This window comes from Sanguibacter sp. Z6_81 (genome assembly GCF_057180625.1).
Window position 1 is genome coordinate 676,055 of record NZ_JBXUFV010000001.1, and the last position, 56,915, is coordinate 732,969.

General features: G+C 70.8%; 55 protein-coding genes (1 of these 55 cut by a window edge). 35 read left to right on the top strand and 20 right to left on the bottom strand.

The features are described 5' to 3' along the window. Positions 1–308, bottom strand: partial view of a serine hydrolase domain-containing protein gene (locus tag AC2AXK_RS03225; protein WP_484343891.1) — the 5' portion only. The gene continues 769 nt to the left of window position 1, outside the view; only the first 308 of its 1,077 coding nucleotides appear in the window; it begins with the start codon at positions 306–308; the stop codon falls past the left edge of the window. A gap of 83 nt (positions 309–391) precedes the next feature. On the opposite strand from AC2AXK_RS03225, the gene AC2AXK_RS03230 reads away from it, so the two are divergent. Further along, positions 392–907 (top strand): alpha/beta fold hydrolase, encoded by a 516-nt coding sequence (locus AC2AXK_RS03230; RefSeq protein WP_484343892.1) that lies wholly within the window; start codon positions 392–394, stop codon positions 905–907. 69 nt (positions 908–976) lie between these two features. On the opposite strand, the gene AC2AXK_RS03235 is transcribed toward AC2AXK_RS03230, so the two are convergent. Further along, positions 977–1,405, bottom strand: a complete 429-nt coding sequence (locus AC2AXK_RS03235; RefSeq protein WP_484343893.1) for a hypothetical protein — start codon at positions 1,403–1,405, stop codon at positions 977–979. Between the two features lie 81 nt (positions 1,406–1,486). On the opposite strand from AC2AXK_RS03235, the gene AC2AXK_RS03240 reads away from it, so the two are divergent. Next, a complete protein-coding gene (locus AC2AXK_RS03240; RefSeq protein WP_484343894.1) occupies positions 1,487–2,101 on the top strand; it encodes a TetR/AcrR family transcriptional regulator in 615 nt (204 codons plus the stop codon). 38 nt (positions 2,102–2,139) lie between these two features. On the opposite strand, the gene AC2AXK_RS03245 is transcribed toward AC2AXK_RS03240, so the two are convergent. Next, positions 2,140–2,715: a GNAT family N-acetyltransferase gene (locus tag AC2AXK_RS03245; RefSeq protein ID WP_484343895.1), complete on the bottom strand. Its 576-nt coding sequence runs from the start codon at positions 2,713–2,715 to the stop codon at positions 2,140–2,142. A gap of 63 nt (positions 2,716–2,778) precedes the next feature. On the opposite strand from AC2AXK_RS03245, the gene AC2AXK_RS03250 reads away from it, so the two are divergent. Beyond that, positions 2,779–3,420 (top strand): P-loop NTPase family protein, encoded by a 642-nt coding sequence (locus AC2AXK_RS03250; protein ID WP_484343896.1) that lies wholly within the window; start codon positions 2,779–2,781, stop codon positions 3,418–3,420. Positions 3,421–3,523: 103 nt separating this feature from the next. Here the strand turns inward: AC2AXK_RS03250 and AC2AXK_RS03255 are convergent, their stop codons facing one another. Further along, positions 3,524–4,582, bottom strand: a complete 1,059-nt coding sequence (locus AC2AXK_RS03255; RefSeq protein WP_484343897.1) for an LLM class flavin-dependent oxidoreductase — start codon at positions 4,580–4,582, stop codon at positions 3,524–3,526. A gap of 179 nt (positions 4,583–4,761) precedes the next feature. On the opposite strand from AC2AXK_RS03255, the gene AC2AXK_RS03260 reads away from it, so the two are divergent. The 3 genes from AC2AXK_RS03260 to AC2AXK_RS03270 are packed head-to-tail and all read left to right on the top strand — an operon-like array spanning position 4,762 to position 8,545. Further along, on the top strand, positions 4,762–5,934 hold the full coding sequence (locus AC2AXK_RS03260; protein ID WP_484343898.1) for an MSMEG_0568 family radical SAM protein: 1,173 nt from the start codon (positions 4,762–4,764) through the stop codon (positions 5,932–5,934). Between the two features lie 2 nt (positions 5,935–5,936). Next, the gene (locus AC2AXK_RS03265) at positions 5,937–7,334 is read left to right on the top strand and encodes an MSMEG_0567/sll0787 family protein (protein WP_484343899.1); all 1,398 of its coding nucleotides are present in this window, start codon (positions 5,937–5,939) and stop codon (positions 7,332–7,334) included. Beyond that, positions 7,331–8,545, top strand: a complete 1,215-nt coding sequence (locus tag AC2AXK_RS03270; protein ID WP_484343900.1) for an MSMEG_0565 family glycosyltransferase — start codon at positions 7,331–7,333, stop codon at positions 8,543–8,545. Before AC2AXK_RS03265 ends, AC2AXK_RS03270 begins: the two co-directional genes overlap by 4 nt. Here the strand turns inward: AC2AXK_RS03270 and AC2AXK_RS03275 are convergent. From AC2AXK_RS03275 to AC2AXK_RS03300, 6 genes are all read right to left on the bottom strand, one after another. Further along, on the bottom strand, positions 8,529–9,359 hold the full coding sequence (locus tag AC2AXK_RS03275; RefSeq protein WP_484343901.1) for a carbon-nitrogen hydrolase family protein: 831 nt from the start codon (positions 9,357–9,359) through the stop codon (positions 8,529–8,531). The genes AC2AXK_RS03270 and AC2AXK_RS03275 overlap by 17 nt on opposite strands. 9 nt (positions 9,360–9,368) lie before the next feature. Next, positions 9,369–10,712, bottom strand: coding sequence for an MSMEG_0569 family flavin-dependent oxidoreductase (locus AC2AXK_RS03280; RefSeq protein WP_484343902.1), 1,344 nt, complete (start codon positions 10,710–10,712; stop codon positions 9,369–9,371). Between the two features lie 38 nt (positions 10,713–10,750). Beyond that, positions 10,751–11,059, bottom strand: coding sequence for an MSMEG_0570 family nitrogen starvation response protein (locus tag AC2AXK_RS03285; RefSeq protein ID WP_484343903.1), 309 nt, complete (start codon positions 11,057–11,059; stop codon positions 10,751–10,753). Continuing rightward, positions 11,052–11,981, bottom strand: coding sequence for a carbon-nitrogen hydrolase family protein (locus AC2AXK_RS03290; RefSeq protein ID WP_484343904.1), 930 nt, complete (start codon positions 11,979–11,981; stop codon positions 11,052–11,054). The genes AC2AXK_RS03285 and AC2AXK_RS03290 overlap by 8 nt, the downstream gene beginning before the upstream one ends. Before the next feature lie 10 nt (positions 11,982–11,991). Next, complete coding sequence (locus tag AC2AXK_RS03295; protein WP_484343905.1) at positions 11,992–12,516, bottom strand: MSMEG_0572/Sll0783 family nitrogen starvation response protein; 525 nt, start codon at positions 12,514–12,516, stop codon at positions 11,992–11,994. A 467-nt stretch (positions 12,517–12,983) separates the two neighbouring features. Further along, positions 12,984–14,504 (bottom strand): DHA2 family efflux MFS transporter permease subunit, encoded by a 1,521-nt coding sequence (locus AC2AXK_RS03300; protein ID WP_484343906.1) that lies wholly within the window; start codon positions 14,502–14,504, stop codon positions 12,984–12,986. 162 nt (positions 14,505–14,666) lie between these two features. On the opposite strand from AC2AXK_RS03300, the gene AC2AXK_RS03305 reads away from it, so the two are divergent. From AC2AXK_RS03305 to AC2AXK_RS03365, 13 genes are all read left to right on the top strand, one after another. Beyond that, positions 14,667–14,873 carry a hypothetical protein gene (locus AC2AXK_RS03305; protein WP_484343907.1) on the top strand — a complete coding sequence of 69 codons (207 nt, stop codon included), beginning with the start codon at positions 14,667–14,669 and terminating at the stop codon, positions 14,871–14,873. Between the two features lie 59 nt (positions 14,874–14,932). After that, positions 14,933–15,448 carry a low molecular weight protein-tyrosine-phosphatase gene (locus AC2AXK_RS03310; RefSeq protein ID WP_484343908.1) on the top strand — a complete coding sequence of 172 codons (516 nt, stop codon included), beginning with the start codon at positions 14,933–14,935 and terminating at the stop codon, positions 15,446–15,448. Between the two features lie 76 nt (positions 15,449–15,524). Then, the gene (locus AC2AXK_RS03315) at positions 15,525–15,968 is read left to right on the top strand and encodes a hypothetical protein (protein WP_484343909.1); all 444 of its coding nucleotides are present in this window, start codon (positions 15,525–15,527) and stop codon (positions 15,966–15,968) included. Positions 15,969–16,167: 199 nt separating this feature from the next. After that, on the top strand, positions 16,168–17,178 hold the full coding sequence (locus tag AC2AXK_RS03320) for an App1 family protein (protein WP_484343910.1): 1,011 nt from the start codon (positions 16,168–16,170) through the stop codon (positions 17,176–17,178). Positions 17,179–17,223: 45 nt separating this feature from the next. Beyond that, positions 17,224–18,333 carry a LacI family DNA-binding transcriptional regulator gene (locus AC2AXK_RS03325; RefSeq protein WP_484343911.1) on the top strand — a complete coding sequence of 370 codons (1,110 nt, stop codon included), beginning with the start codon at positions 17,224–17,226 and terminating at the stop codon, positions 18,331–18,333. Between the two features lie 167 nt (positions 18,334–18,500). Then, on the top strand, positions 18,501–20,159 hold the full coding sequence (locus AC2AXK_RS03330; protein WP_484343912.1) for an ABC transporter substrate-binding protein: 1,659 nt from the start codon (positions 18,501–18,503) through the stop codon (positions 20,157–20,159). 103 nt (positions 20,160–20,262) lie between these two features. Then, positions 20,263–21,243 carry an ABC transporter permease gene (locus tag AC2AXK_RS03335; protein WP_484343913.1) on the top strand — a complete coding sequence of 327 codons (981 nt, stop codon included), beginning with the start codon at positions 20,263–20,265 and terminating at the stop codon, positions 21,241–21,243. Beyond that, positions 21,240–22,211, top strand: a complete 972-nt coding sequence (locus AC2AXK_RS03340; RefSeq protein ID WP_484343914.1) for an ABC transporter permease — start codon at positions 21,240–21,242, stop codon at positions 22,209–22,211. Before AC2AXK_RS03335 ends, AC2AXK_RS03340 begins: the two co-directional genes overlap by 4 nt. Further along, entirely contained in the window at positions 22,208–23,995 is a 1,788-nt protein-coding gene (locus tag AC2AXK_RS03345; RefSeq protein ID WP_484343915.1) for an ABC transporter ATP-binding protein, read from the top strand. Before AC2AXK_RS03340 ends, AC2AXK_RS03345 begins: the two co-directional genes overlap by 4 nt. 105 nt (positions 23,996–24,100) lie before the next feature. Next, on the top strand, positions 24,101–25,270 hold the full coding sequence (locus tag AC2AXK_RS03350; RefSeq protein ID WP_484343916.1) for a glycoside hydrolase family 1 protein: 1,170 nt from the start codon (positions 24,101–24,103) through the stop codon (positions 25,268–25,270). Positions 25,271–25,329: 59 nt separating this feature from the next. Then, a complete protein-coding gene (locus AC2AXK_RS03355; RefSeq protein ID WP_484343917.1) occupies positions 25,330–28,842 on the top strand; it encodes a hypothetical protein in 3,513 nt (1,170 codons plus the stop codon). A gap of 27 nt (positions 28,843–28,869) precedes the next feature. Next, on the top strand, positions 28,870–31,356 hold the full coding sequence (locus AC2AXK_RS03360; protein ID WP_484343918.1) for a glycoside hydrolase family 3 protein: 2,487 nt from the start codon (positions 28,870–28,872) through the stop codon (positions 31,354–31,356). 5 nt (positions 31,357–31,361) lie between these two features. Beyond that, on the top strand, positions 31,362–31,709 hold the full coding sequence (locus tag AC2AXK_RS03365) for a nuclear transport factor 2 family protein (RefSeq protein ID WP_484343919.1): 348 nt from the start codon (positions 31,362–31,364) through the stop codon (positions 31,707–31,709). A 17-nt stretch (positions 31,710–31,726) separates the two neighbouring features. On the opposite strand, the gene AC2AXK_RS03370 is transcribed toward AC2AXK_RS03365, so the two are convergent. Next, a complete protein-coding gene (locus AC2AXK_RS03370) occupies positions 31,727–32,308 on the bottom strand; it encodes a hypothetical protein (protein ID WP_484343920.1) in 582 nt (193 codons plus the stop codon). A gap of 191 nt (positions 32,309–32,499) precedes the next feature. Between AC2AXK_RS03370 and AC2AXK_RS03375 the strand changes: the two genes are divergently transcribed. After that, a complete protein-coding gene (locus tag AC2AXK_RS03375) occupies positions 32,500–33,237 on the top strand; it encodes an EcsC family protein (RefSeq protein WP_484343921.1) in 738 nt (245 codons plus the stop codon). Positions 33,238–33,312: 75 nt separating this feature from the next. On the opposite strand, the gene AC2AXK_RS03380 is transcribed toward AC2AXK_RS03375, so the two are convergent. Together AC2AXK_RS03380 and AC2AXK_RS03385 are read right to left on the bottom strand one after the other, a co-directional pair. Further along, on the bottom strand, positions 33,313–33,597 hold the full coding sequence (locus AC2AXK_RS03380; protein ID WP_484343922.1) for a putative quinol monooxygenase: 285 nt from the start codon (positions 33,595–33,597) through the stop codon (positions 33,313–33,315). A 294-nt stretch (positions 33,598–33,891) separates the two neighbouring features. Further along, the gene (locus tag AC2AXK_RS03385; protein WP_484343923.1) at positions 33,892–34,749 is read right to left on the bottom strand and encodes an RCC1 domain-containing protein; all 858 of its coding nucleotides are present in this window, start codon (positions 34,747–34,749) and stop codon (positions 33,892–33,894) included. Positions 34,750–34,934: 185 nt separating this feature from the next. Here AC2AXK_RS03385 and AC2AXK_RS03390 point away from each other — a divergent pair, with 185 nt between their 5' ends. The 3 genes from AC2AXK_RS03390 (at position 34,935) to AC2AXK_RS03400 (ending at position 38,384) form a co-directional block, all read left to right on the top strand. Further along, positions 34,935–35,855, top strand: a complete 921-nt coding sequence (locus AC2AXK_RS03390) for an ABC transporter ATP-binding protein (protein WP_484343924.1) — start codon at positions 34,935–34,937, stop codon at positions 35,853–35,855. Beyond that, positions 35,852–37,477, top strand: coding sequence for an ABC transporter permease (locus tag AC2AXK_RS03395; protein WP_484343925.1), 1,626 nt, complete (start codon positions 35,852–35,854; stop codon positions 37,475–37,477). The genes AC2AXK_RS03390 and AC2AXK_RS03395 overlap by 4 nt, the downstream gene beginning before the upstream one ends. A gap of 238 nt (positions 37,478–37,715) precedes the next feature. Continuing rightward, on the top strand, positions 37,716–38,384 hold the full coding sequence (locus tag AC2AXK_RS03400; RefSeq protein WP_484343926.1) for a GNAT family N-acetyltransferase: 669 nt from the start codon (positions 37,716–37,718) through the stop codon (positions 38,382–38,384). A gap of 184 nt (positions 38,385–38,568) precedes the next feature. Here AC2AXK_RS03400 and AC2AXK_RS03405 read toward each other — a convergent pair whose 3' ends face one another. Next, positions 38,569–38,985, bottom strand: coding sequence for a GNAT family N-acetyltransferase (locus AC2AXK_RS03405; protein WP_484343927.1), 417 nt, complete (start codon positions 38,983–38,985; stop codon positions 38,569–38,571). Positions 38,986–39,271: 286 nt separating this feature from the next. Between AC2AXK_RS03405 and AC2AXK_RS03410 the strand changes: the two genes are divergently transcribed. The 4 genes from AC2AXK_RS03410 (at position 39,272) to AC2AXK_RS03425 (ending at position 43,283) form a co-directional block, all read left to right on the top strand. Further along, positions 39,272–39,892 carry a nucleotidyltransferase domain-containing protein gene (locus AC2AXK_RS03410; RefSeq protein WP_484343928.1) on the top strand — a complete coding sequence of 207 codons (621 nt, stop codon included), beginning with the start codon at positions 39,272–39,274 and terminating at the stop codon, positions 39,890–39,892. A 1,002-nt stretch (positions 39,893–40,894) separates the two neighbouring features. After that, positions 40,895–41,338 carry a GNAT family N-acetyltransferase gene (locus tag AC2AXK_RS03415; RefSeq protein WP_484343929.1) on the top strand — a complete coding sequence of 148 codons (444 nt, stop codon included), beginning with the start codon at positions 40,895–40,897 and terminating at the stop codon, positions 41,336–41,338. A gap of 98 nt (positions 41,339–41,436) precedes the next feature. Next, entirely contained in the window at positions 41,437–42,366 is a 930-nt protein-coding gene (locus tag AC2AXK_RS03420; RefSeq protein WP_484343930.1) for an aminoglycoside phosphotransferase family protein, read from the top strand. Between the two features lie 83 nt (positions 42,367–42,449). Beyond that, complete coding sequence (locus AC2AXK_RS03425; protein WP_484343931.1) at positions 42,450–43,283, top strand: class I SAM-dependent methyltransferase; 834 nt, start codon at positions 42,450–42,452, stop codon at positions 43,281–43,283. A 332-nt stretch (positions 43,284–43,615) separates the two neighbouring features. Here the strand turns inward: AC2AXK_RS03425 and AC2AXK_RS03430 are convergent, their stop codons facing one another. The 3 genes from AC2AXK_RS03430 to AC2AXK_RS03440 form a co-directional block, all read right to left on the bottom strand. Continuing rightward, entirely contained in the window at positions 43,616–44,119 is a 504-nt protein-coding gene (locus AC2AXK_RS03430) for an RES family NAD+ phosphorylase (RefSeq protein WP_484343932.1), read from the bottom strand. A 329-nt stretch (positions 44,120–44,448) separates the two neighbouring features. Next, complete coding sequence (locus tag AC2AXK_RS03435) at positions 44,449–44,979, bottom strand: TetR/AcrR family transcriptional regulator (RefSeq protein ID WP_484343933.1); 531 nt, start codon at positions 44,977–44,979, stop codon at positions 44,449–44,451. Then, entirely contained in the window at positions 44,979–45,176 is a 198-nt protein-coding gene (locus tag AC2AXK_RS03440) for a DUF5708 family protein (protein ID WP_484343934.1), read from the bottom strand. The genes AC2AXK_RS03435 and AC2AXK_RS03440 overlap by 1 nt, the downstream gene beginning before the upstream one ends. A gap of 138 nt (positions 45,177–45,314) precedes the next feature. On the opposite strand from AC2AXK_RS03440, the gene AC2AXK_RS03445 reads away from it, so the two are divergent. Then, entirely contained in the window at positions 45,315–45,842 is a 528-nt protein-coding gene (locus tag AC2AXK_RS03445; protein ID WP_484343935.1) for an ATPase, read from the top strand. Positions 45,843–45,883: 41 nt separating this feature from the next. On the opposite strand, the gene AC2AXK_RS03450 is transcribed toward AC2AXK_RS03445, so the two are convergent. The 3 genes from AC2AXK_RS03450 to AC2AXK_RS03460 all read right to left on the bottom strand — a co-directional run bounded on the left by AC2AXK_RS03450 (position 45,884) and on the right by AC2AXK_RS03460 (position 48,599). Then, the gene (locus tag AC2AXK_RS03450) at positions 45,884–46,513 is read right to left on the bottom strand and encodes a histidine phosphatase family protein (protein WP_484343936.1); all 630 of its coding nucleotides are present in this window, start codon (positions 46,511–46,513) and stop codon (positions 45,884–45,886) included. A gap of 167 nt (positions 46,514–46,680) precedes the next feature. Further along, positions 46,681–47,325 (bottom strand): response regulator, encoded by a 645-nt coding sequence (locus AC2AXK_RS03455; protein WP_484343937.1) that lies wholly within the window; start codon positions 47,323–47,325, stop codon positions 46,681–46,683. Next, positions 47,313–48,599 carry a sensor histidine kinase gene (locus AC2AXK_RS03460; protein ID WP_484343938.1) on the bottom strand — a complete coding sequence of 429 codons (1,287 nt, stop codon included), beginning with the start codon at positions 48,597–48,599 and terminating at the stop codon, positions 47,313–47,315. Before AC2AXK_RS03460 ends, AC2AXK_RS03455 begins: the two co-directional genes overlap by 13 nt. A gap of 181 nt (positions 48,600–48,780) precedes the next feature. On the opposite strand from AC2AXK_RS03460, the gene AC2AXK_RS03465 reads away from it, so the two are divergent. The 7 genes from AC2AXK_RS03465 (at position 48,781) to AC2AXK_RS03495 (ending at position 56,754) form a co-directional block, all read left to right on the top strand. After that, entirely contained in the window at positions 48,781–49,545 is a 765-nt protein-coding gene (locus AC2AXK_RS03465) for an ABC transporter ATP-binding protein (protein ID WP_484344245.1), read from the top strand. 2 nt (positions 49,546–49,547) lie between these two features. Continuing rightward, positions 49,548–52,079: an FtsX-like permease family protein gene (locus AC2AXK_RS03470; protein ID WP_484343939.1), complete on the top strand. Its 2,532-nt coding sequence runs from the start codon at positions 49,548–49,550 to the stop codon at positions 52,077–52,079. A 150-nt stretch (positions 52,080–52,229) separates the two neighbouring features. After that, positions 52,230–53,969 carry an FAD-dependent oxidoreductase gene (locus AC2AXK_RS03475; RefSeq protein WP_484343940.1) on the top strand — a complete coding sequence of 580 codons (1,740 nt, stop codon included), beginning with the start codon at positions 52,230–52,232 and terminating at the stop codon, positions 53,967–53,969. Between the two features lie 169 nt (positions 53,970–54,138). Then, positions 54,139–54,588 carry a DUF302 domain-containing protein gene (locus AC2AXK_RS03480; RefSeq protein ID WP_484343941.1) on the top strand — a complete coding sequence of 150 codons (450 nt, stop codon included), beginning with the start codon at positions 54,139–54,141 and terminating at the stop codon, positions 54,586–54,588. Positions 54,589–54,667: 79 nt separating this feature from the next. Next, positions 54,668–54,937: a metal-sensitive transcriptional regulator gene (locus AC2AXK_RS03485; RefSeq protein ID WP_484343942.1), complete on the top strand. Its 270-nt coding sequence runs from the start codon at positions 54,668–54,670 to the stop codon at positions 54,935–54,937. Positions 54,938–55,042: 105 nt separating this feature from the next. After that, complete coding sequence (locus AC2AXK_RS03490; protein ID WP_484343943.1) at positions 55,043–55,546, top strand: RDD family protein; 504 nt, start codon at positions 55,043–55,045, stop codon at positions 55,544–55,546. Continuing rightward, complete coding sequence (locus tag AC2AXK_RS03495; protein ID WP_484343944.1) at positions 55,543–56,754, top strand: pyridoxal phosphate-dependent aminotransferase; 1,212 nt, start codon at positions 55,543–55,545, stop codon at positions 56,752–56,754. Before AC2AXK_RS03490 ends, AC2AXK_RS03495 begins: the two co-directional genes overlap by 4 nt. Positions 56,755–56,915: the final 161 nt, after the last annotated feature.

Genomic DNA, 56,915 nt, shown 5'->3' on the forward strand with positions numbered 1-56,915 from the left:
AGCTCGCTGACGGGTGTCTCCAACGACACCTCGCCACGTGTCACGGCCTCGGCGAGCAGCAACGAGGTGAAGACCTTGGTGACCGAGCCGATCTCGAAGAGGTTGTCTGGCCGTGGCGCGGCGCCGGCTGGTGCGCGCAGCCGCCCGGCCGTCGCGACGGATCTGGTGCCGTCAGAGGTCACCGCTGCGACCACCAGGCCGACGTGGCGTCGTCCCTCCCGGGCGACGGCCCGCTCGACCGCCTCGTCGAGGGCAGCCGTGTCCTGGGGGGCGCGGAGCGAGGGCGCAGGGTCGTGGTCGTCGGTCATCGCGGCCCTCCCGGTCGGTTGCGTGTCAGCGTATGTTGACAGTCCATCTTCGTCAACAGCTGTTGACGCCTCCAGGCCGACTCGTGCTGCACAGTGCAGCACCGTCCGGTCTGCCGTACCCCGACACCCGGGCAGAGGCGATCGCAGGTGCCGTGCTGTTCTCGCCGCTCCTGCAGGGTCTCGTGTGGCGTCTCGTCCACCGACTCGTCCGGACCGACCGGGGACTGCGCCTCATGATGGCGCGCCTCGCCACGCGGCCGGTCGAGAACTGGTGGCAGGACCTCAGCGCAGCTGACAGAGAGGAGGCGCGGGCAATGTTCCAGTCGATGCGATCGGATCACGGTTTCGTGAACGACCTCCGCCAGGGGCGGTCGCACGGCGCTCCAGCACGACGCGAGGCTGCACGAGCTGTCCGCTGCCCCACGCTCGTGACGGGTTCGCGTCAGGACGGTGGTGTGTCCTTCACGCACGCGGAAGACCTCGCGGACACGATTCGGGGTGCACGTCTTGAAGAGCTCGACTCGCCGAACCACCTCTTCTGGATCGGCGCAGGCAGGGCGCACCTCATCTCGGTCGTCCGTGCCTTCCTGGCCGACTGACGGGCGGCGCCACCTCCTGAGATTGCCCGTGTCCGGCCGTACCGCCGGTTTGGTCGCATATGGCCCTGCTCACCGGAGCGCATCCGTCGCCGGGGTGCGCCAGGCCAGCCAGCCGCGGCACAGGACGTAAGCCGACGCGACGACCGCCACGAGGACGAGATCGACCACGGCGGCTTGGAGCGCCTCGGGGACGTCCCCGACCAGGAAGGCGAAAACCGTCAACCCCGCCTTGCCGACGAGGAGGATCTCCCACACGCCCGCGGAGCGCCGGGGGCGCAGCGCGAGCAGGGCGAACAGCCCCGTGAAGATCGCGAAGCTCGAGACGCGCCAGCCTTCGACGAAGAGCCGGTCGGAACCGGCGGCGCTCGTCAGCAGCAGCCCGTGGGCAAACGCCCCCGCGGTAGCGAGGGCGGCAAGCCCGACGAGCGCGCGACCGGCGAGGTCGGCACCGCGAGGCGGCGCGTCGGGAGCGGTACGGGCAACGGTCACGGTGGTCATGGCAGCTCGTCTCTCGTGGCGGGTCAATGACTTAACGCCTGTAAACCTACCTCCTCGATTAACGGGTGTAAAGTGATTGCTATGACGACGTCGAAGACACGAGCACCCAACCGGCGCGGTGATGGTGCGCAGCTGCGCGAGGAGATCGTCGACGCGGCCACCCGGCTCGTCAACGCCGGCTCGGTGCCCGTGACGCTGCGGGCCGTCGCCCGCGAGGCCGGGATCTCCGCGCCCGCGATCTACGCACACTTCCCCGACCTCGACTCGGTCCTGCTAGCAGTGACCCAGCGCGCCTTCGCCGCCCTCGAGCAGGCGCTCGACGTACCCCAGGACCGCGACCCGGCGGAGCGACTGCGGGCCGTGTGCGCCGCCTACCTCTCCTTCGCCGAGGAGCAGCCCCACCGATACCGGGTCATGTTCGGTGCCGTCTGGGACGCCAGCCGCGCCCTCGACCGGTCGCCGGCGATCGCCGACGAGGTCGCCACGCTCGGCATGGGCGCCTTCGACGTCCTGCGGCGCACCCTCGCCGACTGCGTCGCGGCCGGGCGTTCGACCAGCACCGACCCGTTCGTCGACGCGACCGCGTTGTGGGTGGGCCTGCACGGGTTCGCCCAGCTGCAGGTCGCAGCGCCGGTGTTCCCCTGGCCGGCGCCGCTGCGCGGCATCATCGTCGACCGGCTCGCCCTGCTCGTGTGAGCTGTGCTCGGTGCGCGACGAGCGCTTAGGTCGCGCGTCTACAGAGAGTCCTGTGCCGCTCGCCAGCTGCTCGCGCTCAGTCGGTAGAGCACGCTGCGTCGCAGCGGGTGGCCGACGGGCGTCGTCGGGTAGTCGAAGTCGCCGTCGAGGTCACGGGTCATGCCGATGCGGCGCATCACCGCCTGCGAGCGTTCGTTGGACACGGCAGTGAACGACACGACCTCGTCCAGTCCGAGCTCGACGAACGCGGATCTCAGGGCCGCTCGCGCGGCCTCGGACGCGTAACCGCGCCCCCACGCCCACGAGGGCAGTCGCCAACCGATCTCCACGCAGGGGGTGAAGGCTGCCTCCCAGGTCGGGACCGACAGGCCGGTGAACCCCGCGAACCGTCCGCGGTCCTCGCCGTCCGTGACCTCGAGCGCCCACAACCCCCAGCCCCGGCCGGCGAGGTCAGCATCGATGCGGTCCGCGAAGGCGTCGCTTGCCCGTCGATCGAGCAGTCCGGGGAAGTGCTCCATGACCCGTTCATCGGCGTTCATCTCCGCGAACGGGCCGCGGTCCTCGGGCGTCCACGGGCGCAGCAGCAGGCGTTCGGTCTGAATCTGCGTGGTCACACTGGACAGTGTTCCTTGTCTCGGCCCCCGAGGTCATCCCCGCAGCGTCATCGGCGATGGCGCGTGAGCGTGCTCATGGTGCGCCTGGCGACGCTGCCACGGGTGCGGGTGCCGGGTAGCGTGACCACCGTGCCACTGTTAGGACCTGCGGACCCTCTTCCCGGCCAACCCCGTCGAATCCTTGTCGCGGGAACTTCCGGATCGGGTAAGACCACCCTGGCTGCACAGATCGCCGCGGCGTTGGACGTGCCCCACGTGGAGATAGACGGCCTCTTCCATGGCCCGGACTGGACAGCACGGCCGTCCTTCGAAGACGACGTGTACCGCTTCAGCGCCGAGCCTGCATGGGTGACTGAGTGGCAGTACAGCTCCGTTCGCGCCCGCCTCGCCGAGCGTGCCGACCTGCTGGTCTGGCTGGACCTGCCGAAAGCCATCGTCATGCGCCAGGTCGTTCGTCGCACCCTCGTGCGCCGGATGCGCCGCCAGCAGTTGTGGAACGGGAACATCGAGCCGCCGTTGCGGACCTTCTTCTCCGATCCGGAGCACATCGTGCGGTGGGCCTGGACCACCCACCACAAGACGTCGATCCGCGTCACGGAACTGCTCGAGCAGAACCCGGATGCCGTCGTCGTCCGCGTCCGCAGCCATGACGAGGCACGCCGCTGGTTGCGAGGACCCCTGCTCGGTCACGAGCTCGCAGGCTGACCAGCAGAGCTGGCCATCCCGACATGCCGCAGGCAGCGCGCGGCAGCACGCCCAGGGCGTGCTCGGCTGCGTAGGCGGCGAGGAGGCCGGGCGGCGGCCGGACTCAGCCGAGCAGCTCCGCAGCGAGCAGCCGCAGGGTCTCCTCACGCGTTGTCGCCCGCTTCGGGTCGCCCCCGGTGTGCTCGGACGCGACGGGGGAGATCATCACCTCGTCGGTCCCGACGAGCGCGGCGAGCTCGCGGACAGCCGCGGCGGCTGTCGCGGGGGTCCCGATCGCCCAGGTGGAGCGCATCTGGGTGGCCATCGCGGCGTGCTGGGCGCCGACGGTCTCCTGCTCGGCGTCCTCGATGAGCTCGAGGGGCTCGAGCCCGCCACCGCTGCGCAGCCGGATCATCGACTTCGTGTGCGGCAGGGCCCGGCGCTGCGCCTCTTCCTCGGTGTCGGCGACGACGGCGTTGATGATCGCGAAGGTCTTGGGCGCGTCGAGGTACTCGGACGGGCGGAACGACGACCGGTACGTCTGCATCGCCTCGAGGGTCCCCTGCCCGGCGAAGTGGTGGGCGAACACGTAGGGCAGGCCGAGCGCCGCAGCGAGCTGCGCGGAGTACATGGACGACCCGAGCAGCCACGCCTCGGGGGACGACGTCGCGCGGCTCGTCGCCCGCAGCGGGTACTGGCGGCCGCGCAGGTCGAGCGTCACGCCGGCGGGGGACATGAGCTCCATGACGTCGCGGATGTCGTCGGGGAACGTGTCGACGGACTCGTTGCCGCGGGCCGCGCCGGAGCGCAGCATGTGGCTCGTCACGGGATCCGAGCCGGGTGCCCGGCCGAGGCCGAGGTCGACGCGCCCGGGGAACGCGGCCTCGAGGAGCGCGAACTGCTCCGCGATGACGAGGGGAGCGTGGTTGGGCAGCATGACGCCACCGGACCCGAGCCGGATCTGCTGCGTCGCGCTGGCCAGCAGCGCGATGAGCACCGCGGGGTTCGTCGAGGCGACGGCGGGCATGTTGTGGTGCTCGGCCACCCAGTAGCGCCGGAACCCGAGCTCGTCGGCGGTCTGCGCCAGCCGGGTGCTCGCCGCGAGGGCGTCACCTGTCGTCTGGTCCGTGCGGACGGGGATGAGATCGAGGACGGACAGGGCGTTGACAGGCTGAATGCTCACCCACGGTGCAACCCGGGGTGCGGTGGGGCTATTCCGACGCCCACGGGGCGGTTGACCGCGGACCTCTTTTACGGCCGCGTATTCCGTTCGGCACCAGCGCGAAACGTCCGGGGCGTTGACTCGGTCCACGGCACGCGAGCGGCCGTCGAGCACAGGCTAGAGCATCCCCTGGAGGCACCGTGACGACCGTCGACCTCACCCTCACCCGACGGCCCCCGGAGATCCCGCTCGCCGCGTCAGGCTGCTGCCCCCCGGCGGCCACCACCAGGTCCACCCCGACCGCCAGCACCACCCCGGACGCGCTGGACACCCGCCTCGACATCGCGGTGCGGGGCGTCCGCGTCGACGCCCCCGTGCACCGCGAGGCGGGCGCCGGGCCGAGCGACGACGGTCACGTCCTCCTCGACGGCGCGCAGAGCGCGATCCCGCTCGACCCCACGAGCCCCTACGAGGTCCGCGACGGCCGGCTCCTGCTCGACGGCGCGGACCTCGGCATGGACGTCATGCCCGTGGCGCGGCCCCGGTTCTACGACCTCGCGACGGCCGAGGGCGTGCCCTACGAGAAGATCGCCCGCCTGCACGGCGCGACCGTCCTCGCGACGACGGTCGTCCAGACGTGCATCCGCTACGAGGAGTCCCAGCGGTGCCGGTTCTGCGCGATCGAGGCGTCGCTCGCCGCCGGGTCGACCGTCGCGGTGAAGCGCCCGCACGAGATCGCGGAGGTCGCCGAGGCCGCCGTCCGGCTCGACGGGATCCGCCAGATGGTCATGACGACGGGCACGACGAACGGCCGCGACCGCGGTGCGACGCACCTCGCCCGCTGTGTCCGGGCGGTCCGGGACGTGCTGCCGGACCTGCCGATCCAGGTCCAGTGCGAACCGCCCGCGGACCTCGCGACGATCACGGACCTCTACGACGCCGGCGCGCGGTCCATCGGCATCCACGTCGAGTCGATGGACGACGCCGTGCGGCGCCAATGGATGCCCGGCAAGTCCGCCGTGAGCCTCGACGAGTACCGGGCCGCGTGGCGGGAGGCCGTACGGGTGTTCGGCCGCAACCAGGTGTCCACCTACCTGCTCGTCGGGCTGGGGGAGGACCCGGACGAGATGATCGCCGCGGCGTCCGAGCTCATCGAGATGGGCGTCTACCCGTTCGTCGTGCCGTTCCGCCCCCTGGCCGGCACGCTCGCGACCGACGTCGACAAGATCCCCGCCCCCTCGGCCGAGACCCTGGGGTACATCTCCCGCGCGGTGGCCGGCGAGCTCGTCCGGGCGCGGATGTTCGGCGCCGACCAGTCCGCCGGGTGCGCCGCGTGCGGTGCCTGCAGCGTCCTGCAGAGCGCAGGAGCCTGACGATGACGGTCGAGGCCCTCTCCGTCCTGACCGGTCCGGTGCTGCGCACCGCGCCGGCGCCGCGCTCCGACGTGCTCGTCGAGGAGGCCGACGCCGCCCAGGTCGCGGCCTACCGCGCCCTGCGCCGTGCGGCGTTCGTCGAGGAGCAGGGCCTGTTCGACGGCACGGACCACGACGACGTCGACGACGACCCGCGGGCGGTCGTTCTCGTCGCACGCGACCGCACGGGGACCGTCGTCGGCGGGGTGCGTCTTGCGCCCATGACCCCCGGGCGGGACCTCGGCTGGTGGGCGGGCAGCCGCCTCGTCGTCGCACCCGGCGCCCGGGGTGGCGCGGGCCTGGGGACGGCACTCGTCCGCGCCGCGTGCGCGCTCGCGGAGTCCCGCGGCGTCCTCCGGTTCGACGCCCAGGTGCAGCGCACCGCCGCGGTCCTGTTCCGCCGCCTCGGGTGGCGGCCGACGGGCACGACGACCCTCCGCGGCGTCGAGCACGTGAGCGTCACGTGGCCGATCGACCGCGTGGAGCGCCTCGTCACCGCCTCCAAGGCGCACCTCGCCGCCCTGCTCGGCCCCGGGAGCGCGCCACCGGGGTTCGTCGGCGACGACGGCGCCCCCGTCGCCGGGACGGACGTCATCGCGGCCTGCGACGCGATCCTCCCCTCGATGGTCGAGCGCCAGCCCGAGTGGGCGGGCTGGTGCGCGGCGCTCGTCAACCTCAACGACCTCGCCGCCATGGGCGCCACCCCCGTCGCCCTGCTCGACGCGCTCGGTGCGCGCGACGCCTCGTTCGCGACCCGCGTCATGTCCGGGCTGCGCGCCGCCGCGGACGCGTGGGGGGTCCCGCTCATCGGCGGGCACACCCAGCTCGGCGTCCCGGCGTCCCTCGCCGTGACGGCGCTGGGACGCACGAGCCGCCCCGTGCGCGCCGGCGGGGGACGAGCAGGTCACGCGCTCACGGTCACCGCGGACCTCAGCGGGGGCTGGCGCCCCGGCTTCGCGGGGCAGCAGTGGGACTCCACCTCCGGACGCACCCCCGCAGAGCTGCGTCACCTGCAGGGCATGGTCGCCCGCGCCGCGCCGGCGGCTGCCAAGGACGTGAGCATGGCCGGGCTCGTCGGGACGGCCGGGATGCTCGCCGAGGCGTCCGGCTGCGCCGCCGTGCTCGACGTCGCGAGCGTGCCCGCTCCGGCAGGCGCCTCGACCGGTGACTGGTTCACGTGCTTCCCGGGCTACGCGATGATCACGGCGGACGACCCGGGAACCTCCCGGATGGGGTCGGACCTCACGACGCACGCCGAGTGCGGCACGCTCGAGGAGGGGTCCGGCGTGCGCCTGCGCTGGCCCGACGGCGTCCTCACGAGCGCGGTCCCGTCCACCGTCACCGGGCTGGGCACCGCGTGACGGCCGTACCGCGGATCGCGCTCCTCACGTACTCGACCAAGCCCCGCGGCGGTGTCGTGCACACCCTCGCCCTCGCCGAGGCGCTCGCCCGCGCGGGCGCGGCCGTCGACGTGTGGACGCTCGGCAGGGGCGGCGACACTGCGTTCTACCGCGACGTCGACCCCGCCGTCGGGGTCCGCGTCGTCGACTTCCAGGCCCGCGACGGCGAGGACGTGGGCGCGCGCATCGTGCGGTCCATCGCGACGATGCGCGCCGCGTTCGACCGCACCGGGTACGACGTCGTGCACGCCCAGGACTGCATCACGGCCAACGCGGTCCGCGGCGTCGTGCGCACCATCCACCACCTCGACACGTTCACGACGCCGGAGCTCGCCGCGTGCCACGAGCGGGCCGTCGTCGAGCCCGTGGCCCGGATCTGCGTGTCCGACGCCGTCGCCGCCGAGGTGCGTGCCGGGTGGGGCCTCGACCCCGTCGTCATCCCCAACGGCGTCGACTCCGCGCCGTACGAGGCCGCCGCGGCTGACGTGGCCGGCATCCGTCGCTGGCGCGACCGGCTCGGCGACTACGTCCTGGCCGTCGGCGGCATCGAACCCCGCAAGGGCACCCTCGACCTGCTCGACGCGTACGCCGGGCTGCGGGACGCCCACCCCGGGCTCCGGCTCGTCCTCGCGGGCGGCGAGACGCTCTTCGACTACCGCGACTACCGCGCAGCCTTCGACGCCCGTGCCGCCGAGCTCGGTGTGGAGCCCGTCCTCCTCGGCACCGTGCCCCAGGCGGACATGGCGCCGCTCGTCGCCGCGGCGCGCGTCATGGGGTTCGTGTCGACGAAGGAAGGGTTCGGGCTCGCGGCCATGGAGGCGCTCGCCGCCGGCGTGCCCGTCGTCGCCCGGGACCTGCCCGTGCTGCGCGAGGTGTTCGGCTCGGCCGTGCGGTACGCGGGTGACGTGGCGGGAATCCGCGAGCAGCTGCGGGGCGCCCTCGTCGACCCGGCCGCCATACCGGCTGCGCTCGGCGTCGGGCTGGCGAGGGCCCACAGCTGGGACCGGGCCGCGCGGGAGCACCTGCGGTTCTATGCCGGGCTGCCCGGTGCCGGTGCCGGTGCCGGTGTGGGTGCGGGTGCCGGTGGGGCGGGCCTCGGGACCGAGGCGGCGAGGGGACGCGCTGCCAGTGCCGACACCGCCCGGCCCGGCGTGGTCAGCGTCGGTAGCTGACCGGCACGCGTTCCTTGAGGTGGGACAGGGTCCGCCGGGACCGCGTCACCTCGGCCTCGACGTCGAGCTCGGCGGTGACGAGCCCGCCCTTGCCCCACAGGCGCGCGAGCGTCTGACCGCCCGGCCCGACGATCTTCGACTGCCCGAGGAACCGCAGCCCACCGAGCGTCCCCGTGTGGTTCGCGGAGACCACGACCACCTGGTTCTCCGCAGCACGCGCCTCGTCGTAGAGGTCGAACAGGTGCGACTGGCGGTCGGCGCGCATCCGGTCGGAGCGTTCCGTGACGCTCGCCGGCCACGCCGAGAGGCACGCGAGGAGGTGCGCGCCGTCGAGCGCGAGGGACCGCGCCCCTTCGGGGAACGTCTTGTCGTAGTCGATGAGCATGCCCAGGCGCCCGACGGGGGTGTCGATCGCGTCGAACGTCGTGCCCGGCGCGTAGACGTCCCGCTCGCCGAGCGTGAGGTGCACCTTGTGCTGCACGCCGAGCACCCCGTCGCCCGAGAGGCAGACGGCGGTGTTGGTGGGCAGCCCTGTGGCCGACGCCGCGGCGAGGCCTACGCACACGACCATCGGACCCGCGGCCGCGACGAGGCGGCTCACCTCGGGGCCGTCGAGCGCCACCGGTGGCGGGACCGCGCCGGACGACGGGTCCTCGAGCTCGATGAGGTACCCGCCGATCGTCGCGCCCGGCAGGACGAGGAGGTCGACGCCCTGGCCGCGCGCCTGCTCGAGGATGCCGTCGAGCTTGTCCATCGTCCGGCCCACGTCTCGGCGGAAGTGCCCGGCGACGGCACCGAGGGTGAGCAGGCTCATCCGGTCAGCCTAGGCGAGGGCCGGGGCGCCGAGCGGGACACCGACCGGGGACGCGGGGTGCGCAGCGGCGGGCGAGGCGTCCACCGCTGCTGCCGGTGCCGTCGGCACCACCGGGCCGAGGGTGGCGGTGATGTGCTGCGCGAGGTGCTCGGCGTCGCGCGCGATCGCCGCGAACCGGCCCGAACCCCACGTGTGCAGCCAGGGCAGGCCGATAAACGACAACCCCGGCACGGAGGTGATCCCGCGGCGGTGGGTGGGCCGACCGCTGCCGTCGAACACCCCGACGTCCACCCAGCGGTAGTCGGCCCGGAAGCCGATGGACCACAGGACGGTCGTGATGCCGGCGGCGGCGAGGTCGAGCTCGGCCGGCTCGTCGGCCGGCTCCCACACCGGCGTGTAGCGCGGCTCGGTGGGTGCGTCGATGCCCCGGGCCGCGATCCACCGGTCGATGTCGTCCTTGATGGACTCCGCCACCGAGTCGGCGTGGTCGAGGGACTCGCGGAGCGTCGGCGCGAACCGCAGCACGCTCCCCGTGCCGCCCGTGAGCCGTCCGTAGAGGGACATGCCCTCGCTCGCGAGGCGCCGCAGGTCGAGGTCCCGACCGCCGTCCCGCCCGGTGACGTAGTGGTTGGTGTTCTCCCGCTTGGCGAGGCCGCCGGCGTGCTCCTGGACCGCGACGTCGTACACACCCATGTCGTGCAGCCACGCGACGCAGTCCCGGCCCCGGTAGCGGCGCGCGACGCGCGGCGCGTTGCCGACGGCCAGGTGCACCTCGCGCCCCGCGAGGTGCAGGTCTTCCGCGATCTGCGTCCCGGACTGCCCCGTCCCCACGACGAGCACGGCGCCGGGCGGGAGCTGGTCGGCGTTGCGGTACTCGTACGAGTGGAGCTGCCGGACCGTCTCGGGGATCCGGTGCGACACGGGCGGCACGACGGGCACGTGGTACCCGCCGGTGGCGACGACGACGTGGTCCGCAGTGAAGACGCCCGCGGTGGTCGTGACGGTGAACCCGCCGCCCGCGCGCTCGCAGACCGACGTCACCGCGGTGCTCTCGCGGACGTCCGGGGAGAACGTGTCGAGGTACCCGCGCAGCCACGCGTACACCTCGTCGCGCGTCATGAAACCGTCCGGATCGTTCCCGGCGTAGGGGTAGCCGGGCAGGACGCACTGCCAGTTGGGGGTGACGAGCGTGAAGTTGTCCCAGCGGCCCGAGAGCCACTCGTGGCCCGCGGTGTGCCGGTCGACGAGGACGCACCGGACGCCGGCCTTCTCGAGGTGCCAGGCGACGGACAACCCCGCCTGCCCGGCCCCGACGACGAGGACGGGGACGTGCTCGGCGGTCGCGGTGCTCATATCGCCTCCTGCTGTCACGGTGCTCATGACGCCGGTGCTCATGACGCCTCCCTCGGGAGGGGTGGTTCCATCGACAGGACGCGCACGGGGCGCGGCTCGTCCGGGGCGTAGCGGGTGGCGCTCTCGCGCAGCTCGGCGAGCTGCTGGCGTGCGGACGTGCACTCCATCCCGTAGCGCGCCCGCACCCGAGCACTCGCCTCGGTCAGGGCGGCCGCGGCCTTGTCGAGGAACTCCGGGACCGGGTACGCCTCGCCCGGCGCGAGGTGGTCGTGCAGGACGAGCGACGGCGAGTAGCAGGACTCGACGACGCCGTCCGGCCACGCGATCTCCATGCGCATCTCAGGCATGAGCGAGCTCCGTGGGGTCGAGGGCTGCGACCTGCCGCACCCGGGCATCGGGTGTGATGACGGCGTCGGCGACGACCGCCTCGTAGGCGAGCGGCCGCCGGTCGCGCAGGTGGAACATGCCCTTGCGCATCGCGGAGAACGTCGCGTCGACGTCGATGTCCGCGACGGCCATGCCGCCCTCGACGCCCGTGCTCGCCAGGACGTTGCCGCCCGGGTCGACGACCTTCGCGTTGCCGACGTACCGCAGCGACCCGAACGTGCCCTCCTGGTTGGAGGCGAGCCAGAACACCTGGTTGTCGAGGGCCCGCGCGGCGTCGAAGAGGTTGAACCGGTACGTCCACCGGTCGTCCTGGAGGTTCTCGGCGGTCGCGGTCCGCGCAGCCGGCCAGGCGGACATGCTCACGATGATCTCGGCGCCGTCGAGCGCGAGGCTGCGCGCGGCTTCGGGGAACGCCTTGTCGTAGCAGATCTGCAGCCCGATCCGCCCGACGGGGGTGTCGAACGCCCGGTAGGTGTCGCCCGGGGAGTACGACATGTTCTCCCCGAGCGGCTGGTGCACCTTGCGGTAGGACCCGAGCACCCCGGAGCCGTCGACGGCGGCTGCCGCGTTGTAGCGGGTCTCCCCGTCGTCGTCGAGCTCGCAGAAGCCGATGCAGACGACCATGTCGCCCGCGATCTCGGCGACGCGCGCGAGCTCCGGCCCGTCGAGGCGGATCGCGGGCGGCAGGGAGCGCGTGGTGGTGCGGGCGGTGTCCCCGTGGTCGCCGAGGGAGGACAGGTAGCCGCCGATCGCGGCCTCGGGGAGGGCGAGGAGCCGTACGCCACGGGCGCGAGCGGCGCCGACGAGCTCCGTGATCGTCGCGAAGTTCTCGTCGAGGTCGCGACCGAAGTTCGCGGCGCACGCCGCGACCGTGAGCGTCATGGCGGCCTCCTCAGAGGTTGTACGTCGAGTTGATGATCGCGCCCTTGCGGGCGTAGTGGATGACGGCGTCCTGGACGTCGAGCGGGTGCGCCGGGATGGTGCCCTCGATGAGGTCCTCCTCGCGGATGCCGTGCAGCGACAGCCCGAACCGGCAGACGAACACGGTGCCGCCCTCGGCGATGAACGTCTTGAGCGCGTCGTTGATGTTCTGCTCACCCGGGAACGCGCTGTCGCCCGTGGTCGGGAACCCGCGGGTGTCGACGGCGTTGATGGCACCCGGACCGTAGAAGTAGATGGCCGACTCGAACCCCTTGCGCAGCGCGCGGGTCGCCTGGAGGATCGCCACGAAGCTCACCGACGACTCGTGGGCGATGCCGTGCACGAGCGTGAAGTACGCCTCGCCGTTCTCGGCCTGGTAGTCGGGGAAGATCTTCGTCGACCCGTAGATGTTGCTGCCCTTGGGCAGCGACGGGTGGGGGATCTCGGCGATCGACTTGGCGATGTTCTCGGCGATGGTCTGCTCGACGTCGGGCATGATGCTCCTCGGGGGCTCCTGGGACCTGCGCGCCGCTGCCGTCGGGGGTGACGACCGGCTCGTGCTCACCAGCGTGGCCACCGGCCGTGTCGCAGTGGTTTCCATGGGAAGTCGGTCCGGTAAAAGCACGACGAGGGCATGGAGAAGCCCGTGGGCTGGTGGTTTCCCACCGCGCCGTGGTGGACGATTCCACGGCTCCCACGGGCTCCGGTGACTGCCTGGTACTCGCTGCCGCCCACCTCTCGGTGCGGGCCCGGGTATCCGACGATGTCGACCGGTCGTCCGCGTGTGTCCGGGCCTGGGCCCGGTCAGCACTGGCGACTAGCGGACAGCCACCTCACGTGTCCTAGGGGAAATCATTTCTGGGACCACCTCCTTCCTCATGTGCCCCCGACGCTACGCCCGGCTGTCAGGGCCGGGCAAGGGTTTTTCCCGGTGGCGTAGCGGGGAATACGGAAGCGCGACAGTCAGTGCATCATCGGTGCAGGCTCTCCCACGACCGTCGGGGGCTTGCGGACGAAGGCGCTCGCGGCGATGGCAAGCAGGCTGACGAGCGCCCCGACGAGGAACGCGGCCTGCACGCCGCCCGCGGTCGCCTCGACCTCGCTCGCACCCTCGGCGATGCGGTCGGCCGCGCCGGTCGTGAGCAGGGTGACGAACAGCGCGGTGCCGACGCCACCCATGACCTGCTGGACGGTGCTGAGGATCGCACTGCCGTGGGAGTACAACGCCGGTCGCAGCGACCCGAGCGACGCGCTGAACAGCGGCGTGAACGTCATGGCGAGGCCGATGCTCAGGACGACGTGCACCACGGGGATCATCACCTCGGACGTGTCCGCGCGCAGCGTCGTCGCCATCGTCCACAGCGCACCGCTCACGAGGATGGACCCGCCCACGAGGAGCGCGGTGGGGCCGACGCGGTCGTAGATGCGCCCGACGAGAGGCGAGAGCACACCCATGATGAGCCCGCCCGGCAGCAGCAGCAGACCGGTGGTCAGCGTGCTGAGGCCCAGGACCGACTGCATGTAGATGGGCAGCACGATGAGGCTGCCGAACAAGGTGATGCTGGAGATCGCGATCATGACGATCGGGATGGTGAAGTTCCGGGTGCCGAAGGTCCGCAGGTCCAGCAGCGGGGCCGACGTGCGGGAGAGCTGCAGCTGACGCAGCACGAACAGGACGAGCGCGACGGCGCCCACACCGACGGGCACGAGCGGGGACACGGACGGCGACGCACCGTGCGCCGCGCCCTCGCCGACGGCAGACAGCCCGTAGAGCAGCCCGCCGAACGCGAGTGCGGACAGGACGACGGACAGCACGTCGAGCGGGACCTTGCGCGGCTCCGTGACGTTCTGGATCTTCGAGCCGCCGAGGACGAGCGCCGCGATCGCGATGGGCAGCACGAGGATGAACATGAAACGCCAGCTGAGGACGTCGAGGATGATCCCCGAGATCGTCGGGCCGATCGCCGGTGCGACCGAGATGACGATCGAGATGTTCCCCATCGTGCGCCCGCGGGAGGCCGCCGGGACGAGCGTCATCGCCGTGGTCATGAGGAGCGGGAGCATGATCGCCGTGCCGCTGGCCTGGACGACCCGGGCGACGAGGAGGATCACGAACCCCGGTGCGACGGCCGCGAGGAGCGTCCCGACGCTGAACAGCGACATCGCGAGCAGGAAGATCTGCCGCGTGTGGAAGCGCTGGAGCAGGAACCCTGTGATCGGGATGACCACCGCCATCGTCAGCAGGAAGCCCGTGGTGAGCCACTGCGCCGTCGGGGCGCTGATCGAGAGGTCGGTCATGAGCGTCGGCATCGCGACGCTCATGATCGTCTCGTTGAGGATGACGACGAACGCCGAGACGATGAGGATGCCGATGACGAGGCGGTTGCGCGCCGCGTGGGGGTCGGGTGCGTGCGGATCGCCCGTGGGAGGCGTTGTCCCCGTGGACGAGGAGGCGGTCGAGGGAGCTGTTGGCGCGTTCGGCACAAGGAGTCCAGTGTTCGTGCGGCTGTGGGGGGTCGGCGTGCCCGACCTCGGTCGGTGCTGCGCGTAGACGGTACCCAGGGGAGCGCGGCTCGGGTGAGTTGTATTCCCGGTGAGGACATGGGCAGGTGGAACGACCAGGGCCGGGTCGGTAGGTTCGACCGCATGAAGCACACACCCCACGACTCTGTGATCGCGCTGCTCATCGGCCTGACGGCGGTGACGGGCGCGGCGACGATCCTCACCATCCCGAGCCTGTTCGGGCCGGACGGGGGCCGGGTGTGGGTCACCGTGGTGCTGGGGTGCGCAGCGCTCGCCTTCGCCGGTCTCGCGGTGCACGAGCGGCGCCGCCGCCCGTCGGGGCACAGCTAGTCGGCGCGACGCCGGGGGCCGAACAGCGCGAGACGAGAGGTCGTGGGATGTACAGGATCATGACGGTCTGCACCGGCAACATCTGCCGTTCGCCGATGGCGGAGGTCGTGCTGCGGGAACGGCTCGCGGAGGCTGGTTTGGACGACCGCGTCGTCGTCGACTCGACCGGCATCAGCTCCGAGGAGCGGGGCAACCCGATGGACCGGCGCGCCCGGAAGGTGCTGCAGGCAGCCGGGTACACCGACGCGGCCCTCGACGACCACCGGGCGCGGCAGGCGCGCCCGGAGCACCTCGCGGACCGGGACCTCGTCGTGGCGATGACCGCCGAGCACGCCCGCGCGCTGCGGCGGCTCGCCGACGGCGCTCGTGACGTGCCTGACGACGTGGTGTCCCGGGTGCGGATGTTCCGGTCGTTCGACCCGGCCGCACCCGCCGTGCACGGCGTCGAGGACGAGCACCGGCTCGACGTCGAGGACCCCTGGTACGGGGATCTCACCGACTTCGAGGAGTGCCTCGAGCAGGTGGAGGCCGCCGTCGACGGCATCGTCGCGCACGTCCGCTCGCGCCTGACCTGAGCGCCGTCCCGGTTGCGGGCATCGCTGACCCACGGTCGAATCGTCCCTGGACATCCCACGACGAGAGGGGCTCGACATGGACAACGACCAGGTGGTCTGGGTGATCGCCGCGGTGGTGGTGCTGGCGGTGATCGTCGTCGCGGTGCTCGCAGCGAAGAAGTCCCGGGCGGCTCGCGAGGAGAAGAAGCGCGAGGAGCAGCGCCACGAGGCGCAGGAGATCCGGCGGCGTGCCGAGAAGGAGCAGGTCGAGGTGCAGCGCCGTGAGGCCGAGGCCGCCCGTGTGGACGCGCAGGCCCGCCTCGCGCAGGCCGAGGCAGACGCCCGCGCGGCGGACGCCGCCCAGCTGCAGCAGGAAGCGCGTGAGCACACCGAGCACGCGACCGGCGCCCGCTCCGAGCTCGACGAGCAGCTGCGCCGCGCCGACGAGCTCGACCCGGAGGGCACGCCCGCCGCGGCCGCGGACCCGCGTCCCGCACCGTCCGGCGACCAGTCGGACGTCCGTCCCCAGCACAAGGAATAAGCCGATCACCGACACCAAGGCACCCACGACCACGAGCCGTCCGCACCGCGCCAGCAGGTGGGAGGACCGCTTCACCCACGCGACCGCCAGTGCCCTGCGGCGCCGCGGCTGGCAGCCACGGGTCGAGCCGTACACCGGGTACGGGCTCGCTCCGGGCAGCGAGCCCGGGGCCGACGGCAGCCCCGCGGGCGCCGGATGGGTGCGCGTCCTCGCGCGCGTCATGCTCTCCCCGCAGAGCCCTCCGGGCACCACGACGGAGCGGGACGACGCCACGGCGCGGCCGGAGGACTCCGCTCCGGAGCCGGCGGCCGTCAAGCGCGAGACCACCACGACGACGAGCCCCGACGCCCTGCGGGCGGTGCGCGGGTGGCGCAGCTTCTTCACCGCGCAGCTGCCGCTCGCCGAGGTCGAGATCCGCGTCGGGGAGCGCGTCCACCGGGTCCGGGCGGACCGCGGTGGGTACGTCGACGTCGTCGTGCCGTCCTCCCTCGGGGAGGGGTGGCACGAGGTGAGCGTCCGCCCCCGCGGCGGCCCTGCCGTCGACGCGCCCGTGCGCGTGCTCAGCGACGAGCCGCACCTCGGCATCGTCAGCGACATCGACGACACCGTCATGGTGACCGCCCTGCCGCGACCGCTCATCGCGGCGTGGAACAGCCTCGTGCTGCACGAGGACGCGCGGCGTCCCGTGGCGGGCATGGCACAGCTGTACGCGAAGATCGAGGCCGCCTACCCGGACATGCCCGTGCTCTACCTGTCCACGGGCGCGTGGAACGTCGCGCCCGCGCTGCGCCGCTTCCTCGCGCACCACAGGTACCCCGCGGGTCCGCTGCTCCTCACCGACTGGGGGCCCACCAATACCGGCTGGTTCCGCAGCGGGCAGGAGCACAAGAACCGCACCCTGGAGCGGCTCGCGGAGGAGTTCCCGCACGTGCAGTGGCTCCTCGTCGGCGACGACGGGCAGCACGACCCGGTCATCTACGGAGAGTTCGCCGAGAAGCACCCGGAGCAGGTGCGCGCCGTGGCGATCCGCCAGCTGTCCGCCGCGCAGCAGGTGTTCGCGCACGGTGCGACGACACCCCTGCCGGCATCCCGTGAACAGACCGAGTCGGGTGGTGCGGGCCCGGTGCCGTTCGTCGCCGCGCCCAACGGGACAGGCCTGACGCGCGAGCTGCGCGACATCGGTGTGCTGCCGCCCGCGGACGGGGCCTGAGGACAGGTGCTCTAGGATCGGCGCCGTGACGAGACGGGGGACCTGATGCTCAAGCCTCCGACCGTCTATGACGTCGCGGACCTCGCCGGCGTGTCCATCGCCACCGTCTCGCGGGTGCTGCGGCGACCGCACGAGGTCGCGCAGGCGACGCGGGACCGCGTGCAGGCCGCCGTGCTCGACCTGGGGTACGTCCCGAGCGGGAGCGCGCGCGGTCTCGCGGCGCGGCGGTCCGGTGCGATCGGGCTGTGCTTCCCCGACTTCGACGGCATCCACGGGACCGACAGCCCGGACGGTGGAGCCGGCGCGATCGCGCCGGTGGACGGCCCGATCCACGTGCAGCTGGACCCGCCGGACGAGGTCGCTCCGAGCGGGGACCTGTACATCAGCGAGGTCATGCTCGGCACAGAGATCGAGGCGTGGCGGCACGGGATGGCGGTGACCATCGCGGTGGCGCGCGGCGCAGGTGGCACTGCGATCTTCGACAACCTGGCCGGACGCGTCGACGGGATGGTGACGTTGTCGCGGACCGTGCCCGACGACCTGCTCGCCCACATCGCCCGCCGCATCCCCGTCGTCGTCATCGCGGGACCTCGTGCGGGGGACGAGTACGACCACATCAGTGCGGACAACCTCGGCGGGATGCGCGCGCTGACGGAGCACGTCATCGACGCGCACGGGGTCCGTGACCTGGCGTTCGTCGGTGGCCCGGCGGACTCCCCGGACGACCACGACCGGTTCGAGGGCTTCTGCGCAGCCGTGCGCGCCGCCGGTCTCGACGCACCGAGGGAGCCGGTGCTGCGGGGCGACTTCACGCGGGGGGAGGGGCGAGGGCTGGGCCGCCGGCTCGTCGAGTCGGGAGCCGTCCCGCGTGCCGTCGTCTGCTCGAACGACCAGACGGCCCTCGGTGTGCTGGACGCCCTGCTGGACGCCGGCCTGCGCGTGCCCGAGGACGTGATCCTCACCGGGTTCGACGGGATCGACGCGTCCGAGATGTCGCGCCCCCGCATCACGACCGTCCGCCAGCCGATGCGCGAGCTGGGGCGGGCGGCCGTCGACACGCTGCTGCGCCGCCTGGGCGATCCGGGTATGACGCCGCAGACGAGGACGCTGCCGGTGACGGTCCTGCTGCGCGAGAGCTGTGGCTGCCTGACCTGACCCGCGGTGCCGCGCAAGGACACAGGGCTCGGCCACGACGCAGATAGTTGCATCCGGTGGATGTATGCGCATACATTGCTGGGACAGCCTGCCTCGCCGCCGCGCTACGCACCGATGCGCACCGCTCCGGTCGACGTGACAAAGAAGACACGAAGGAGAAGTCCGCCATGACCGATGCACCCCGTCGGACGCGCAAGCGCCTGACCTCCGCGCTGGGTCTGGGGCTCGTCGCAGCCCTCGCCCTCAGCGCCTGCGCTGCGCCCGAGGACACGTCCGAGACGACCGGATCGAGCAGCACCCTCCTGCTCGCCGCCGACAACGGATCGCCCACGTTCGTGCGGAACTTCAACCCGTTCCCCATCGACAAGCGCACGACGGCGATGATCATCCACGAGCCGCTCATGGTCGTGAACCCGCTCGACGGGACCTCGGTCGACTTCCTCCAGACCGGGTACACCCAGCCCGACGCCAAGACGATCGTCGCGGACATCCGCGAGGGCGTGACCTGGAGCGACGGCGAGGACTTCACGGTGGACGACGTCGTCTTCACCTACGCCCTGCTCCAGGAGTTCCCCGCACTCGACACGACCGGCATCTGGTCCCGCGTGGAGTCCGTGAGCGCCGAGGGCCAGCAGGTCACCTTCACGCTCAAGGCCGAGGACTCCTCCGCAGCGCTCGTCGTGCTGGGCGTCCCGATCGTGCCCGAGCACCTCTGGGCCGAGGTCGAGGACCCCGTCACGTTCACGAACGAGGACCCGGTGGGAACCGGTCCCTATCTCCTCGACGAGTTCAACGCGAACCAGTACACGCTCGTCAAGAACGAGGACTACTGGCAGGCCGACAAGGTCGCCGCCGAGAAGCTCGTCCTCCCGGCGTCCAACACCCAGCTCGACATCGTCAACAACGGCTACGACTGGGCCTACTCGTTCATGTCCGACGTCGAGAACACCTGGGACGCCGCGGAGGAGGGCAACCAGCACTGGTTCCCCGCCGGCGGCACCATCGGCATCGCACCGAACCTCACGAAAGCCCCCTACGACGACCCGAGCTTCCGCAAGGGGCTCTCGCTCGCCCTCGATCGCGAGGTGATCGCCGACAACGCCTCCGAAGGAACCATCGGAGCCGCAGGCCAGCAGGGACTGCTGCTCCCCACGCAGGAGGCGTGGCTCACCGACGCCATCCCCGACGAGGGCATGGTCACGCAGGACACCACAGCAGCCGAGGAGGCCTTCGCGGAGGCCGGCTACACCCTCACCGACGGCAAGCTCGTCGACGCCAGCGGCACCCAGGCCACGATGACCATCACGACGCCGAACGGCTGGACCGACTGGCTGCGCGCCGTCCAGGAGATCCAGAAGCAGTACGCGGCCATCGGCATCGACGTGAAGATCAACCAGCCGCAGCCGGCCGCCTACTTCCAGGCCGTGCAGAACGGTGACTTCGACGTCGCCATGGTGTCCTTCAGCGGCAACGGATCGGTCTACCAGGGGTACTACAACCTCCTGAGCTCCGACTTCTACCAGCCGGTCGGCACGTCCACGCCGTCGAACTACCAGCGGTACTCCAACCCCGAGGTCGACGCACTCCTCACGGAGTTCCGCATGACCGTCGACGAGAACCGCCAGAAGGAGATCGCCGGCGAGCTCCAGGAGGTCATGTACAACGACGTGCCGATCATCTCCGTCTACTACGGCGGGCTCTGGGGCCTGTTCTCGGACAAGAGCTTCACCGGCTGGCCCAGCGCCGACAACCCCTACATGACGCCGACGCCGTACACCTCGGCTGCGCTCGTCGTACTGACCACCATCACCCAGGTGGACGGCTGAGACGTCCTGACCCAGGACTCGTCGTGGATGGGCGAGTGGTGCGCACAACTCCCCTCGCCCATCCCTGCCGTATCTCCCACCTCCACCTGAAGGCGAGCCTCCCGTGTGGTATCTCCTGCGCAAGCTCGGCTTGCTGCTCCTGACGGCATGGGCCGCCATCACGCTGAACTTCCTCCTGCCGCGGCTCATGCCCGGCACGCCCGCTGACGCAGCGCTCGCCAAGCTCGCGCAGAACGGACCCGTCGACCCCGCCACCCGTGCCGCCATCGAGGCGCAGCTCGGAGTCCCCACCGGCAGCGCGTGGTCCCAGTACGTGGAGTACCTCGGGAACGTCCTCAGGCTCGACTTCGGCGTCTCCTACACGTTCTTCCCGCAGAGCGTCTCCACGCTCGTCATGAACGCGCTGCCCTGGACCCTCGTCATGGTGGGTCTCGTGACCGTCGTCGCCTTCGTGCTCGGGACGCTCCTCGGAGTCCTCGCGGCCTGGAAGCGCGGCACGTGGCTCGACACGCTCCCCACCCTCGGCGGGACCTTCACCTCGGCGTTCCCGTACTTCTGGACGGCCCTGCTGCTCCTGTTCTTCCTCGGGTACGAGCTGCGGTGGTTCCCCACCTCGGGCGCGTACGGACGCCAGTCCACCCCCAACCTCTCCCTCGCCTTCATCTCCGACGCCATCGGGCACGCGTGGCTGCCCGCGCTGACGATCCTCATCACCTCCCTGGGTGGCTGGATCCTCGGCATGCGCAACAACATGATCAACACCCTGGGTGAGGACTACGTGACCTTCGCGGAGGCGAACGGACTGCGCAGCAGAACCGTCGCGGTGAAGTACGCGGCCCGCAACGCGATCCTGCCCAACCTCACCGGTTTCGGCCTCGCGCTCGGCGGCGTCGTCGGCGGCTCCCTGCTCGTCGAGCGGGTGTTCAACTACCCCGGCGTCGGCTACCTGCTCTACAACGCGGTGACCAACCAGGACTTCCCGCTCATGCAGGCCCTGTTCCTCATGATCACCGTCAGCGTGCTCCTGGCGAACTTCCTCGTCGACATCTTGTACGGACTCTTGGACCCGAGGACCCGCCGATGACCGTCCCAGCGAACCTCCCCCAGCCCACGGGCGCGACGCCTCCCCACCTCACCCCGGCAGGGTCCGACGGCTCGACCGTCGTCCCGGCGGCGCACGGACCGGCCAGCCCGCTGCGGGTGCTCACCCGTGGTGCGGCGACCATCTGGAGCAACAAGAAGGCACGCCTCGGCGTCGTCCTGCTCGCCGTGTTCGTCCTCACTGCGGTCTTCGCGCCGCTCCTCGCGCCCTACGGCGCGACCGAGAACGGCTTCGGCCGCAACCAGGGGCCCTCCGGGTCGCACTGGTTCGGGACGACGGCCGCCGGCGAGGACGTGTTCTCCCAGGTGATCTTCGGTGCACGGATCTCCGTGCTCGTCGGGTTCGTCGCCGGGTTCCTCTCGACGCTCGTCGCCGTCGTCGTGGGCCTGTCGTGGGGGTACGTCCGCGGTCCGCTCGCCGACGTCATCAACTTCGTCGTCAACCTCGTGCTCGTCATCCCGGCGCTGCCGCTCATGATCGTCATCGCCGCCTACCTGCAGAACGGTGGGACGGCGATGATCATCTTCGTCGTCGTCATCACGGGGTGGGCGTACGGGGCGCGCGTGCTGCGCTCGCAGACGCAGTCCATCCGGGGACGGGACTTCATCACGGCCGCCCAGTTCTCCGGGGACGGCGCGGCCCGCATCGTCTTCCGCGAGATCCTGCCGAACATGACCTCCCTCATCACCGGGAGCTTCTTCGGTGCCGCGACCGCGGCGATCCTCGCCGAGTCCGGCCTGTCCTTCCTCGGGATCGGCGACACGACGACGGTGAGCTGGGGCTCCATGCTCTTCTGGGCCTCGAACTCCAACGCGCTGCTCACCGGGCAGTGGGTGCTGCTCCTCGCTCCCGGTCTGTGCATCGCGCTGCTCGCCACGTCGCTCACCCTCATCAACTTCGGGGTGGACGGACTGTCCAACCCCCGCCTACGCGAAGGATCAGGACGATGAGCCTCCTCGAGGTCCGCGACCTGTCGGTCGTCTACGAACCGCGCGGCGCCGAGCCGACCTTCGCGGTGAAGAACGCGTCCTTCTCCCTCGAGCGCGGCGAGTTCGTCGGGCTCGTGGGGGAGTCGGGCTCCGGGAAGTCGACCCTCGGCTTCGCGGTGACCCGCCTCGCGAAGGCACCCGCCCGGATCTCGCAGGGGGCCATCCTCTTCGACGGCCGCGACATCGCGACCATGGAGGAGGAGGAGCTGCGCAGGCAGCGCCAGGGCGGCTTCGCGATGGTGCTGCAGTCGGGCATGAACGCGCTCAACCCCGTCCGCTCCGTCCGCAAGCACTTCGGCGACATCTTCGCTGCGCACGGCCACGTCCCGCCGGCCCGGCGGCTGGCCCGGGCGCACGAGCTCGTCGAGAAGGTCGAGCTGCCCCGCACCGTCCTCGACAGGTTCCCGGGCGAGCTCTCCGGGGGCATGCGCCAACGCGTCTCCATCGCGCTCGCGCTGTCGCTCGAGCCCCAGCTCATGGTCTTCGACGAGCCCACGACCGCGCTCGACGTCCTCGTCCAGCACGCCGTCATGGGCACGATCCGCGACCTGCAGAAGTCGGAGAACTTCACCGCGCTCCTCATCAGCCACGACCTCGGCACCGTCCTCGAGTCGACGTCCCGGGTCATGGTCATGAGCGAGGGCGTCATCGTCGAGGACGCGACGTCGCGGCAGATCCTGCGGTCCCCGCAGCACGAGTACACCCAGATGCTGCTCAGCCACTACGCCGACCCGCGCGCCGAGGTCGTCGAGGTGCCCGGTCTCGTCGTCCGTGGGTCGACGATCCAGACGACCGGCACCGAGCACGGCGGCACCGAGCACGGCGGCACCGAGGACAGTGGCACCGAGGACGGCGCAGGCGTCACGGCGCCGGCGTCGCCCGCCTCCTCGTCGCCCGCCTCCTCGCCGCTCGCCGCCCCGGCGCGCCGCCGGGCGGGACGCCCCGAGGCGACCGCGATCGTCGTCGACGACGTCTCGAAGGTCTACCCGCCGCCGCGCCGCGGCCAGGCGGCCGTCACCGCCGTCGACCACGCCTCCTTCACGCTCGAGCCCGGCCAGTCCATGGCGCTCGTGGGTGCGAGCGGCTCGGGGAAGTCGACCCTCGCCAAGCTCATCACCGGCGTCGAGCGTCCGACGACGGGCACGATCCGCTTCGGCGAGACGCGCGTCGACACGCTCCGCCGCCGGGGGCTGCGTGACCTGCGGCGCGAGGTGCAGATGGTCTTCCAGGACCCCTACTCCGCGCTCAACCCGCTGCACACCGTCGAGTACGCGCTCATGCGGCCCGTCGTGAACTACACGGGTCTGCGCGGCGCAGCGGCACGCACCCGGGTCCTCGAGCTGCTCGAGACCGTGGGGCTGACCCCCGTCGAGCAGTTCGCGGCGAAGCTCCCGCACCAGCTCTCCGGCGGGCAGCGGCAGCGTGTGGTCATCGCCCGCGCGCTCGCCTGCGACCCGCAGGTGATCATCGCCGACGAGCCCGTCTCGATGCTCGACGTGTCGCTGCGCGCCGGCGTGCTCGCGCTGCTCGACGACCTGCGCGTGACGTTCGGCGTCTCGATGCTCTACATCACCCACGACCTGCTCTCCGCGCGCCTCGTGACCGACCAGATCATGGTGCTCAACGCCGGCCGCGTCGTGGAGTCCGGACCGACGGCCCAGGTGCTCCGGTTCCCCGAGGACCCGTACACGGTGCAGCTTCTCGACGCCGTCCCGCAGCCCCAGCGGGCCGGATCCGGACGCTGACCCGTCCGACGCCCGACCTTCCCGACCCCTTCCGGACCGCGGCCGCCGTGTGCGCCGCGCACGTCCCTCCTGACCGCACCGACCCCCAGACCTAGCGAGGCACCCATGCTCCACTTCCCTGAAGGATTCCGTTGGGGATCCGCCACCGCCGCCCACCAGATCGAGGGCAACAACGTCCTCTCCGACTGGTGGCGCCGCGAGCACAAGGACGGCACGACGATCGCCGAGCCCAGCCTCGACGCGTGCGACAGCTACCACCGCTTCCGTGAGGACATGCAGATCCTCGTCGACGCCGGCCTGAGCATGTACCGGTTCTCGATCGAGTGGGCCCGCATCGAGCCCGTCAAGGGCTTCATCTCCCAGGCCGAGCTCGCCCACTACCGCCGCATGGTCGACACGGCCCGTGAGCTCGGCCTGGAGCCGATGATCACGCTGCACCACTTCACCATCCCGCAGTGGTTCGAGGCCGAGGGCGGCTGGCGCGCGCCGGACGCCGTCGAGCGCTTCGCCTTCTACACCCGCAGCGTCCTGCCCGTCCTCGAGGGCGTGGAGTGGGTCTGCACCATCAACGAGCCGAACATGGTCGCGATGATGGCCGGCGGCGACGGCCAGGGGACGACCCTCCAGGCGTTCGGCCAGCCCGGGCCGGACGTCAACGTCGCGCAGACGTTGCTCGAGGCGCACCGCGCGAGCCGCGCCGTGCTGGCCGAGGCCGGGGACTTCCGCACCGGGTGGACCGTCGCCACCCAGGACTTCCAGCCGGAGCCCGGCTGCGAGGAGATCGCCCGCGAGTACGGCTACCACCGCGACGCCTGGTACCTCGAGGTCGCCCAGGGCGACGACTGGGTCGGGGTGCAGGCGTACACGCGCACGAAGATCGGCCGCGAAGGACCGCTGCCGATCGCCGACGGCGCGGAGCGCACGCTCACCGGGTGGGAGTTCTACCCGCGGGCCCTCGAGGACGGCATCCGCCTCGCCCACGAGATGGCTCCCGGCGTGCCCGTGTTCGTCACCGAGAACGGCATCGCGACCGACGACGACACCCGGCGCGTGGCCTACATGCAGGGCGCTCTCGAAGGCATGCACCGCGCCATCACCGACGGCATCCAGGTCGAGGGCTTCCTGTACTGGAGCCTCCTCGACAACTACGAGTGGGGGTCCTACGCGCCCACGTTCGGCCTCGTGGGCGTCGACCGGGCGACCTTCGAGCGGACCGTCCGGCCGAGCGCCGCGTGGCTGGGCGACGTCGCACGCGCCAACGCGCTCAACGTCTGACCTCGCTCGCCCCGCTCTCCCGCAGCAGCACTCCGCGCCCGACCCCGAGGGACCTCTTCGTGACCACGCACTCCGCCCACCCGTCCGCCACCGACCCCGCCCGGGCGGGGGCCGCGTCATTGCCCGCCGCGTCACTGCCCGCCGCGCGGAGCACCGCCCAGCGGACGGCCCCCGCGGGGGTGCTCGCGGCCGGCGCGACCCGCATCGAGCTGACGAGCGCCGGTGACGTGCGTGCCATCACGCACGGTGAGTCGATGCTCGTCAACCAGTACGTGCCGAGCGAGCACGACGCCATGGTGGGCGGGGTGTTCCTGCGACGCCACGGAGCGGGCCCCGGCGGCGCGCGCACCGTGGCGGGCGTGCCGCTCGTCGGCGGCCGCGCGAGCGGCACCTTCACCGCGGACGCGGCCGGTGCGCAGTGGTCCGGCGAGGCGCTCGGCGCGCGCTACCGCGTCACGCTCACCCTCGACCCGAGCGGCGAGCTGTGGGTGTGGCGGGTGGACCTCGAGGCGGCTGACGCCCCGGACGCGGGGACGGTGTACGACGTCGTCGTCGCGCAGGACCTCGCCCTCGCACCCGTCGCGACAGCCGTGAACAACGAGCCGTACGTGAGCCAGTACCTCGTCCACCACGTCGTCGACGACGCCCGGGCCGGGTCCGTCGTCGCGAGCCGGCAGACCATGGCGACCGCGCCCGTCCTGCCCCTGGCGGTCACCGCCCTCGTCGAGGGCGCGCGCGCCCACCTCACGGACGGGTTCTCGTTCTACGGGCTCGACAGCAAGCTCGACGGCCGTGCCCACAGCCTCGACGTCCCGGACTGGGACTCCCTCGTGTACCAGTACGAGTTCGCCCTCCCGGCGCTCGTCGGCCCCGAGCTCGACCTCACCGCGCCCCGGACCGTGCACGCCGTCACCGCGGTCGTCGCGGACTACCGCGGAGAGCTCGGGGACGCCCTCGACGCGGTCCCCGGACTGCTGGACCGCGCCGTCACGCTCGCCGCCGAGCCCGCGGCACGGCGCGACGACGCACCCGCGCCCGGCCGCTCGCTCCTCGTCTCCGCGCCCCTGCTCGCCGGACGCGAGCTCTCCGACGAGGAGCTCGTCGCCCTGGGCACCGCCGGCGCGCACGCCGAGAGCTCGCCCGGGCTCCTCCAGCCGGAACGTGACGACGCCGGACGGCTGCTGTCGTTCTTCACGTCCGAGGCCACCCACGTGGTGAGCCGCGCCAAGGAGCTCGCGGTCGAACGCCCGCACGGGCACGTCCTCAAGGCCGGGTCCGACGTGCGGCCGAACGACAACATCCTCTCTGCGACGGCCTACGCGTACGGGGTGTTCGCCTCGCACCTCGTCGTCGGCAACACGACCGCCAACCGCCTGCTGTCCGTCCAGCGCAACCACCTCAACCTGCTGCGCTCCTCGGGGGTGCGGGCGCTCGTCCGCACCGGTGCCGGCTGGCAGCTGCTCGGCGTGCCGTCCGCCCTCGTCCTCGACCTGGGCGGGGTCCGCTGGGTCTACGCGACGGACACCGGCCGCATCGAGGTCCGCACGACGGCGAGCCACGACGGCCGCGCCATCGAGGTCCGGGTGGACTCGGAGCAGCCGCTCGACGTCCTCCTCACGGCCGACGTCGAGCCTGGTGAGCAGACGTGGACCGCCAGCCCCGCCCTCGACGGCCGCGCCCTCCTCTACACGCCGGATCCGGGCACCGACGTCGCCGAGCACTGCCCGGACCTCGCGTACGTGCTCGCCACCCCGGCCGGTCGTCTCGCCGACGACGCTCCGCTCTTCGCTGACGGACAGTCCCGCGGCACCACCCTGACCACCGCGGCGTTCGAGCGCACGACGTCCGCATCGCTCGTGCTCACCGGCGACCTCGATGGCGCGGCACCCGCCCTCGCCGCAGCCGAGTCGGTGCTCGGGACCCCGCTCGACGTCGAGGCCGAGCTCACGGGCCACCGCAGCTACATCGCGGACTACACGCGCAACCTGCGGGTGGAGGGTGACGGCCGGCTCGCCGAGGTCAACCTGCTCCTGCCGTGGTTCACGCAGAACGCGCTCGTGCACTTCCTCGTCCCGCACGGCCTCGAGCAGTACTCCGGCGCTGCCTGGGGCACCCGCGACGTGTGCCAGGGACCGCTCGAGCTCAACCTCGCGTTCGGCCACTTCGACGTGGCCCGGGAGATCGTCCGCCGTGTCTTCGCCCACCAGCTGGCCGACGGCACGCTCCCGCAGTGGTTCATGTTCGACGCCTACGGCGAGCGCTACTCCGACGAGGCGCACGGCGACGTCGTCGTCTGGCCGCTCATGGCGCTCGGGGAGTACCTCACCGCGACCGGTGACACCGCCATCCTCGACGTCGAGGTGCCGTTCTGGGACGGCGACGCGCGCCGCCCGGGCACGGTCGCGGTGCCCATCGCGGAGCACGTGCGCGCCTCGCTCGACCACATCCGCAGCCACCGTGCCCCCGGCACCGACCTGCTGTCCTACGGCGAGGGCGACTGGGACGACACGCTCCAGCCCGCCCAGGCCTCGATGAAGCACGAGATGGCGTCCGCCTGGACCGTCGCGCTGCTCTACCAGGCGGCCAGCACCCTCGACGCGCAGCTGCGCGGCAGCGCGCACGACGCGCTCGCTGCGGAGCTCGCCGCGGAGGCCGCGACGATCGCGGCGCAGTTCACCGACCGTCTCGTCATCGACGACGTGCTCGCCGGGTACGTCGTGTTCGCGCCCGAGGGCCCGTGGCCCGTGCTCCACCCGAGCGACGACCGGACCGGGCTGTCCTACCGGCTCATCCCCATGACGAGGTCCATCATCGCCGGGCTCTTCACGCCCGAGCAGGTGCTGCGCCACGAGAGCCTCGTCGAGGAGCACCTGCACTTCCCCGACGGTGTGCGCCTCATGGACCGGCCCGCCCCGTTCCACGACGGGCAGACGCTGTTCTTCCGCCGCGCCGAGCAGGCGGCGAACTTCGGTCGCGAGGTCGGGCTCATGTACACCCACGCCCACATCCGCTACACCCAGGCCCTGGCGGCCCTCGGCCGGGAACGGCTCGTCACCGAGCTGCTGCGCATCAGCCCCGTCGGCCAGTTCGAGCGACTGGACAACAGCCTCCCGCGCCAGCGCAACTGCTACTACTCCTCGTCCGACGCAGCGTTCACCGACCGCTACGACGCCGCGGCGAACTTCGACCGGCTGCGCGCTGGCACCGTCGGGGTCAAGGGCGGGTGGCGCGTGTACTCCAGCGGCCCGGGCATCTACCTGCGGCAGCTCGTGCAGGGGGCGCTCGGGATCGTCGAGCAGGCCGGGGCGGTGGGCTTCGACCCCGTCCTCGCGCTCGAGGACGACGGGCTGACGATCAGCCTCGACGTCGCGGGGGAACGCCGCACGGTCCGCTTCCATGTGGAGCCCGGGCACGGCGGCGTGCGGGTGCTGGGCGACGGCGCGCCCCTCACCGGTGTCGAGACGGCGGCGCGCTACCGTCTGGGGGGCCTGTCCGTCCCGGCGGCCGAGCTCGCCGGGATCGCGGTCCTCGACGTGCACGTCGGCGTCGATCGCAGCACGATCGGAGCCTGACCCCGACCCCCCCTTGGAGACGCACCCGTGAGCACGCCGTCCGACACCCCCGTCCCGTCCCTCGCTGCCGGTGAGCAGGAGCTCGCCCAGGCCTCGACGGGCCTCGTCGACACCGACACGTTCGTCGAGCCGGAGCTCGCGGCCCTGTGCCGGGAGTCCGCTGCGGACGGGGCTGTGCTCCTCACCAACGACGGCTCCCTCCCGCTGCGGGAGGGAGCCGCCGTGGCGCTGTTCGGGCGGGTCCAGATCGACTACTTCGCGGTCGGATACGGCTCCGGCGGGGACGTCAACGCCCCGTACTCCTGGAACCTCCTCGACGCGCTGCGCGACGGCGGCCGGGTGGCCGTCGACGCGGAGCTCGCCGAGACGTACACCCGCTGGTGCGCGGACAACCGTCCGGACGAGGGCGACTGGGGCAACTGGCCGCGCTACTTCGAGGAGATGCCCCTCGACCGCGGGACCGTCCGCGACGCGGCCGGACGGGCGGACGTCGCCGTCGTCGTCATCGGCCGTGCCGCCGGTGAGGCGCGCGAGAACGAGCTGACCAAGGGCAGCTACTACCTCACGGATGCCGAGACCGAGCTGCTCGACGCCGTGACGGCCGAGTTCACCAGCACCGTCGTCGTCCTCGACTGCGGCAACGTCATCGACCTCGCGTGGGTCGAGGAGTACGGCGAGAAGATCTCCGCCGTGCTCTACGCGTGGCAGGGCGGCATGGAGGGCGCGCGGGCGATCGCGGACGTGCTCACCGGCATCCAGGTGCCCGGGGGACGACTCACCGACACCATCGCGCGGCACTACGCCGACTACCCGAGCGCCCCCAACTTCGGTGGGCTCGACCACAACGTGTACGCCGAGGACATCTACGTCGGCTACCGCTACTTCGAGACCTTCGCGCAGGACGCCGTCCTCTTCCCGTTCGGGTTCGGGCTGGGCTACACGCGGCTCGACATGGCGACGACGGCTGAGGTCAGCGCCGAGGCGATCACCGTCGCCGCGCGCGTGAGCAACACGGGCACCGAGCACCCCGGCGCCGAGGTCGTCCAGGTGTACGTCCAGGCGCCCGACGGCGCGCTGGGCAAGCCCGCACGCTCGCTCGGAGGCTTCGCGAAGACCCGTCTGCTCGCCCCGGGCGAGACGGACATCGTGCACGTCACCGTGCCCGTCTCGTCCCTGGCGTCGTACGACGACTCGGGGGTCACCGGGCACCGCTCCGCCTACGTCCTCGAAGCCGGGACCTACACCGTGCTCGTCGGTACCGATGTGCGCACGGCGGCCGAGGTCGCGACCTTCACGCTCGACGAGCTGCGCGTCGTCGAGCAGCTCACCGAGCAGTGCGCACCGGCGGTCGAGAACCCGTTCCAGCGGATGGTCGTCGCACGCGACGAGGCGGGCAACGCCGTCGTCGGGTGGCAGGACGTCCCCACGCGCCAGGCCTCGCGCCGGGAGCGCATCGAGGCGCGCGAGGTCCCTGCGGTCGAGCAGACGGGCGACCGCGGCATCACCCTCGCCGACGTCGCGGAGGGCACGGCGACGCTCGACGCGTTCGTCGCGCAGCTGACCGACGAGGAGCTGGAGGCCCTCACCCGCGGCGACCGCATCATGGACAGCCCGCTCGGAGCCAAGGGCAACGCGGGCGTCCTCGGTGGCATCACCGAGTCACTGCGCGCCAAGGGCGTGCCGCCCGTCACGACGACGGACGGCCCGTCCGGCATCCGGCTCGCCGCCTACGCGTCGCTCCTGCCGTGCGGCGCCGCGCTCGCGGCGACGTGGAACACCCCGCTCGTGCGGCGCCTCGCCGCCCACCACGGCGCCGAGATGGTCCGCAAGGGCACGCAGGTGCTGCTCAGCCCCGGCATGAACATCCACCGCGACCCGCTGTGCGGGCGGAACTTCGAGTACTTCTCCGAGGACCCGCTCGTCACCGGCCTCATGGCCGCCGCCGTCGTGGGTGGGGTCCAGGAGGCGGGCGTCGGGGCGTGCCCCAAGCACTTCGCGGCCAACAACCAGGAGACCAACCGCAACCTCAACGACTCGCGCGTCTCGGAGCGGGCGCTGCGAGAGATCTACCTGCGCGGGTTCCAGATCTGCGTCACCGAGTCGGCGCCGCTGACGATCATGACGTCGTACAACAAGATCAACGGCGTGTGGTCGCACTACAACGACGAGCTGTGCACCGCGATCCTGCGCGACGAGTGGGGCTTCGCTGGCACCGTCATCACCGACTGGTGGATGCAGCGGTCCGTCGACCCCGACTTCCCGGCCCTGTCCGACGACGCGTACCGCGTCCGCGCGCAGGTCGACGTGTTCATGCCCGGCGGCTGGGTGGATCACGAGACGGGCGAGTTCGACGCCGAGGCCGCGGCGTCTCTCCTCGACTCGCTCGCCCGGCCCGACGGGATCACCCTCGGGGAGATCCAGCGCACGGCACGGAACGTGCTGCGGCTGACCATGGCCCTGCCGGTGCTGCGCGAGAAGATCACCGAGCTGTCCGCAGGGGCAGCGCAGGGCTGACCGTCATGAGCCACACCCTCCTCCGCTCGCTCGAAGAATCGCTCCTCACGACGGACGTGCAGCACGATTCCGCTCGCCTGCGCGAGCTCCTCCATGAAGAGTTCGTCGAGGTGGATCGGTACGGCGGTCGTTGGACGCGCGCCGAGATCATCGAGCTGTTGGCGGGAGTGGAAGAGCGGGCGGCGCCGGTCACCGACGAGTGGGAGTACAGCGAGCTGAGCCCGACCCTGACGTTGGTGACGTATCGCATCTGCGGCCCGGGCGCGACGAGCCGCCATGCATCCGTCTGGGACACCGCGGGCGACGGTCCCCGCGTGAGGTTTCATCAGGGCACACTCATCGCCGCCCGATGACAATCGTCACTGGTCTATCAGGGACCTAGCTGGTCAGACGGCAGCAGTGCGGCGTGTCCAAGCCGCGTGCCGTCGTGGCCGAGGATCGCCAGTTCCTGAGGCCGGCGTCCGGGCCAGACGATGGCGACTCGCCCGTGCCACGGAACCACGACCTGCCGATCGCTGACAGCGACCCGGGCGACGTCTGCGTTGACCCGGATCGTGCCGTAGTTGATCCACCGCCCGTGGGGCCGCCAGACGTTCCCCGCGCGGCCATCCCGAACCCCACCGGAACCTTCGATCACCAGGACCCGAGGATCCACACCGGGCGCCGCGCGGAGTCCCTCAGGGAGCTCAGCAGGTCGGTGGTCGAGTGCGTCATCCGCTGCGCGACCGCCACCACCGCCGAGCATGAACCACTCTCCCCCGTGGCGAGCGAGGACGTGGCTCTCTTCGACGGTGCACCCCACGCTTCTGCGTACGAACATCGTGACCGCGATGTCGTCGGCGACGTCGACCGCGACCGCGGCATGCCGGCGACGCCGGCTCAGGCGAGCGACCGGCGTGACCTCACAGGACTCGATGAGTATGAGGCTCTCGGCCAGGGCGTCGTAGACCACGCTGTGAACCTATACGGCGGCACACGCGCTCACGGGCCTGACCCACAACCGCTAGTCCCTGGCCCCGGTCACATGGGGCGTTCTTGCCGGGCGGGCACCGTAAAGAACTCGGTCGGGGTCGCCGATAGGGGGTGTGACTCCGCGCGCCCTACCGTGAGTGCGTTGGATGCCGGACTACGAGAGGTTCCGCGATGACCGACCCGACTCAGCACGACGCTGCCCTGCCGGGAGCGGAGAGGGCTCCGACGGCGGCTGCCGACAAGGCGTCGGCCCAGCTGGTGAAGATGATCGGCAGCGTCATCGATTCCGGTGTCGGTCCTTTCGCCGGCTCGATCGCCTGGGCGGAAGACAGGCTGTCGAGGGTGCAGGGCGGCCGCTACGTACCGAACCACGAGCGGACTCGCCCGGTACTCGCTGAGGATCGGGACGACGTCGAGAAGGCGATCAAGCGGCTGATCATCGAATCGGTGGAAGCCGCTGGAGTCAGTGGCTTCGTCACCGGGCTGGGTGGCTTCGTCCTTATGCCCGTCACCGTCCCGGCCAACATGGCTGGCGCGCTCGTCATCAACGCGCGGCTTGCTGCTGCAGTCGCCTATCTGCGCGGGTACGACCCCACGGATCCGCACGTCCGGACGGTGGCGATGATCGTCGCCCTCGGCTCCAACGCCCAGCAGGTCGCGCGGACCGTCGGGATCAAGGTCGGGGAGAAGCTGGCGATGCAGGTGATCAAGAAGCTCCCGATGTCCGTTGTTCACCAGATCAACAAGAAGGTCGGCTTCATGCTGCTGGCCAAGTACGGAACGAAGCGCTCGATGGTCACACTGGCGAAAGGGGTGCCGCTTGTCGGCGGAGTGATCGGCGGTGCCGTCGATGCCGGCATGACGAGCGTGGTGGGCCGTACCGCCAAGACGATGTTCCACGTCGACTGACCGGGTGGGTCTGGACGAACCCAACAGATCGGGAAGCTCGCGCCAGGAGCCGGAGAACCCGTTACTCCTGGGTGATCAGCCGGGCAGCCCCTGCACCACGTAGTCGCGCTCGATGCCCCTCGTCTCTCGGCCCCACTCGCTCTCCGTGACGCGCACCTGGTGGCGCCTGAAGGCTTCCGCGCTCTCGAAGAGCTCCGCGACCTTCCACACGAGCGGGTCCGGGGTCGGAGTCACATCGAAGGCAAGACAACCGGCCTCCGCGCGGGTCAGATCGATGTGGCTAGGCAGACAGCGCGCAACAGTGGCAGCTTCCTCCGCCGTCGCGCAGATGAGGTGGCCGGTCAGCTGGACGTTGCTCACGGCGCCACGATAGACGGCCCACACATGCTCATTCGTCGGCTCCGTGCACCTGCTCACAGCCGGTGAGCCGCGTGTGAGGAGCTAGCGACCTACAAGGCCTCCGGCTTCGTGCCGCAGACGCCCGTGACGGACCTCCGGCGGCCGTGAGCAGCCTTGCGGCATGCCCGCAGACGAACTAGCGCTGGACAACCTCCTGAGTCTCGAACGCCGCGGATGGGGAGCCACTGTTCGCTCGTCGGCGACCAACTCGCGCTGACGTTGTACCCGCAGACCACCATCACCCACTGACCACCGTTATCGGTCGGGTGATAGCCGCCAGCCAGCGGTGTCGCACTGGCCGTCGTCGTTGTTGCCTGTTGCGAGGACCGTCCCGTCCGAGCGCAGGCCGAGCGTGTGGGTTGATCCTGCCGCGACCGCCACCACGCCTCGCCAGTGTTCGACGTCGCACTGCCCACGGCTGTTGTCACCTGCCGCCAGCACCCGCCCTCCAGCGAGGACTGCCACGGTGTGATGGCTTCCGGTCGCAAGGCCTATGACGTCTCGCCACGCACACGCGTCCTGGATGCCAGCGGAACGATCGCCGACTGCGACTACTCGCCCGTGTCTGGTGAGGGCGGCGGTGTGGAGGTAGCCCGCAGCGATCGCGTCGACTCCGCGCCATCCGGCGACTTCGCACTGTCCCCTGCGGTTGTTCCCAGTTGCCAGGACCGTGCCGTCGTTGCGGAGACCGACGGAGTGCCAGTCCCCGGCCGCCAGGGCTACAAGGTCGGACCATCCTTCGACATTGTTGGCTCCTTCGTTGCGACGCCCGGTCGCACGGGCTGTTCCGTCGGCAACGACAGCAAGTGTGCGTCGCCAGCCAGCGGCGATGCTGACGATGTCGCCCCAGTCGTGGACGTCGCACTGACCTTCGTTGTTCCAACCGGTCGCGAGGACAGTTCCGTCTCTGCGCAGTCCTACCGTGTGGGAACGTCCGGTGTTGGGTGCGGTGTGCACGCTTCCCGCTGCGACCGCGGTGACGTTGCTCCATCCAGTCGTGCGCAACTCCTCTGAGCCTGCGCGCCCGGCAGTCAGCACCAGTCCGCTCGTATCGATCCCTACCGAGTGCCGCCGGCCGGCGGCGATGCGGGTGTGGACCTGAGGGGAAGCCATCGGTGCATGTTGCCAGAGTCTCCTGGCCGATCGGTGTCCCGGTGCGGCGCCCGCTCGGGCGACGGCCGGCCTCGGTTCGGTGCTCTGTGATCACCCAAATCCCACTCCCCACTTGCCGAGTTCCTCACCCGCAGAGTTTCCTGGAAGTGCGCCACGGACGGTGGCTCACAGGCAAGGAGAGACGCATGAGCGCGGCCGAGCCAGTGATCGAGATCGACGGGCTGACGAAGTCCTACGGGAAGTTCCAGGCGTTGCGAGGGGTGGACCTACAGGTCGAGCGCGGCCAGGTGCACGGCTTCCTCGGCCCCAACGGTGCCGGGAAGTCCACGACCGTCCGCGTCCTGCTCGGGCTGCTCAGGGCCGACGGCGGGACGGTACGTCTGCTGGGTCAGGACCCGTGGAGCGACGTGGTGGCATTGCACAGACGCCTTGCGTACGTGCCCGGGGACGTGTCGCTGTGGCCGGGGATGACAGGCGGAGAGGCTATCGACCTGCTGGGGTCCATGCGTGGAGGCTTGGACGAGAGGCGTCGCGCGGAGCTTGTCGAGCGATTCGAGCTCGACCCGACCAAGCGTGGCCGGCAGTACTCCAAGGGAAACCGTCAGAAGGTGGCGATCGTCGCGGCCCTGGCCTCCGATGCCGAGCTGCTCATCCTCGACGAACCGACCAGCGGTCTGGACCCTCTCATGGAGAACGTGTTCCAAGAGGTCATCGCTGAGGCCAAGGGGCGCGGCGCGACGGTGCTGCTCTCGAGCCACATCATGGCGGAGATCGAGACCCTTGCAGACCGGCTCAGCATCATCCGCGACGGGAGGATCGTCCAGTCCGGCACCCTGACTGACCTGCGAGGTGACACCCGCACCGCTGTGCACGCCGTCCTCGAGCGAGTCCCGGACCCGCAGAAGCTCGCCGGGCTGCACGACGTCCGCCTCGATGGCAACCGTCTCAACGCGACCGTCGAGTCCGACCGCATCGGTGATGCCATGACCCTCCTGACGGGGTACGGGCTCGCGTCCCTGACCGTCGAGCCCCCGTCGCTGGAGAGCCTGTTCCTTCGCCTGTACGAGGACGAGGACGCAGCACCGATCACACGAACGACACGATGACCGCGGCCGCAACCTCTGCCCCCCGGGTTGGTGGCGGAAGCCTCACCGGCACCCTCCCGCTGCTGCGCACCTCGCTCAAGCACGACGGGCGCGGCTTCGCGCCGTGGATCGCGATCGCGACCGTCCTGTCCGCCTCCTCGGTCCTCGTCCATCCCTGGGTCTTTCCCACCGCGGAAGCCCGACAGGGCCTGGCGAGCACGGTCGGCGCGAACCCGGCCCTCGGCCTGATCTTCGGACCCGCGTTCGACGTGACCACCGCCGACGGGTTCAACGCCTGGCGTGCCCTGGCACTGGGCGGTTTCCTCGCCGCACTCGGCGCGATCTTCGCCGTCATCCGCGCTACCCGGGGCCAGGAGGACTCCGGACAGGCCGAGCTCCTTGCCTCGGGCGTGCTCGGACGCTCCAGCCGTCTGCTCACCGGCGTCGCGATGGCCTTGATCGGTTCTCTCCTGCTCGGCCTGGTCTCCGGCCTGCTCACCGTGGCCTGCGGGGGAGGCTGGGAAGCCTCGATGCTGCTCGGGGCCACGTTCACCGCGACGGGGTGGATGTTCACCGGCGTCGCGGCAGTCACCGCCCAGCTCGGCTCGGACGCGCGCACCGCGAACTCCATCGCCGTGGCCACCCTCGGCGCCCTGTTCGTCCTGCGCGGATTCGCCTACTCCGTCAAGGCCCCCGAATGGACCGTGTGGATCAACCCGCTCGGCTGGATGACCGAAACCCGGCCAGCGACCGGAGACCACTGGTGGCCCTTGCTGCTTGCCGTCGCATTCACGTTCGCCGCCCTGGTCATCGCGTTCGTCCTGCAAGCGCGTCGCGACTTCGGGCAGGGAGCGATCAAGCCCGGACCCGGACCTGCGCGCGGCAAGGCCCGCACCGCCTGGAGCCTGACGCTGAGGCTCAACCGCGGCCCCTTCCTCACCTGGACCATCGCCTTCGCACTGCTGGGCATCGTGTTCGGATACCTCGCGACCTCCATCACCGATGTCCTGGGCTCCGACAGCGCGGCCCAACGGATCCTCGCCGCCGGTGCGACCGGGCAGTCCCAGCTCATCTCCGCGTTCCTCGTCACGATCCTGAGCCTGGTCGGCATCATCGCCGCGATCCCCGGCGTTCAGACCATGCTCAAGGTCCGCAGCGAAGAGATGGAGGATCGCGTGGAGCCGGTCATGGCCACCGCCGTCACCCGCCCCCGTTACTACGCCGGCAACGTGCTCTTCGCACTCGGCGCACCCACCATCTATCTGCTGATCGCCGGCACCCTCGTCGCGTCCCTGGCCTCGGGAGCCGACATCGGCGTCACCTTCTCCGACGCCTTCCTGCAGGCCCTCGCCACGATCCCAGCCGTGTGGACCGTCGTCGCCATCTCAGCCGCCGTCGTCGGTGCCAGGCCCGCAGTCAGCCTCGCCGCCTGGATCGGAGTCCTGGCGTCCTTCGCGCTCACCCTCCTCGGTCCAACCTTCGGACTGGACGACTGGGTCCTGGGGATCAGCCCTTTCTGGCACGTCCCCACCGTCACCGCGACCCCCGTCGACCCCACCGGGCTCCTGTGGATCACCCTGTTCACGATCGGCTTCCTGCTCATCGGGTTCACCGGATTCCGTCGACGCGACCTCGCCCGCTGATCCACCCGCCATCGCCAAGACCGTCGTGCAATCGCCCAGGGAGTACGACGAGCTCGTTGGTCCGTCGATGAGTGCGGGAGCCAGATCAGCCACCGGCTGCGCCTGGAGCACCCAGAGGACGCCCTGCACACCCCGTAGCCGGGACACCCCGGCCCGACTATGCCTCGGCGCCGCACCACGTGCGCGAGATGAGTGCGTGCGGGGTCGCCCGTGGTTGCGGGGCTCTATGCTGCGTGCGGTGAGCGCCCTACCGCTGCCTGACCCGGACTTGTCCTCCGGTGGTGTCCTGTTGCGACCGTGGCTCGCCGACGAGGCGGTCGCTCTGCATGCGGCCTTCGCTGACCCGGAGGTGCTGGCGTTCACATGGCCGTCCCCTGACCCATACCTCGTCGAGGACGCGCAGCGGTTCTTGGAGGACCAGCAGCGCTCGCGGATCGCGGGGCAGGAGTTGCAGCTGGCGGTGGCGGCGCGCGGCACGGGGATGCTGTGGGGCGGTGTGTCGCTGTACGCGGTCGATCTGAAGCAGCGACGGGCGTCCATCGGGTACTGGCTCACGACGGCGGCGCGTGGTCGTGGTGCCGCGACCACAGCCGTTCGGCTGCTGACGGGTTGGGGCTTCGACGCCCTGAACCTCGCGCGCGTGGAACTGACCTGCGGCCCCGACAACATCGCCTCGCAGCGGGTAGCTCAGCGATGCGGCTTCCGGCGCGAAGGCGTCCTGCGCTCGCACATGACGTTCAAATCGGGTCGCCGGGACACCGTCGTCCACAGCCTGCTGGCCGGAGACCTCACCGAGTGCGGGCCGCGCTGCCGTCCGATATGCCAGGGGCCCTCGTCCGGTATGGCGCCCGATGAGGTAGGCCGTCACCACGACAGTCAAGGCCACTGCGCAGGCGAGGACGGTTGACCAGGTATGACGCATGGCGGGGGGAGAGCTCATCGGCATGACCCGACTATGAGCGGCGGTGGGTCGTGTCTATGGTCCGCTACTGCTCGCGGAGCGCGCTGACTCCCCGAAAACGATCGTCTCCAAGGGCAGGTCGCTGTGGGTAGCGTGGATGCGCTTGGCTCGACGCGCGCCGCACCGACCTTCATCGAAGCTTGATGAGTCCGGCGTTGGTTGGGACGAAGCCGCATGCGTTGAAGTAGAAGCTCTTGAGGTGGTCCTCAAAGTCGACGTGGAGCCATTCGCAGCCCGCGTCGGCGGAATGCTCACGCGCGACCTCGATCAGGCGGACGCCCACGCCCTTCCGACGGGCACGCACCGCGACGAGAGTGTCTTCGACGAAGGCGTGGGCACGTCCGTCCCAGATGATGTTGACGAAGCCGATCAGTCCGTGAGCGTCGCGTGCGGTAACCCAGCCCAGGCTGTGGTTGTTGAGCTGGTGGTCCCACAGTGTGTCCTGGATGCAGTGTTCGAAGCCCTCAGCGTGCAACCTACTAACTTCTTGATTGGTGAACGATCCACGCCACTCGTAGCGGATGCGACCGAAATCGGAACTGAGCAATGCGACTCCTTAAGCGGGGCCTACATCCGGGTGGCCTCTAGAAAGTACGGTGCGAACAGTGTGCGGTCTTCATCAGCTGCTCCGTTCGGATTCTCGCAATGAGCCGCCGGCACGCGGCGGAGTCGCCCGCTTGGAACGTCTCGCAGCGATCACAGAACGCCACCATAGCGATCAAATCCACCGCCGTACCCCGCCTCGCTCACGTACCGCAAACGATCGTTTTCGACGGGTGCGGCAGGCAACGCCACCGACCGATACGCGAGTGGAAGATCCGTAGCATCTCACTGTGGACCACAACGAGATCGTGCGACTCTATGGGCCGTGGCATTCACGCACGGTCGGCGACGTAGTTGAGCTCTTCGAGGGCTACGCAGGCCCATGGTGGATCGCCGGCGGGTGGGCCATCGAGGCATTCACGGGCGTCTCACGCCCTCACGGCGACATCGACCCGAGCATCCCTCGCTCCGATGCGCTTCTGCTGCGGGCGCATCTCCTCGGCCGCCTGGACGCGTGGGCGGCAAACCGAGGCGACCTGCTCCCACTTGTCGACCCCTCCAGGCTGGTGCCGAAAACCTGCAGCAATCTGTGGCTAAGGGCCAACGGCGCCAGCCCTTGGGAGTACGACGTCATCCTGATGGACGCCACCCCGGCCCAATGGACCTACAAGCGAGACCCGAGAGTCACACTCGCCTTCGACGAGATCCTCTGGACCAAGGAGGGCGTGAACTACTTGCGCCCGGAGATCCAACTACTCTACAAAGCTCCGGGACTTCGACCGCAGGATCAGATGGACTTCGATGCCGCTCGTGCGTCTATGACTGATGAAGCCTCGGCATGGCTTCGAAGCGCACTGGAGACCGCCCACCCGGCTCACCCGTGGATCAAGGAACTCGTACGCTCACGTTGACCAGCGCCCGACTCGCAGCCGTCGTGAGCAGCAGTTGCGCGATGAGTCCGCCGTAAACGCCCGCCACGAACCCGTTTTGGACAGCGTTAGCGGCACCACTTCCAGAGGTCCGAGCGCGCCCGCGCCGCAAACGATCGTTTTCGGGTCCGCGGCGTGTTGGATGATCAACGCTGTGTGATGGTGCACGACGCGGCTCGACGCGCTGATGTCGGCACCCACTCCGCGTCGGAAGGTGCGTCGTCTCGCGCCTACCGTGCGATGTGAGAGCGATTGCGTTCCGAGGGGCGCTGCTGGGCGGATCGTGCTGCGAGAACTACCCCGGCCGAGGAAGCGGCAGCCAGGGCGAGACTCAGGCCTACAGCTTTCCGATTGACCTCGATGCACTCGGGATCTGAATCTGTGCTGTCCGACATCCCGAAGAGAGGCTCCTGAATGCAGGTAGCCAAGCCGTTCAAACTCTCGGCTTGGCGGGGCACGTGAGTCCACACCCAACAGGCAAGAACGATGCTGACGACGGTGATGCTCAGGGTGCAACGCACTACAGCGCTGATCGCCCGTGATCGACACACAGCAATCACCGAGGATGTCGCGCACGCTAGGAAGACAACGCTCACTGCGGTCGCAAGTAAGACTTGAGATGTGTTCACTGTTTTACCGCCTCGCTTGCTACCCCTCGATGGTCACCTCGGGCGCGCACAGAGGGACTCTTAGGAGCACAGAACCGTGAAGTAACGGCTCAATCGGGAGCCGGTCACCAGGGATGCAGCGGGGCCGCTCTCCCGTCCTCGTGCCCACCCTGCCACCCGAGGGATGGCGACCGGGCCAGCCCGTGACAACCTCTCACGGACGATCTAGCCGCCTCTCGTCCGCAAATGATCGCCTTCTGGGCGCTGGTAGCACCGGTAGTGGCCCGATGATTTACTGCTCGACATGGGGCTTGATCGGTGCCGGGCAGCGGATGTCGAGGAGCTCAGGGCGTTCTTGGGCGAGGTGGATCTGACCTTGAGCGGTCTGGATGCGCCGAGTGTCCGGCTGTGGCTCGAGCGCGACGAGCGCGGCGAGATTGTCGGGAGCACGGGGTACGAGATCAGCGCCGACGGCGGTCATGTATTGATCCGCAGCGTTGCCGTGAGCCCGACGCACAGAGCGCGCGGGCGGGGCACCATCCTGGCTCGTTTCGCACTCGACCGAGCGGCGGAGGAGAGGGCTGAGACGGCGTGGTTGTTCAGTCGTCGCTCCGGCCCGTTCTGGCAGAGCCTGGGGTTCGAGCCCGCTGACCGAGATGAACTCGCCGAAGCACTCAGGAACACCCATCAAGTGCGCCTGTTCCAGGAGACCGGCCAGCTCGGCTGGGAGGTCGCGTGGTCCCGGCCCCTCATGTCCGACGGTCTCGCGAGCGACTACCCGACGCCAGCCCACGGCGAAGAGGCTGCACCCACCCGATAACCATCGTTTCCGAGCGCGAGCGGTGGGCAGCGCTCAGCACACCGGACGGCAGCCTGAGCGGTAGGTCGCCCGTGGCACACCTCAGTAGGTTTCTCTCCATGGCGGAGTTGCAGGACAGCACCGAGATCACCGCGGACCTCGTCCGTGATCTGTTGCGAGACCAGCACGCGGACCTAGCTGAGCTGCCGCTTCGTGAGGTGGAGGGCGGCTGGGGTAACCAGATGTGGCGCCTCGGGGACGAGCTGGCCGTGCGGATCCAGCGCATGGATACCGACACCGGTCACCAGCTCAATGAGCGCCGGTGGCTGCCGCTGCTCGCATCGCGCCTGCCATTGCCGATCCCTGTCCCGGTGCGAAGTGGTGATCCGTCTGAGCGATTCCCCAAGATGTGGACGGTCATGACGTGGGTGCCGGGCCTTCCGCTGGACCACGGGTCGATCACACGCAGCGAGCACGCGACCGACACCTTGGCGGCGTTCCTCCGGGCGCTGCATGTGGCTGCCCCCACGGATGCACCGCCTGACACGGGCCGTGGTGGGCACCCGAGGGACCTCACGCAGGGCTTCAACTACTTTCTCGAATCCGTGGACGCGGATTCGATCGGCTCTGACGCCGCCGCCCTTCGGGCCGTCTGGAACGACGCCGTTGCGGCTCCCGCGTGGGCGGGGCCGCCGGTGTGGGTGCACAGTGACTTGCATCCGGCGAACGTCGTGATCGCGGACGGGACACTGGCGGGCGTCGTGGACTTCGGCGACCTGTTCGCTGGCGACCCGGCGGTGGACCTAGCGGCCGCGTGGGTGCTGCTGCCGATGGGGGCGGCAGCGCGCTTCTTTGCCGCATACGCCAAGGCCGACGACGCGACGATTCGGCGCGCCCGCGGGCAGGCCGTTCTGAAATGCCTCTTCCTGATGTTGATGGGGCAGAACGGGGACCGCGGTTTGCCCGGCGGCAAGCCGGCGTGGGGTCCGGCGGGCCGGGCGGCGCTCGACCGGGTCCTCAGCGAACGCCTGACACAACTCCACGAGTAGGTCGACGGCATACCAGCTCTCCCGCACGCGAAGCCGCTCGCCTAGCCCCCGGGGCGCATCCGGCTCGATGCCAGACTTCTACCGTGGCGACCGACGACCAGACCAAGAAGCCGACGCAGCCCGAAGCCCCCGATCCCCACCGACGAGGAGTCGATGTGCGCTTTCTCGAACGGCTCGAGGCTGCCCATGCCGAGTCGCAGATGGTCGGCTGGGACTTCTCACGGCTCGACGGCGCTCTCATCGCTGAGGACCCCTGGTGGGACTACGAGACCGACTGCCTGCAAGCGCTGCGTGTCTCCCGGGTCGGGGCTCTTGACCTGGGGACGGGCGGGGGCGAGCGACTGTCAACGCTGCTGGAGTCGCTGTCGCGCGAGTGTGTTCTTCCGCCTCAGGTCGTCGCGTCTGAGGGGTGGCAGCCGAACCTCCCCGTAGCGCGCGCACGCCTCGCGCCCCGGGGCGTAGCCGTACTGAAGTACGACTCGGAGGACGGAGACTCCCTCGATCTCCCCGACCAGAGCCTGGACCTGGTCATGGCCCGACACGAGAGCTACGACGCGGCAGAGGTTGCACGCGTCCTAGTTCCTGGGGGGCGGCTCCTGACACAACAAGTTGATGGATTCGACGCCCCCGAGCTCCACGAGTGGTTCGGGAGCGAGTACCTGCACCCCGACGTCACAGTGGAGATCCACGCGAGTGCCCTCCGCGAAGCGGGGATGCGGATCGACCAGGTCGACACCTGGGAGGGATCGATGACCTTCAGCGATGCCATCGCGCTCGTCACCTACCTCGGCCTTGTCCCGTGGGACGTTCCAGGGTTCATCGTGCAAGAGCACGCTCAGCGCCTCCAGGACCTGGAGGCCTCAGCCCCCATCGCCGTGACGCAGCGCCGGTTCCGCGTTTACGCGACCAGGGAGTAACCCCTCCCTGGGTGACCTTCATCGAAGCTTGATGAGTCCGGCGTTGGTTGGGACGAAGCCGCATGCGTCGAAGTAGAAGCTCCTGAGGTGGTCCTCGAAGTCGACGTGCAGCCATTCGCAGCCCGCGTCGGCGGAATTCTCACTTAAATGATCCACGCCACTCTTAGCGGATGCGATCGAAATCGGAACTGAGCAATGCGACTCCTAAAGCGGGGCCTACATCCGCGTGGCGTCTAGAAAGTACGGTGCGAACACCACCATAGCGATTAACTCCACAGCCGTACCCCGCCTCGCACACACCGCAAGCGATCATTTCCGGACGCGCGGTTAGTTCAGTCCGGAACAGGTGGGCGATGGGTCGAGACGGTGACGGTCGGACTGTCTGGCGTGTTCCACCGGAACAGCACCAGGTGCCACAGGCCAGGGCTCTTGCGCGATGGGTCGATGAGCCCGTGCGCACCGGCGGCGACCAAGACATCGCGGACCTTCCACGATGGCGGGGTCTCCTCAGGGGCGAGGTGCTGCCATGGGGCTGCTGCGTCAGCGGGGTCTACGCCTGCCCTGCTCGTCGCTTCGGCATCGCGTAAATCAACGATGTGTGAAGCCTCTACATCGAGAGCAATGGTCTCTGTCACTACTCCTCGGACCTCGCTGTGGGCGATCATCGCCGCCTGCACGCCTTCGACTGACGCACTCAAATACAGGGTCGGCTGGTTGGGGCGCGAGTAGCGGCCGGCCGAGCGCGAGCCAGCGATCGCGAAGTCGCGATACTGCGGGTCGATTGCCCGGTAGAAGGTCCCGCGAACCGGCGGAGCGAAGATCGAGGCGGTTGCCACTCGTCTAGGCTCCCATGGCGTCAAGGCGCTGACACCCAGCCCCTCCTCCGTCCGGAAACGACAGTTCCGGACGGGCGTTGCCCCAGAACCGATTGTTTTTGTGGGCCGCGCGGCGGCGAAAGTCGTCGACGTCGGGACATGCAGAGGAGGCGCGTTGCGAAACTATGGTCCGAAACGGAAGTGGATGGATCGCCAGCGAATCCGGCGTGCGCCCACGATAGAACCGACGGTGCATCACAGATGAGTCATCGGCACCTGAAGTCATCCATGAATCATATGCGCTTCATTCGTTATTCGAGTAGATATGAATCAGATATGAGCGCATCGAGTTATTCGTTCCGATGCACGGCTGTGTCGATCTGCGCGACGAACGGCGCGATCGTGCGGTCCACGAGCGACTGACGGGCGTCCTGGGGCAGCATGAGGCACTGCACGGTCACGCCGTCGATCATCGCGAAGAGCTGGGCGGCCGCGTCGTCGGAGAGGCCCTGGTCGCCGAACCAGCCACGCAGCTCCTCGTCGAGCCGCGCCGCAGACGTTGCGAGATCCGCATCGACTGCCGAGATCGCGGCGTAGGCGAGCCACACGCGGGCGCGGCGTTCGCGCCGGTCGTCGAGGGGGAGCCACTGCAGCACGACCTCCATGAGGGTGGTGGGCCGTGCGGCTGCGACGTCCGCGAGGAACTGCTCGCCGGCGTGGTCGAAGCCGGCGCGCACGAGCTCGCTCTTGGTGCGGTAGTAGTACTGCACCTGAGCGGGGGACACGCCCGCTGCGGCGGCGACGCTCCGCACGCTCAGCGCACCGACCCCCTGCTCCGCGAGCACGGTCAGCACGCCGTCGAGCAGGTGGGTGACCGCCATCAGTCCTGGGGGCGACCGGGCCGGGTCCGCGACCACACGGTCGCCACGATCTCGACGACCCCGAGCACGGTGAGCACCAGGCCGGTCTGCCGCAGGCCGATGACCGGGGTCTCGACGTCACCGAAGACGGTGAACAGCACCAGCCCCCCGATGATCATGACGATTCCGATGACGAGTTCCCATGTGTGCTTGCTCATCTCGTTCCACCCCTCTGTACGAACGCACTGTACGGTCGTACAGCACGATAGCGCGTCGCGGCGGACGGCGCGCCCCGTGCCCTGCCGGGCCGAGAGCCGCGCCCCCCGACACCGGTTGCGCTGGGTACCGTCAGTCACATGAGCACACATTCCAGCCTCTTGGTCATCGGCGGGAGGTCCGGCGTCGGCAAGTCCTCAGTGGCGTTCGCACTGCATGACCAGCTCGCCGCGGAGCGTGTCCGCCACGCCGTCATCGAGGGTGACGCGCTCGACCTGGCGTGGCCACCACCGTGGGAGGACCACCTCGCGGAGCGCAACCTCGCCGCGGTCTGGTCGAACTATCGCGCCCTGGGCTACGAGCGCCTGATCTTCACCAACACGGTGAGTGTGCTGCACGCTGACGCGCTTGCAGCCGCGATGGGTGTCGGCACCGAGGTCACGGCGGTCCTGCTCACCGCGGCCGACTCGACCGCGCATGCGCGCCTCGCTGGACGTGAGCACGGCGATTCCCTCGCTGCTCACCTCCAGCGGTCGGAGGCTGCCGCGCGCCACCTCGACACGAGCGCTGCATCGCACGTCCACCGTCTGCCAACAGATGGGCGTGACGTCGACTCCCTCGCCGAGGAGATACGGAGACGGTGGCTCACGGCGTGGTCGGCCGAATAGTCCCCGAGGCGGTACGCCATGGTTCGGCGGTTGTCCCGCACTCAGATCGAGAGATGGCCGATGTCGTCCAGCTCGTAGATCGTGCGATTGTGGAAGAAGTCGTCCTCGACGAGCGTCGAGATTCCACCGGGCGTGAAGTGGAAGGCCACCTTCCCCGCAGACTCGAGGGGCATCGCGATCCACGCGGCCAGGACGAACGTGGCGGCCATGCCATGGGTGACCACGACCGCGTGCTCAGCAGGTGATCGCACGATGTCCTCCGTCGCCGCGTAGACCCGGGCCGCCAGGTCCCATTTCGTCTCGGCCCCGGGCAACCCTTCGTCGTGCCGCATCCGCTCACCGACCACCGGTGGCGGGATGAACCTCCTGTCCAGCCAGGCCTGTGGTCGGCCCTCAGCGGCGCCGTACGACTTCTCTCGCAGCCTCGGCTCGAGCGTGAGGTCCGCATCCAGTCGATCGGCGATGCCCTCTGCCGTCTGACGGGTGCGCCGGAGGTCCGAGGTGAGGACGACCGTTGGGGTCCCCTCCGGGATGCGTCTGGCCAGGGCCGCGGCGATAAGACGCGCGTGAGCCTCGCCCCGCTCGGTCAGCGCGGAGTCGAACTGACCACCGACGAGCCGGTCGACGTGGTGTGTGGCCTCGGGGTGTGTGATGACGTACAGCGTCCGCACCGTCGTACCTCCGTGGTCGTGCCACCCACCAGCTGGGCGGCTCGGCCAGACGAGAGTGGCACCCCTGCCGGGTCAGCGGCGGAGTGCATCGAGGACGTCGGCCTCCTGGCCGGTGGCGCGACCGACGACAAGCCCGCAAGTCACCAGGCGAGGACGGCGTCGGGTCGTCACGAGCGCAGGTACGCCAACGTCGCCAGCACCCGCCGGTGCCCGCTGTCGGACGACGCGAGCCCGAGCTTGCTGAAGATGTTGCCGATGTGCTTGCTCACCGCGGCCTCGGACACGACGATCGTGTCCGCGATCCCGGCGTTGTCCATGCCCTGGGCGACGAGCCCGAGCACCTCGCGCTCGCGCGGCGTGAGGGTCCGGATGGGGTCGTCCGTGCCACGTCGGCTGAACAGCTGGGAGATCACCTCGGAGTCCATGACCGTCCCGCCGCCGACGACCTTGCGGAGGGAGTCGACGAACTGCCCGACGTCACCCACGCGCTCCTTGAGCAGGTAGCCCACGCCCTCGGACCCGCCGGCGAGGAGCCGTGACGCGTACCGGTCCTCGACATACGCGGACAGCACGAGCACGGGGAATCCGGGCTTCTCCTCGCGCAGCCGCAGCGCCGTCTGGAGTCCCTCGCTCGTGAACGTCGGCGGCATGCGGACGTCGAGCACCGCGCCGTCGGCCTCCGTCGTCGTGAACGCGTCATAGAGGTCCTCGCCGTTGTCGACGGCGGCGACGACCTCGAAGCCCTCGCTCTGCAGCAGCAGGGTCATGCCGGCGCGCAGCAGCGCGTCGTCCTCGGCGATCAGGATCCGCACGGGAGCTCCACTCGTATTCGGGTCGGCCCACCGGGTGGGCTGGACAGGTGCAGCGCGCCCTCGAACGCCGCGGCACGTCGCGCGATGCCCGCCAGGCCCGTGCCGGACCCGTCGAGCGTCGCACCGCCGCAGCCGTCGTCGAGGACCTCGATGACGAGGACGTCCGCGCCGCGCACGGTCTCGGTGCGCAGGGTGACGTCGATGCTCGTCGCCGCAGCGTACTTCGCGGCATTGGTGAGCACCTCGGCGAGCATGAAGTACGCGGCGGACTCCACGGCGGCCGGGGCGCGGCGCAGCCCGCCGACGTCGAGCGTGCAGGGCACCGGCGCGCGGCTCGTGAGCGACGACGCCGCGCCGCCGAGACCGAGCTCGTCGAGCACCGGCGGGTAGATGTCGTGCACGACGTCACGCAGCCCGGACAGCGCCTGGGTCGCGACGTCCTGCGCGCGCTCCACGAACGGCAGCGCCGCGGCGGGGTCGTTCTCCAGGGCCCGCCTCGCAAGTCCGAGCATCATGACGACCCCGACGAGCTGGTTCTGCGCGCCGTCGTGCAGCTCGCGCTCGATGCGGCGCAGCTCGGCGCCGTGCGCGTCGAGCGCGGCCGCACGGCTCACCGAGAGCGCCTCGACCCGCTCGGACAGCTCGGCCGTCCGGGTGCGACCCAGCAGGAGCACGGTGCTCGCGGACAGGCGCCGCGCCGCCCACGGCACGACGTACCAGGCGAGCGCGCCGTAGGCCGCGCTGAGCAGCAGCGCAAGGAGCGCGGGTCGCCACCCCGTGGGTGGCGGGGTGACGAGCTGCGAGAACGGCAGGACGTCCCGGACGACGGCGGCGTCCGTCCACGACAGGGCGCTCGTGGCGAGGTAGAGGACGACGTTGAACGGCGCGCCGAACGCCAGCACCGCCAGCACGAACGCGAAGAGGATGTGCAGGCCCAGCCAGCCGAGCGCGCGGCGGGTCACCGGCTCGGTGAGGATCCGGATGAGCTCGTCGACGGTGCGCGGATGCCCCGGGGTGGGCGTGCGGGGCGAGACAGCCACCCCGCGGAACCGGCCTGCGCGCTCGAGCGCCGAGCCGGCCAGCCGGTCGAAGGCGGCAGCCCCGCGGGGCACCAGCGACCACCCGATGCCGAACACCGTGAAGGGCAGGACGAGTATCGCGGCAGCACCGAGGGCGAGCGACGCGAGCCAGTACGCACCCTCCACGAGAAGGTACCCCGCAGCCCGGTAACGCACCCGCCACGCGGAGCTGTCGGGGTCGGGGGGGAGAGTCATGTGCCCATCATGCCGGGCACGTCCCGGGCTGTCGGTAGTGCTGGCACCACCATGCGCTCGTGTGCTGGCACCACCCCGGATCGGCCTGCTGGCGCCATCGTTCGGGCGTCCGCGTCTCCGTAGCGTCGTCGTCATGAGCAACGAGGGGCCTCCGGCACCCTCCCGACGTGAGGACCTGCACATGTTCACCGAGACCCACGACCCCGTCACCGCACCACCGACCCTCGCCGTCCAGCTCGAGGGCGTCGTGAAGACCTACGGCTCCGGCGCCAACCCCGTCGTCGCGCTGCGCGGGGTCGACCTCGTCATCCCCACCGGCTCGTTCACCGCGATCATGGGGCCGTCCGGGTCCGGCAAGAGCACCCTGCTGCACTGCGCGGCAGGGCTCGACCGGCCGACCAGCGGACGGATCGTCCTCGGCAGCACCGACATCTCCGGGCTGGCGCCGACGGCGCTCACCCAGTTCCGCCGCGACCACCTCGGGTTCGTCTTCCAGGCGTACAACCTGCTGCCGCACCTCACCGTCGCCCAGAACGTCACCCTGCCGCTCCTGCTCGCCGGCCGTCCGGTCGACGAGGCGTGGTTCCTGGCAGTGACGCGGGCCGTCGGCCTCGCCGAGCTCACCGAGCGTCGCCCGCAGGAGCTGTCCGGCGGCCAGCAGCAGCGGGCCGCCATCGCCCGCGCACTCATCAACCGGCCCGACGCGGTGTTCTGCGACGAGCCGACAGGTGCGCTCGACTCCCGCACCGGACGCCAGGTGCTCGAGCTGCTGCGCGAGACCGCCACCGAGCTGGGCCAGACCGTCGTCATGGTCACCCACGACCCCGTCGCCGCCTCCTACGCCGACCGGGTCCTGTTCCTCGCCGACGGCGAGCTCGTCGGCTCGCTCGACGCACCCGACGCCCAGAGCATCGCCGACCGCATGACGCACCTCGGGGAGTGGTGACCATGAGCACCCAGAAGACCACCCAGCACGGCCTGTCCATGTGGGGCCTCGCCCGGTCCTCCCTCCGCCACAACCGCCGCGGGTTCGCCGGCGTCTTCATCGCCGTGCTGTGCGCCTCGCTCCTCGTCACCGCCCTCGGGGTGCTCCTCGAGTCCGGCATCCGGGGCGGGACCCAGCCCGACCGCCTCGCCGGCGCCGACGTCGTCGTCGGCGCCCCCCAGTCGCTGCCCGTCCCGGGCGACATGGCCGAGGCCTTCCCCGAGCGCGTCGCCGTCCCGGAGAGCACCATCGCCGAGATCGCCGCGGTCGACGGCGTCGAGCGGGCCGTGGGGGACATCAGCGTCCCGCTCACCACGGAGTCCGACGCCCCGGTCGACGCGCACGGCTGGAGCTCCGCGGAGCTCACCCCGTACACGCTCACCGCCGGCAGCGAGCCGCAGAAGCCCGGCGACGTCATCGTCGACGACTCGTTCGGCGTCACGCCGGGGGAGACCCTCACCCTCGCCCACGGCGGCACCGCGACGCAGTACTCCGTCGTGGGCACCGTTGAGGGCGGGGCCGACGGTCCGCGCGGCGTCGCCGAGAGCGACGAGCCGGTCCGCACCGTGTTCCTCACCGACGCTGCCGCCGCGGAGCTGTCGCCCCGCGAGGGCCACGTCGCGATGGTCGGTGTCATCGCCCAGGACGGCGTCGACGCCGAGCAGCTCGCGGACGACATCACCGCCGCCGTCAGCGGGGTCGACGTCTACACCGGGGACCGCCGCGGGGACATCGAGACCATGGGCGCGTTCGGCGCTCGCGGGATGCTCACGGCACTCAGTGCGTCGTTCGCCGGGACGGCGCTGCTCATCGCGGTGTTCGTCGTCGCGAACACCCTCGCCCTGTCCGTCGCGCAGCGGCGCCGGGACTTCGCGCTCCTCAAGGCGGTCGGCACCACCCGTGGCCAGATCCACGGGATGATCGCCCGCGAGGTGCTCCTCGTGGCCGTCGTCGCCGCGGTCCTCGGTTCCGTCCCCGGGTACTGGCTCGCGTCGTTCCTGGGTGAGCAGTTCGCCAAGGGCGGGATCATCCCGGAGTCGTTCGTGCTCGTCCGCTCGCCGTTCCCCGCCCTCGCAGCCATCCTGCTCAGCGTCATCACGGCCCTCGGTGCTGCTGCGGTGGCCGCTCGCCGGCCCGCCGCGATCGAGCCCGTGGACGCCCTGCGGGAGTCCGCGGTCGAGACGCCGGTGCTGGGCCGCGGACGCATCATCACGAGCCTCGTGCTCTTCGCTCTCGGGCTCGGTGGATCCATCTCACCGTTGTTCCTCCCCGGGCTCAGCGGCATGCTCGTCGTCGGCAGCTCCGCGCTCGTCCTCGTCATCGCCGCAGGGCTCGCCGGCCCGTGGATCGTCGAGCGCGTGCTGCACGTCCTCGGTCCGGTGCTGCGGCGCAGCCGGTCGGCGTCCGTCGTCCTCGCCGACGCGAACGCCCGCGGCTACACGCGGCGCCTGAGCGCCGCAGTGGTGCCGCTCGCCCTGGCGATCACGCTCGGCTCCGTCCAGATGTTCACACCGACGACGGTCTCGGCCGAGGCGGGCCGGCAGTCGGCCGACGGCACGGTCGCCGACCTCGTGGTCGCGGCACCTGCCTCCGGGATCTCCGACACCATGGCCGCGGAGGTCGCCGCTCTGCCGGGGGTGGACGCGGTCAACGCCATCTCGACGTCGGGGGCCCTCGTGATCACGGACGTCATCGACGGCGAGGCGATGGTCGGTCAGCTCGGCGTCCAGGGTGTCGATGCCGAGGCGATGGAGGCCACCCTCGACCTCGACGTCACGAGCGGGGACGTGACGCGGGTCAGCGAGCCCGGCACGGTCGCGCTGAGCACCGACGCCGCGCGCTCGCTCGGGGCCCGGGAGGGCGAGGAGGTCACGTTCCACCTCGGCGACGGCACCCTGACGACCTCGACCGTCGTCGCGATCTACGAGCGGGGCCTGGGCTTCGGCGACGTGACGATGTCCGGTACGGAGCTGCGGGCGCACACGACGACCGGGCTCTCCGAGTACCTCCTCGTGGCGACGTCCGCACCGCAGGACGTCCGGGCGGCCGTGGCTGACCTGGGGCTCGTGTCCCAGAGCAAGGCCGAGCTCGCCGCCGCTGCGGGCGACGTCAACGCCGGCGAGGACTGGGTCTCGCTCCTCATCCTCCTGGTGATCCTCGGGTACGTCGGCCTCGCGGTCGTCAACACGCTCGTCATGGCCACGGCGGAACGGCGTCGGGAGTTCGACCTCCTGCGGCTCATCGGTTCCACGGACCGCCAGGTGCGCCGGATGACGGCCGTCGAGTCGCTGCTCGTCGTCGGTATCGCCGTGGTGCTCGGGACGGCGATCGCGATCCCGCCGCTGGCGGGGATCGCCCTGGGGGTGAGCGGTCAGCCGTTCCCGACGATCTCGCCCGTCCCGTACCTGCTCCTCGCCGGGGTGACCGTGGTGCTCGGAGTGGCCTCGATCGCCATCCCCACCCGGATGGCCCTGCGCGCCCCGCTCGGTGGGTAGCGCGGTGTGAGGAGCTCCCGCGGGTGGTGGGTCCAGGCCCACCACCCGCGGGAGCGGGCAGGTCCAGGTGGTCCAGATATCGTGCCCGGAAGGGGGTGGAGTGACGTGAACGTCCTTGCGAAGGTATACCCCCGGGGGTATGTTGGAGACATGCACCAGACACCTGACAGCACCCCGCGCCGCATCGTCATCGTCGGGGGCGTCGCCGGTGGCATGAGTGCCGCCGCCCGCGCCCGCCGCCTCGACGAGTCGGCCTCGATCACCGTCCTCGAGCAGACCGACTACGTGTCCTTCGCCAACTGCGGACTCCCGTACCACCTGTCCGGCGAGATCGCGGACCGCTCGTCCCTGCTGCTGCACACCCCGGAGACCCTGTGGGCCGCGCTCGCGCTCGACGTCCGCACCGGCAGCCGGGTCGTCGCCATCGACCGCACAGCCCGCACCGTCACCGTCGAGGCCCACGGGGCGACCGAGGAGCTCGGCTACGACGCCCTCCTGCTCGCCCCCGGCGCCGTGCCCGTCGTCCCGCCCGTCGAGGGCCTCGACCACCCTGCCGTGCACGCGCTGCGCACCGTGCCGGACCTCGACGCCCTCATGGCTGCCGCAGACCGCCTGCCCACCGATGCCCCGCGCCGGGCCGTCGTCGTCGGCGCCGGCTTCATCGGCCTCGAGGCCGTCGAGGCGCTCGTCGCCCGCGGGATGCAGGTCGACCTCGTCGAGCTCGCCGACCACGTGCTCCCGCCGCTCGACGCCGAGCTCGCGCCCGTGCTGTCCGCTGAGCTGCGCGCGCACGGCGTCGGCCTGCACCTCGCCGTCTCCGCGACACGCGTCGCGCCCGACGGTGCCCGGGGTGTGCGCGTGGCGCTCTCCGACGGCACCGAGATCGCCGCCGACCTCGTCGTCGTCAACGTCGGCGTCCGCCCCGCGAGCGACCTCGCGCGGGCCGCGGGCCTCGACCTCGGGCCGCGCGGAGAGATCCTCATCGACGCCGACCAGCGCACGAGCGACCCGCACATCTGGGCCGTCGGGGACGCCGTCGGCGTCGTCCGCGCCGTCACCGGCGAGGTCGCCCCGGTGCCCCTCGCCGGCCCGGCCAACCGCCAGGGCCGTCGCGCGGCCGACTCGATGCTCGGCCACCGCACGACCCCGCAGGCGCCCGTGCTCGGCACCGCGATCGTGCGCGTCTTCGGTCAGACCGCCGCCGTCACCGGCGCGAGCCGGGCGTCGCTGCAGCGAGCAGGCATTGACCACGAGGTCGTCCGCATCCACCCCGCCCACCACGCCGGGTACTTCCCCGGGGCGGAGCAGGTGCACATCCTCGCGACGTTCGCCCGCGACGGCCGGCTCCTCGGCGCCCACGCGGTGGGGCGTGACGGGGTCGACAAGCGGATCGACGTCCTCGCCACCGCGCTGCGCGCGGGGATGACCGCGGACGACCTCGCCGAGCTCGAGCTCGCCTACGCCCCGCCCTACGGCTCGGCGAAGGACCCCGTGAACATGCTCGGCTTCGTCGCGCAGAACGTCCTCGACGGCACCCTGCCCCAGTGGCACCCCGGCGACCGCGACGAGGTCCGCCGCAGCACCCTCGTCCTCGACGTCCGCTCCCGGGCGGAGTACGAGCAGGGCCACCTCGACGAGTCGCTCAACATCCCGCACACCGAGCTGCGGGAGCGCGTCGAGGAGGTCCGCGCGGCCGCCGCAGGGCGCCCGGTGAGCGTGCACTGCGCCAGCGGTGTGCGGTCCTACATCGCCACCCGCGTCCTGCTCGCAGCAGGCCTCGACGCCCGCAACCTCTCCGGCGGCTGGATCAGCCTGACGACCGCCCACCCGGAGCTCGCCCGCCCCGAGCTCGACGTCCGCCAGCACGCCGACGGCGCCGCGCGCCACTGACCGATACCTGATCGACCGCGGCCGGGTCCCGGCCACGCGACACCACTAGAAGGAGAACCACCATGTGCAGTCCCATCCGTTGCACCACCTGCGGCAAGGTCACCTGGACCGGCTGCGGCATGCACGTCGACGACGTCATGGCGACCGTGCCCGAGGACCAGCAGTGCACATGCCACTGACCACCACGACGCCCACCGGCGTCGGTGACCCCGAGGGACACGTCATGACCTACGCCCTGACCATCACCACCCACCTCGACCACCCCACGGCCCTCGCCACCGTCCGGCGGGCCCTGGCCGAGAACGGCTTCGGCATCGTCACCGAGCTCGACCTCGGCGCGACCCTGAAGAACGCCCTCGACGTCGACGTCCCCCGCCAGGTGGTGCTCGGCGCCTGCAACCCCGTGCTGGCGCACCAGGCGCTGCAGCGCGAACCGAGCATCGGGCTGCTCCTGCCGTGCAACGTCGTCGTCCGTGACGGTGACGACGGGCAGACGGTGGTCGAGGCCCTCGACCCCTCCGCGATGGTCGTCCTCACGGACAACCCCGCCCTGCGGGCCGTCACCGAGGACGCCACCAAGCGCCTGCGTGCTGCCCTGACGAGCGTCCGCGCCGCCTGAACGACCCGCGCCGCCTGAACGACCCGCGTCGGACGGCTACGCCCCGTAGCATGAGCCCGGCCCAACCGAGGAGGACCCCGTGGAACTCGACCGCGACGAGATGATCAAGGTGAGCAACCGCCTCAAGCGTGCACAGGGCCAGCTGGCCGGGGTCATCCGGATGCTCGACGAGGGCAAGGACTGCGAGGACATCGTCACCCAGCTCTCCGCCGTCTCCCGGGCCCTCGACCGCGCCGGGTTCGCCATGATCGCCTCCGGGATGCGCCAGTGCCTCGTCGCGGAGCCCGGCGCCGAGACGCCGTCGCTCGACGTCGCCAAGCTCGAGAAGCTCTTCCTCTCCCTCGCCTGACGGCCGACCCGCGAGGCCCTGGCGCGAGCGGCTGCCCGTCCGGTCGTCGTGTCACTACGCTGAGCGCACACCGTCGCGACGGCGCGGAGACGAGGAGCGAGGGCGATGGCACGGACACGATCCACGACGAGCGAACCATCGCTCGTCCACTTCGCCGACGGCCAGGTAGCCGTCGAGGCGCCCTGGGGGAGGCTCACCGTCGCGTGGCTCGTCGACACCCTCCTCGTCTGGGTGGTCGCCATCCCCATCATGGTGGCCTTCGTGGGGGTGACGGGCCCCGAGACAGCGGGCGCGCTGCCCGTCCTGTGCCTCCCCCTGACCCTCGTCGTGTACGGCATGGCGACCGGTCACCGACGGTCTGTCGGGCAACGACTGACCGGCCTGTGCACGTTGAGGGTCGCGGACGGCTCGGTCCCCGGCGTGTGGCGCGCAGCCTGGGTGATGGTCGCGCGCCTCCTGCTCATGCCGTTCGTTGCCATCCTCGAGCTGCTTTCGCTCCTCGCTCTTGACGGCGGAGGCGTCGACGGCACGATCAGGCACGTCTCGATCGACGTCCGGGCGACGGCGCGACTCCGGGCCGGCGAGGTCGCTGGGAGGATGACGGGATGAAGATCTCGCGCCGCGCCCAGGTCCCCGCGTTCGCCGTCATGGAGGTCCTCGCCGCCGCCAACGCCCGACGCGCGGCAGGGGAGTCGGTGCTCAACCTCTGCGCGGGGGAGCCCTCCACGGGAGCGTCGGAGGCCGTGCGGCACCGCGCGATCGACCTGCTCACCGCGGGCGACCTCGGGTACACGGAGGCGATGGGCGCCCCGGCGCTCCGGCAGGCCATCGCCGACCACTACGGCCGCTGGTACGACGTCGAGGTGTCGCCCGCGCAGGTCGCCGTCACCACCGGGTCGTCCGGCGGGTTCATGCTCGCGTTCCTCGCCGCGTTCGACGTCGGCGACCGCGTCGCCCTCGCCCGCCCCGGCTACCCCGCGTACCGGAACATCCTCACGTCGCTCGGGTGCGAGGTCGTCGAGCTCGACTGCGGCCCCGAGACCCGCTACCAGCCGACCATCTCCCAGCTCCAGCAGGCCTACTACGAGGGCGGGCTCGACGGCGTCGTCGTCGCCAGCCCTGCCAACCCGACGGGCACGATGATCCCCGCGGACGACCTCGCGGCGCTCGCCGCCTGGTGCACGGAGTACGACGTCCGCCTCATCAGCGACGAGATCTACCACGGCATCACCTACGGCGACGAGGTGGCGGGACCCGGTGAGGCCGCCACCGCCCCCCAGGTCGCGACCGTCGCGTCCTCCCTCGCTGGCGGGCACGTCGTCGTCAACTCGTTCTCGAAGTACTGGGCGATGACCGGCTGGCGGCTCGGGTGGCTGCTCCTGCCGCCGGACCTCGTCGGGCCCGTCGATGCGCTCGCGAGCAACGTGTCGCTGTGCCCGCCGGCCCTCGCGCAGCACGCCGGAGTGGCTGCTTTCAGCGACGAGGGTTACGCGGCGGCCCGGCAGAACGTCGAGCAGTACGCCGTCTCCCGGCAGCTCGTCCTCGACCGGTTGGACGACCTCGGCTGGGAGACCGTCGCGCCCGCCGACGGCGCGTTCTACATCTACGCGAACATCGCCGCCTCCGGCATCGACTCCGTGACGTGGTGCGAGCGGCTCCTCACCGAGACCGGCGTGGCCCTCACCCCGGGCACCGACTTCGACACCGTGCACGGGCGCGACTGGGTGCGGCTGTCGTTCGCGGCCGCACCGGAGACCGTCGCGGAAGCGGTGGACCGGATCGTCGCGTGGCAGGGCGGCCTGTCCCGCAGAGCCTGACGACGAGTCGGGTGATCCGTCCGACTCGTCATCGGACCCCGCCCGCGGGCTCCCGACGTGCCCCGGCGGTATGTCAGGCTGGATGCATCACCTTTCCTCAGGCCGCGCGAGCTGCCTGAAAGTCATGCCGTCTGGACCCCTGTGCAGTCGAGAGGACCCCA

Bases quoted from the DNA above. Each gene is read 5' to 3' on its own strand.
- AC2AXK_RS03345 (WP_484343915.1), top strand. From the start codon at position 22,208: ATGAGCCTCCTCGAGGTCCGCGACCTGTCGGTCGTCTACGAACCGCGC.
- AC2AXK_RS03495 (WP_484343944.1), top strand. From the start codon at position 55,543: ATGAAGATCTCGCGCCGCGCCCAGGTCCCCGCGTTCGCCGTCATGGAG.
- AC2AXK_RS03440 (WP_484343934.1), bottom strand. From the start codon at position 45,176: ATGAGCAAGCACACATGGGAACTCGTCATCGGAATCGTCATGATCATC.
- AC2AXK_RS03460 (WP_484343938.1), bottom strand. From the start codon at position 48,599: ATGACTCTCCCCCCCGACCCCGACAGCTCCGCGTGGCGGGTGCGTTAC.
- AC2AXK_RS03395 (WP_484343925.1), top strand. From the start codon at position 35,852: ATGACCGCGGCCGCAACCTCTGCCCCCCGGGTTGGTGGCGGAAGCCTC.
- AC2AXK_RS03375 (WP_484343921.1), top strand. From the start codon at position 32,500: ATGACCGACCCGACTCAGCACGACGCTGCCCTGCCGGGAGCGGAGAGG.
- AC2AXK_RS03350 (WP_484343916.1), top strand. From the start codon at position 24,101: ATGCTCCACTTCCCTGAAGGATTCCGTTGGGGATCCGCCACCGCCGCC.
- AC2AXK_RS03475 (WP_484343940.1), top strand. From the start codon at position 52,230: ATGCACCAGACACCTGACAGCACCCCGCGCCGCATCGTCATCGTCGGG.
- AC2AXK_RS03305 (WP_484343907.1), top strand. From the start codon at position 14,667: ATGAAGCACACACCCCACGACTCTGTGATCGCGCTGCTCATCGGCCTG.
- AC2AXK_RS03240 (WP_484343894.1), top strand. From the start codon at position 1,487: ATGACGACGTCGAAGACACGAGCACCCAACCGGCGCGGTGATGGTGCG.
- AC2AXK_RS03470 (WP_484343939.1), top strand. From the start codon at position 49,548: ATGAGCACCCAGAAGACCACCCAGCACGGCCTGTCCATGTGGGGCCTC.
- AC2AXK_RS03480 (WP_484343941.1), top strand. From the start codon at position 54,139: ATGCCACTGACCACCACGACGCCCACCGGCGTCGGTGACCCCGAGGGA.
- AC2AXK_RS03390 (WP_484343924.1), top strand. From the start codon at position 34,935: ATGAGCGCGGCCGAGCCAGTGATCGAGATCGACGGGCTGACGAAGTCC.
- AC2AXK_RS03435 (WP_484343933.1), bottom strand. From the start codon at position 44,979: ATGGCGGTCACCCACCTGCTCGACGGCGTGCTGACCGTGCTCGCGGAG.
- AC2AXK_RS03365 (WP_484343919.1), top strand. From the start codon at position 31,362: ATGAGCCACACCCTCCTCCGCTCGCTCGAAGAATCGCTCCTCACGACG.
- AC2AXK_RS03295 (WP_484343905.1), bottom strand. From the start codon at position 12,516: ATGCCCGACGTCGAGCAGACCATCGCCGAGAACATCGCCAAGTCGATC.
- AC2AXK_RS03330 (WP_484343912.1), top strand. From the start codon at position 18,501: ATGACCGATGCACCCCGTCGGACGCGCAAGCGCCTGACCTCCGCGCTG.
- AC2AXK_RS03265 (WP_484343899.1), top strand. From the start codon at position 5,937: ATGACGGTCGAGGCCCTCTCCGTCCTGACCGGTCCGGTGCTGCGCACC.
- AC2AXK_RS03275 (WP_484343901.1), bottom strand. From the start codon at position 9,359: ATGAGCCTGCTCACCCTCGGTGCCGTCGCCGGGCACTTCCGCCGAGAC.
- AC2AXK_RS03385 (WP_484343923.1), bottom strand. From the start codon at position 34,749: ATGGCTTCCCCTCAGGTCCACACCCGCATCGCCGCCGGCCGGCGGCAC.
- AC2AXK_RS03445 (WP_484343935.1), top strand. From the start codon at position 45,315: ATGAGCACACATTCCAGCCTCTTGGTCATCGGCGGGAGGTCCGGCGTC.
- AC2AXK_RS03235 (WP_484343893.1), bottom strand. From the start codon at position 1,405: ATGACCACCGTGACCGTTGCCCGTACCGCTCCCGACGCGCCGCCTCGC.
- AC2AXK_RS03315 (WP_484343909.1), top strand. From the start codon at position 15,525: ATGGACAACGACCAGGTGGTCTGGGTGATCGCCGCGGTGGTGGTGCTG.
- AC2AXK_RS03310 (WP_484343908.1), top strand. From the start codon at position 14,933: ATGACGGTCTGCACCGGCAACATCTGCCGTTCGCCGATGGCGGAGGTC.
- AC2AXK_RS03465 (WP_484344245.1), top strand. From the start codon at position 48,781: ATGTTCACCGAGACCCACGACCCCGTCACCGCACCACCGACCCTCGCC.
- AC2AXK_RS03490 (WP_484343943.1), top strand. From the start codon at position 55,043: ATGGCACGGACACGATCCACGACGAGCGAACCATCGCTCGTCCACTTC.
- AC2AXK_RS03285 (WP_484343903.1), bottom strand. From the start codon at position 11,059: ATGCCTGAGATGCGCATGGAGATCGCGTGGCCGGACGGCGTCGTCGAG.
- AC2AXK_RS03280 (WP_484343902.1), bottom strand. From the start codon at position 10,712: ATGAGCACCGCGACCGCCGAGCACGTCCCCGTCCTCGTCGTCGGGGCC.
- AC2AXK_RS03290 (WP_484343904.1), bottom strand. From the start codon at position 11,981: ATGACGCTCACGGTCGCGGCGTGCGCCGCGAACTTCGGTCGCGACCTC.
- AC2AXK_RS03340 (WP_484343914.1), top strand. From the start codon at position 21,240: ATGACCGTCCCAGCGAACCTCCCCCAGCCCACGGGCGCGACGCCTCCC.
- AC2AXK_RS03420 (WP_484343930.1), top strand. From the start codon at position 41,437: ATGGCGGAGTTGCAGGACAGCACCGAGATCACCGCGGACCTCGTCCGT.
- AC2AXK_RS03325 (WP_484343911.1), top strand. From the start codon at position 17,224: ATGCTCAAGCCTCCGACCGTCTATGACGTCGCGGACCTCGCCGGCGTG.